Source organism: Tautonia marina, from assembly GCF_009177065.1.
Classification (GTDB): Bacteria; Planctomycetota; Planctomycetia; order Isosphaerales; family Isosphaeraceae; genus Tautonia; species Tautonia marina.
Map to the genome: position 1 here is coordinate 632,880 of NZ_WEZF01000001.1, position 57,671 is coordinate 690,550.

The 57,671-nt window shown below is 64.1% G+C and carries 42 protein-coding genes and 1 tRNA gene (2 of these 43 cut by a window edge); 16 read left to right on the forward strand and 27 right to left on the reverse strand.

Annotation, left to right across the window (positions count from 1 at the left end; translation table 11 throughout):
- The 5 genes from GA615_RS27985 to GA615_RS02375 all read left to right on the forward strand — a co-directional run.
- Positions 1 to 309: the 3' portion of a DUF190 domain-containing protein gene (locus tag GA615_RS27985; protein WP_235905010.1), read on the forward strand. It extends 51 nt beyond the left edge of the window; the window shows 309 of its 360 coding nt (coding positions 52-360); its start codon lies beyond the left edge, outside the window; its stop codon occupies positions 307 to 309.
- Positions 309 to 656, forward strand: a complete 348-nt coding sequence (locus GA615_RS27990; protein WP_235905011.1) for a DUF190 domain-containing protein — start codon at positions 309 to 311, stop codon at positions 654 to 656. Before GA615_RS27985 ends, GA615_RS27990 begins: the two co-directional genes overlap by 1 nt.
- Before the next feature lie 121 nt (positions 657 to 777).
- A complete protein-coding gene (locus GA615_RS02365) occupies positions 778 to 2,307 on the forward strand; it encodes a fucose isomerase (RefSeq protein ID WP_152049634.1) in 1,530 nt (509 codons plus the stop codon).
- A 611-nt stretch (positions 2,308 to 2,918) separates the two neighbouring features.
- Positions 2,919 to 4,754, forward strand: coding sequence for a DUF1570 domain-containing protein (locus tag GA615_RS02370; protein ID WP_161602118.1), 1,836 nt, complete (start codon positions 2,919 to 2,921; stop codon positions 4,752 to 4,754).
- A gap of 70 nt (positions 4,755 to 4,824) precedes the next feature.
- A tRNA-Ala gene (locus GA615_RS02375) sits at positions 4,825 to 4,897 on the forward strand.
- 107 nt (positions 4,898 to 5,004) lie between these two features.
- On the opposite strand, the gene GA615_RS02380 is transcribed toward GA615_RS02375, so the two are convergent.
- The 14 genes from GA615_RS02380 to GA615_RS02445 all read right to left on the reverse strand — a co-directional run bounded on the left by GA615_RS02380 (position 5,005) and on the right by GA615_RS02445 (position 22,505).
- Positions 5,005 to 5,919, reverse strand: a complete 915-nt coding sequence (locus GA615_RS02380) for a sulfite exporter TauE/SafE family protein (RefSeq protein WP_201750081.1) — start codon at positions 5,917 to 5,919, stop codon at positions 5,005 to 5,007.
- A gap of 95 nt (positions 5,920 to 6,014) precedes the next feature.
- Positions 6,015 to 7,202 (reverse strand): NAD(P)/FAD-dependent oxidoreductase, encoded by a 1,188-nt coding sequence (locus GA615_RS02385; protein ID WP_152049636.1) that lies wholly within the window; start codon positions 7,200 to 7,202, stop codon positions 6,015 to 6,017.
- 46 nt (positions 7,203 to 7,248) lie between these two features.
- On the reverse strand, positions 7,249 to 7,917 hold the full coding sequence (locus tag GA615_RS02390; protein ID WP_161602119.1) for a DUF1641 domain-containing protein: 669 nt from the start codon (positions 7,915 to 7,917) through the stop codon (positions 7,249 to 7,251).
- A 129-nt stretch (positions 7,918 to 8,046) separates the two neighbouring features.
- Complete coding sequence (locus GA615_RS02395) at positions 8,047 to 9,450, reverse strand: MBL fold metallo-hydrolase (protein WP_152049638.1); 1,404 nt, start codon at positions 9,448 to 9,450, stop codon at positions 8,047 to 8,049.
- Between the two features lie 252 nt (positions 9,451 to 9,702).
- The gene (locus tag GA615_RS02400) at positions 9,703 to 11,097 is read right to left on the reverse strand and encodes a sigma-54 interaction domain-containing protein (protein WP_152049639.1); all 1,395 of its coding nucleotides are present in this window, start codon (positions 11,095 to 11,097) and stop codon (positions 9,703 to 9,705) included.
- Between the two features lie 36 nt (positions 11,098 to 11,133).
- Positions 11,134 to 11,550: a methylmalonyl-CoA epimerase gene (gene mce, locus GA615_RS02405; protein ID WP_152049640.1), complete on the reverse strand. Its 417-nt coding sequence runs from the start codon at positions 11,548 to 11,550 to the stop codon at positions 11,134 to 11,136.
- Positions 11,551 to 11,590: 40 nt separating this feature from the next.
- Positions 11,591 to 11,983, reverse strand: a complete 393-nt coding sequence (locus tag GA615_RS02410) for a biotin/lipoyl-containing protein (protein ID WP_152049641.1) — start codon at positions 11,981 to 11,983, stop codon at positions 11,591 to 11,593.
- Positions 11,980 to 12,297, reverse strand: a complete 318-nt coding sequence (locus GA615_RS02415) for a hypothetical protein (RefSeq protein WP_201750082.1) — start codon at positions 12,295 to 12,297, stop codon at positions 11,980 to 11,982. Before GA615_RS02415 ends, GA615_RS02410 begins: the two co-directional genes overlap by 4 nt.
- A 21-nt stretch (positions 12,298 to 12,318) precedes the next feature.
- A complete protein-coding gene (locus GA615_RS02420; protein ID WP_152049642.1) occupies positions 12,319 to 13,881 on the reverse strand; it encodes an acyl-CoA carboxylase subunit beta in 1,563 nt (520 codons plus the stop codon).
- 21 nt (positions 13,882 to 13,902) lie between these two features.
- The gene (locus GA615_RS02425) at positions 13,903 to 15,417 is read right to left on the reverse strand and encodes a methylmalonyl-CoA carboxytransferase subunit 5S (protein ID WP_152049643.1); all 1,515 of its coding nucleotides are present in this window, start codon (positions 15,415 to 15,417) and stop codon (positions 13,903 to 13,905) included.
- A gap of 84 nt (positions 15,418 to 15,501) precedes the next feature.
- Positions 15,502 to 16,545, reverse strand: a complete 1,044-nt coding sequence (meaB, locus tag GA615_RS02430; RefSeq protein WP_152049644.1) for a methylmalonyl Co-A mutase-associated GTPase MeaB — start codon at positions 16,543 to 16,545, stop codon at positions 15,502 to 15,504.
- A 51-nt stretch (positions 16,546 to 16,596) separates the two neighbouring features.
- Positions 16,597 to 18,801, reverse strand: a complete 2,205-nt coding sequence (gene scpA, locus GA615_RS02435; protein ID WP_152049645.1) for a methylmalonyl-CoA mutase — start codon at positions 18,799 to 18,801, stop codon at positions 16,597 to 16,599.
- The gene (locus GA615_RS02440) at positions 18,798 to 20,948 is read right to left on the reverse strand and encodes a methylmalonyl-CoA mutase family protein (RefSeq protein WP_152049646.1); all 2,151 of its coding nucleotides are present in this window, start codon (positions 20,946 to 20,948) and stop codon (positions 18,798 to 18,800) included. The genes scpA and GA615_RS02440 overlap by 4 nt, the downstream gene beginning before the upstream one ends.
- A 42-nt stretch (positions 20,949 to 20,990) precedes the next feature.
- Positions 20,991 to 22,505, reverse strand: a complete 1,515-nt coding sequence (locus tag GA615_RS02445; protein ID WP_152049647.1) for a succinate CoA transferase — start codon at positions 22,503 to 22,505, stop codon at positions 20,991 to 20,993.
- A gap of 811 nt (positions 22,506 to 23,316) precedes the next feature.
- Here GA615_RS02445 and GA615_RS02450 point away from each other — a divergent pair.
- Both GA615_RS02450 and GA615_RS02455 read left to right on the forward strand, forming a co-directional pair.
- A complete protein-coding gene (locus GA615_RS02450) occupies positions 23,317 to 23,721 on the forward strand; it encodes an acyl-CoA thioesterase (protein WP_201750083.1) in 405 nt (134 codons plus the stop codon).
- 78 nt (positions 23,722 to 23,799) lie between these two features.
- Positions 23,800 to 24,795: a serine hydrolase gene (locus tag GA615_RS02455; RefSeq protein ID WP_161602120.1), complete on the forward strand. Its 996-nt coding sequence runs from the start codon at positions 23,800 to 23,802 to the stop codon at positions 24,793 to 24,795.
- Positions 24,796 to 24,816: 21 nt separating this feature from the next.
- Here the strand turns inward: GA615_RS02455 and GA615_RS02460 are convergent, their stop codons facing one another.
- Complete coding sequence (locus GA615_RS02460) at positions 24,817 to 25,752, reverse strand: polysaccharide deacetylase family protein (RefSeq protein ID WP_152049650.1); 936 nt, start codon at positions 25,750 to 25,752, stop codon at positions 24,817 to 24,819.
- Between the two features lie 435 nt (positions 25,753 to 26,187).
- Here GA615_RS02460 and GA615_RS02465 point away from each other — a divergent pair, with 435 nt between their 5' ends.
- Positions 26,188 to 27,243, forward strand: a complete 1,056-nt coding sequence (locus GA615_RS02465) for a DUF2891 domain-containing protein (protein WP_152049712.1) — start codon at positions 26,188 to 26,190, stop codon at positions 27,241 to 27,243.
- A 48-nt stretch (positions 27,244 to 27,291) separates the two neighbouring features.
- Here the strand turns inward: GA615_RS02465 and GA615_RS02470 are convergent, their stop codons facing one another.
- Entirely contained in the window at positions 27,292 to 28,689 is a 1,398-nt protein-coding gene (locus GA615_RS02470) for a sulfatase (RefSeq protein ID WP_152049713.1), read from the reverse strand.
- Between the two features lie 567 nt (positions 28,690 to 29,256).
- Here GA615_RS02470 and GA615_RS02475 point away from each other — a divergent pair.
- Entirely contained in the window at positions 29,257 to 30,282 is a 1,026-nt protein-coding gene (locus GA615_RS02475) for a WD40 repeat domain-containing protein (RefSeq protein WP_161602121.1), read from the forward strand.
- 39 nt (positions 30,283 to 30,321) lie between these two features.
- Here GA615_RS02475 and pckA read toward each other — a convergent pair whose 3' ends face one another.
- The 3 genes from pckA to GA615_RS02490 form a co-directional block, all read right to left on the reverse strand.
- Positions 30,322 to 31,947 (reverse strand): phosphoenolpyruvate carboxykinase (ATP), encoded by a 1,626-nt coding sequence (gene pckA, locus GA615_RS02480; protein WP_152049652.1) that lies wholly within the window; start codon positions 31,945 to 31,947, stop codon positions 30,322 to 30,324.
- Between the two features lie 179 nt (positions 31,948 to 32,126).
- The gene (locus GA615_RS02485) at positions 32,127 to 32,912 is read right to left on the reverse strand and encodes a phosphopantothenoylcysteine decarboxylase domain-containing protein (RefSeq protein WP_235905013.1); all 786 of its coding nucleotides are present in this window, start codon (positions 32,910 to 32,912) and stop codon (positions 32,127 to 32,129) included.
- Positions 32,905 to 33,582, reverse strand: a complete 678-nt coding sequence (locus GA615_RS02490) for a Uma2 family endonuclease (protein ID WP_152049653.1) — start codon at positions 33,580 to 33,582, stop codon at positions 32,905 to 32,907. Before GA615_RS02490 ends, GA615_RS02485 begins: the two co-directional genes overlap by 8 nt.
- A 126-nt stretch (positions 33,583 to 33,708) precedes the next feature.
- Between GA615_RS02490 and GA615_RS02495 the strand changes: the two genes are divergently transcribed.
- Together GA615_RS02495 and GA615_RS02500 are read left to right on the forward strand one after the other, a co-directional pair.
- A complete protein-coding gene (locus GA615_RS02495) occupies positions 33,709 to 35,013 on the forward strand; it encodes a glucuronate isomerase (protein WP_152049654.1) in 1,305 nt (434 codons plus the stop codon).
- A gap of 246 nt (positions 35,014 to 35,259) precedes the next feature.
- On the forward strand, positions 35,260 to 36,606 hold the full coding sequence (locus GA615_RS02500; protein WP_152049655.1) for a hypothetical protein: 1,347 nt from the start codon (positions 35,260 to 35,262) through the stop codon (positions 36,604 to 36,606).
- 202 nt (positions 36,607 to 36,808) lie between these two features.
- Here GA615_RS02500 and GA615_RS02505 read toward each other — a convergent pair whose 3' ends face one another.
- Positions 36,809 to 37,588: an HpcH/HpaI aldolase family protein gene (locus GA615_RS02505; RefSeq protein WP_152049656.1), complete on the reverse strand. Its 780-nt coding sequence runs from the start codon at positions 37,586 to 37,588 to the stop codon at positions 36,809 to 36,811.
- A gap of 263 nt (positions 37,589 to 37,851) precedes the next feature.
- Here GA615_RS02505 and GA615_RS02510 point away from each other — a divergent pair, with 263 nt between their 5' ends.
- Both GA615_RS02510 and GA615_RS02515 read left to right on the forward strand, forming a co-directional pair.
- Positions 37,852 to 38,559, forward strand: a complete 708-nt coding sequence (locus GA615_RS02510) for a hypothetical protein (RefSeq protein WP_152049657.1) — start codon at positions 37,852 to 37,854, stop codon at positions 38,557 to 38,559.
- A gap of 58 nt (positions 38,560 to 38,617) precedes the next feature.
- Entirely contained in the window at positions 38,618 to 39,592 is a 975-nt protein-coding gene (locus tag GA615_RS02515) for a C-terminal binding protein (RefSeq protein ID WP_152049658.1), read from the forward strand.
- Positions 39,593 to 39,624: 32 nt separating this feature from the next.
- On the opposite strand, the gene GA615_RS02520 is transcribed toward GA615_RS02515, so the two are convergent.
- On the reverse strand, positions 39,625 to 40,326 hold the full coding sequence (locus GA615_RS02520) for a Uma2 family endonuclease (protein WP_152049659.1): 702 nt from the start codon (positions 40,324 to 40,326) through the stop codon (positions 39,625 to 39,627).
- Between the two features lie 389 nt (positions 40,327 to 40,715).
- On the opposite strand from GA615_RS02520, the gene GA615_RS02525 reads away from it, so the two are divergent.
- The 3 genes from GA615_RS02525 to GA615_RS02535 all read left to right on the forward strand — a co-directional run bounded on the left by GA615_RS02525 (position 40,716) and on the right by GA615_RS02535 (position 47,708).
- Positions 40,716 to 43,220 (forward strand): MMPL family transporter, encoded by a 2,505-nt coding sequence (locus GA615_RS02525; RefSeq protein WP_152049660.1) that lies wholly within the window; start codon positions 40,716 to 40,718, stop codon positions 43,218 to 43,220.
- Between the two features lie 230 nt (positions 43,221 to 43,450).
- Positions 43,451 to 45,601, forward strand: a complete 2,151-nt coding sequence (gene glgX, locus GA615_RS02530; protein WP_152049661.1) for a glycogen debranching protein GlgX — start codon at positions 43,451 to 43,453, stop codon at positions 45,599 to 45,601.
- Positions 45,602 to 46,400: 799 nt separating this feature from the next.
- Positions 46,401 to 47,708, forward strand: a complete 1,308-nt coding sequence (locus GA615_RS02535; protein WP_152049662.1) for a heparin lyase I family protein — start codon at positions 46,401 to 46,403, stop codon at positions 47,706 to 47,708.
- 121 nt (positions 47,709 to 47,829) lie between these two features.
- On the opposite strand, the gene GA615_RS02540 is transcribed toward GA615_RS02535, so the two are convergent.
- The 6 genes from GA615_RS02540 to GA615_RS27325 all read right to left on the reverse strand — a co-directional run.
- The gene (locus tag GA615_RS02540) at positions 47,830 to 50,373 is read right to left on the reverse strand and encodes an ATP-dependent Clp protease ATP-binding subunit (protein ID WP_152049663.1); all 2,544 of its coding nucleotides are present in this window, start codon (positions 50,371 to 50,373) and stop codon (positions 47,830 to 47,832) included.
- A 264-nt stretch (positions 50,374 to 50,637) separates the two neighbouring features.
- Positions 50,638 to 51,159 (reverse strand): tetratricopeptide repeat protein, encoded by a 522-nt coding sequence (locus tag GA615_RS02545; protein ID WP_152049664.1) that lies wholly within the window; start codon positions 51,157 to 51,159, stop codon positions 50,638 to 50,640.
- A 477-nt stretch (positions 51,160 to 51,636) separates the two neighbouring features.
- Positions 51,637 to 53,412: a M14 family metallopeptidase gene (locus tag GA615_RS02550; RefSeq protein ID WP_152049665.1), complete on the reverse strand. Its 1,776-nt coding sequence runs from the start codon at positions 53,410 to 53,412 to the stop codon at positions 51,637 to 51,639.
- 69 nt (positions 53,413 to 53,481) lie between these two features.
- The gene (locus tag GA615_RS02555) at positions 53,482 to 54,291 is read right to left on the reverse strand and encodes a DUF1963 domain-containing protein (RefSeq protein WP_152049666.1); all 810 of its coding nucleotides are present in this window, start codon (positions 54,289 to 54,291) and stop codon (positions 53,482 to 53,484) included.
- Positions 54,292 to 54,295: 4 nt separating this feature from the next.
- Positions 54,296 to 56,323: a M14 family metallopeptidase gene (locus GA615_RS02560; RefSeq protein ID WP_161602122.1), complete on the reverse strand. Its 2,028-nt coding sequence runs from the start codon at positions 56,321 to 56,323 to the stop codon at positions 54,296 to 54,298.
- An 11-nt stretch (positions 56,324 to 56,334) separates the two neighbouring features.
- On the reverse strand, positions 56,335 to 57,671 hold the 3' portion of the coding sequence (locus tag GA615_RS27325; RefSeq protein WP_161602123.1) for a hypothetical protein. 1,243 nt of this gene lie beyond the right edge of the window; only the last 1,337 of its 2,580 coding nucleotides appear in the window; its start codon lies beyond the right edge, outside the window; it ends in the stop codon at positions 56,335 to 56,337.

Below are 57,671 nucleotides of genomic sequence, written 5' to 3' on the forward strand. Positions count from 1 at the left end.
CGCGCCCTTGGCCGACCGCTTTATGAGGCGGTGGTTGAGAAGGCTCGGGGGATGGGATTGGCCGGTGCCACCGTTTTCACGGCCGAACTGGGCTTCGGTTCGGATCGTCAGGTGCACGACTCCCTGAGCGAATATACTTTCCTGGGCGCTCCGGTGGTGATCGAGGTGGTCGATTCGTTGGATCGCCTCGAATCGCTCCTGGTGGAACTCGCGGGCATGATCGGCCCAGGGGTGAAACTGCTCAGCACGCTGAGCCCGGTTCGGGTTGTCCGAGACGTCTCTCCTTCCGAGCAGCCTGGAGCCCTCTGATGCCCCTCGAAGGCGATGCGCAACGCGTGAGCGTCTACATCGGAAGCTCAGACACCTGGCACGGCACCAACCTTGCCGTTGCGATTGTCGAGCGGTGCAGGGCCCTCGGAATTGCCGGAGCGACGGTCTCGCGCGGGGTCATGGGCTACGGCCGGAATTCCCGGATTCATCGTGCCCAGATGCTCGGCCTCTCCCAGGATCTTCCCGAGCGGGTCGAAATCATTGACCGGGCCGATCGGATCGCCACCTTGCTGCCGATTCTCGATGAGATGGTGTCCGGTGGCCTGGTGGTCGTCGAAGACCTGCGCGTGGTCCGAGATCGGCATCATCCGAGCCAGCCGGACTGAAGGCGGGCGGGGATGGCGGTGATCGCCTTCCTGTGGCAAGATCGGGCGGAGAGGATGGTGCCTCAACCACCGCTACATCGGTTTGCCGCACGATCGGCATGCATCGGGGAGTGACGGTCCAATGTCGCGCAAGGTCGCCGTGTTCTGGCCAGGGGATTATCGGGCCAAGCCGAACGAATGGGCAACACCGCAATTCGAGGAGGCCCGCGCCCGGCTCGAAGCCGCCCTGCGCAAGCTCGGCCGCGAGCCGTATCTGGTCGAGGGGCCGATCACACGTCCCCACGAGGCGATCGAACGGCTCGGGCCGATCGATGACCCGATGATCGGCCTGTTCGTCCACTGGGCCTACGCCCCTCATACCGTCGATGGCGTGGTAGGCAAGGGGAATCCGCTCCTGCTGGCCTCGAATTTCTCGGGCACCTGGCCGGGCCTGGTGGCGTTGCTCAACACGGCGGCCTCGCTGGAGAGTGTCGGCCGGCCCGCCTCGCGGATCTGGTCCGACGCCGCCGACTGGACTGCCGACGCGAGCTTCATGGATCACCTCGCCCAGTGGTGCGAGGCGGGGCGAATCGACCACGATACCTCCGAGATCCACGACCAGTGCTCCGTCTCTGAGCAGGCTGGTTCGACCGCCCGGACGGTCCTGGACGAGATTCGGCGCCGACGGATTCTCGCCCTCATGCTCGGCGATACGTCGATGGGGATGATCAACGGCTATTTCGGCCCCCGCGTCCTCGCGCCGCTGGGGTTCAGCGAGCACAAGGTGGACCAGGCCTGGCTCATCGACCGCGTGAGCCAGATCGACGACCACCGCGTGGACGACGCCTTCAAGTTCGTCCGCGATCGGGGCGTGACCTTCCACTGGGGGGAACCCGACGCGCTCGACTTCACCGAAGATTCGACCCGCGAGCAGCTGCGCGGCTACCTGGCCGTGCTCGACCTCGCGGCCGAGTTCCAGGCCGACTGCATCGGGTGGCAGTATCAGCTCGGTCTGCTCAACTTGCTTCCTCCGAGTGACTTTGCCGAAGGCTTGCTCAACTCTCATGCCCGTCCCGAGGGGAACGGTCATCCCTTGATCACCGCGACCGAGGCCGATCAGGGGAGTCTCGTCCCGATGGAGCTGATGAAGCGCTTGCTGGAGGCCAAAGGGTTGCCCGGCGCGGTCATGTTCCACGACGTGCGCTGGGGGGCCAAGCACGAGGGGCGGTTCCTCTGGGTCCTGCTCAATTCCGGCAGTTGCTCGGCGTATGCGTTCAATCACGACGTGAATTCCCTGGCCGGAGTGCACAGCTACCGCCAGCCGAGCGGCTACTTCCCGGTTCCAGGCGGCACGTTCGCGGGGGTAAGCTTGCCGGGCAAGATCACCTGGTCGCGTGCCTGGATCGACCGCTTCGGTCAGCCGGTGCTTGATGTGGGGCGGGGAGAGTCGGTGTCCTTGCCCGACGATGTCCGCGAGTCGTGGTGGCAAGGGACAACCCGCCAGTGGCCGTTCATGGCTGCCGACCTGGGATGCTCAATGGAAACGATCATGGCCCACTACATGAGCAACCACGTCGCCGTCGCCTATGGAGACATTTTCGGTGAGCTGATTGCGCTGGGCCATGCGCTCGGTTTCCGGGTTCGTGTGCTGTCCAGCGGCATCCCAGCCTGACGATTCTCCGGGACCTGGAAGCTCGATCGCCTTTCGCAGACTGTGTGAGTGCCAACGGACGGGTTCATCACAGGGGAGCGGAAGGCGATCGAACACTCGGGCGAATGAGACTTTTCGGAGACCCGGAGCCCGACCGATTTTAGCGTCACGATCGATCCCTATGGCTTCCGGAGTCGAAGAAGAACAACAGGGAATTGCCACCTCGGGTTTTCATCTCCGTGCCACGGGCGGTAAGCTGGAGAATCCCGGCGAGCAGATCGGCCCGTACTTCGTCAGGTTATGAGGAGGGTCCCGCGTCGATGAGCGACGCCACCGCCACCCGTTGCGACTTGTGCGCGAGCCGGCTTGTTGCAAGCCGGCCGGGAGCGTTGAATCCGTCCGTCTGTCCTCAGTGCGGTTCCGTATTCCCGTCTGCAACCTCCAGAACCCGCACCGAGCGACTCCGGCGAGAGAATGGGTTCGTTTCGTTACCGGCGAGTTCCGAGGGGGTCCGACCCGCCGACCGGGCGTCGGATGGCCGTCGCACTCCTGTCGATCCGGTCCGAAAGCGCAAGCGCCGATCCCACCCTTCCGAATCGTTCGACCCCGCCTCGCTCCGGCGATCCGCCCGGTTGCGAGGCATTCGAGAAGCGGGCCTGCTCGTTTCGCTGGTTGCGGTCATGGCCGTGACGGCCTATTACTGCTGGCTTGGTACCGTCGACTCCAGCCGGGTTGACCTGGCAATGTTGCGGGAGAGCCCCTCTCCAGCGGACGAGCGATCGGCAGCGCCGGTCGAGACCAGGAACGCGCAGGCTGGCCGGCTCCGATCGGGTTCAAATCGTTCGTTCTGGGGCGACTCCGGCGTCTGGGGCAATGCTCCTGTCTCGTCTGCGATCGGGGAGTCGTCCCCGTTGCCTCGGAAGCGGAGGGAGGGAGTCTCGTCCCCCGAGCCCAAGGCATCACCGAGCCCTCCCTCGGTCCAGGCTCCCGAGGATGGCCCCCGACTCCCGATCCGATCGCCGCTGCCGGACGCTTCCCTGGAGCTGACCCAGATCGAGGACTTGCCGACGCTGAGGCTGCCGATCGATCTTTCCGGGATCTCGCCGGCCTCGACCGCGGCCCCATCAACCCCCGCACCGCTGCCCAAGGGGCCTTCCGCTCCGGCAGAGCCAGTCCGGATGCTTGTCGGCGACGCCTCCGGACGAGTTCTTGTCAGTCGCCTCTATGCTCGAGGTCCCAGTGGCCCCGTCGTGCAGCTTCCTGACGGTTCGCTGGGATGGCCCGAAGGCGAAGTCCTTACCGATCGACCCTTTCGGCCCTGGTCGGCGCGACAGATTGCCAACTCATTTCGAAACGGCCGCGAGCAGACGTTTCGCGTCATTGAACGCTCGCCCTACGTCGTCCTGACCGAGGGGAGCAACGCCTTCGGCGAACAGGCGGCGGACCTCCTGCAAGCACTCTACCACGATTTGGCCGCCTGTTTCGAAGACGGCGGCATTCCCGTCACCGAGCCTGAGTTTCCGCTCGTGGCCGTGATCTACCGAGACGAGGCCGCCTTCCGTCGCTATCGTCCCGTCGATCCCGATGTCCGCGCGTACTACGAGGTGGCGTCGAACCGGATCATCCTTTACGAATCGTCTCCGCAGGACCTCCGTGCCCCAGAACTGGCTGCCCTGAGCCGTCCCCAGACGATCGCTCACGAAGGGATTCACCAGATCCTCCAGAACATTGGCGTTCAGCCTCGACTGGCGGATTGGCCTCCCTGGCTTGTTGAGGGCCTGGCCGAGTATTATTCACCGACGGCACCGCCCGACTCCTCCGAGGGACCCCGATCCGCCTGGGGAGACTACGGCCGCGCCAACTTCGGCCGGGTCAACCCGTTGCACATGGCCACCTTGATCGACCTGCAGGACCCTTCCGCCCTGCTGGCCCATCTCAGGGGGCCCGGGCCGAGCAAGGTTTCCCCTGCCTGGGCCAGCCTTGGCCCCGAGGAGCCCTGGGTCACGCACTTGATGCTTCGCTCGGAGCTCTCTCCGACCGACTACGCGCTGGCCTGGTGTCTGACCCATTACCTCGCCCGCAACCATCCCGACGCGTTCCGATCGTATCTCCTCGCGCTCGCCCAGCGCCCCCCTCTGGAACCTCGTACTCCGAAACAGCATCTCAAAGAGTTCATTGAGGTTTTTGGGGTGCATCCCTCGACCCTCGCCCACCGGATCGATCGCCACCTCTCCTCGCTTCGCTACGACCAGGTCCCCTACTACGCGGTACGATTCGAGCAGATGATGCCCTCGGGCCTGACCCGTCGCGGAACGCTGGTCAGTCCTTCGCCAACCATGATTACCCAGTGGCTCCAGGCCCAGACACTTCCCGACGGGGCTCCACTACTCTGGTGGGCCGCCCCCTTCGCCTCTCGTAACCTCGCCCGCCTCTCCTGCGAATCCTGGCTTCTGCATCAGTTCCCTTGACGCACTCAATCCCCCTTGTCAACCACTCTCCCTTACGTCACAATACTCTACCAGTTTCACCCGATCGTTTGGGGACGTAGCTCAACTGGGAGAGCGCCTGCCTTGCACGCAGGAGGTTGCCGGTTCGACCCCGGTCGTCTCCACTGTCAGTAAGAGGGAATGGGTGGAACGCGGTTGTTTTAAATGTGACGTATAGTGGCTTTCGTCTCGGAAGATGAACGCTGAGTGACGAGCGACGTTTGAGCTCGGTTCACATGAAGCGTTCCAGCACGATATAAGCGGCGACGGCGAGGATCGCTCCGGCAAAGACCTTCTGAAGCCGGGGGCCGGAGAGCTGTCGGCCGAGACGGGTTCCGAGCACCATGCCGAGCAGGCCTCCCACAATAAATTGAGTGGTGATGCCCAGCGGTAACGGTCTGCCTGCCACCAGCAGAGAGCCCACTCCCGATGCACCAATCAGGGCGATCACCAGCAGCGAGGTGGCCACGGCGCGGTGGACTCCCATGCCGCTGAACAGGACCAGCGCTGGGACGATCACGAACCCGCCACCGACCCCGAACAGGCCGGACAGAACCCCTGTGACCAAGCCCACTCCGGCAAGCAGCATCGCGCATCGGGTACTCATTGTCAGACGACCCGAGGGATCGCGGCGGCAGGTCGGGCCGGGCTCGTCGCTCGGGATCGGTTCGAAGCGGGCACGGACGGCGAGCGAATCGGCAGGCCGAGAATTGGCCTTGAACCACATGCGAGACGCGACCAGAACCATCAACCCTGAAAACAAGAGTAGCAAGAGAGGGCCCGGCAACTGGCCATTCATCCAGGAGCCGATCGGGGCCCCCGCCATCCCCGCGACCGCGAAGATCAGACCCGTGTGGACTTCGACCTCACCGGATCGGAGCCGCTGGAAAAAGCCGAACAGGGCGGTTGCTCCCACCGCCGCGAGCGAAATGCCGACTGCCTCATTCGGACGGATGCCAAGCCCGTAGACCAGAAGCGGCACGGCGAAGATGGAACCGCCTCCGCCCGTCAGCCCGAGCGAAAAGCCTACGATCGCGCCAAACGCCAAGCTCAGGACAAGCTGAACGGGATCGCTCACATTCGAGAGCATCTCCGGCGCAATCGTTGCCAGGGCCACGGCCGCGACGATCGAACGCACGACGATCACAGGACGATCTCCTCGCGAACAGGGACACCACCGTCACAACCGACTTGAGCTCGGGCTGCCCGATCCGATCGGGCGACCCGAGGATTCTGCGCTGTTCAGACCCGACCTTTGAGCATGCCATGCCAGTAAAGCGAGGGAAGACCTGCCTTCTTCAACAAGAACATGCTGAATCGCTCTTGCGACTGGTCGAAAGGAAAAGTCTCGGCAGGCTTTTTGTCATAATCGAACTCGGCCATGATCAAGCTGTTGTATCCTGTCACGACCGGACAGGATGTGTAGCCGTCGTACGAGGCGGTGGGAACCTCTCCCTTCATGCAGTTCATCAGGTTCTCGACGAGCACGGGAGCCTGCTTGCGAATGGCGGCCCCGGTCTTGGAAGTCGGCAAGCTTGACGCATCGCCAATCGCGAAAACGTTCGGAAAACGAACATGGCGAAGTGAAAACTTGTCGACATCAGCCCAGCCTTCAGCATCGGCCAGGGGACTCTGAGCGATGAAGTCGGGAGGGCCCATCGGCGGGGTGACGTGGATCATGTTGTAGTTCAACACGACCTCGTCTCCCGTGTCGAGCTTGCGGAAGACGGCCTCCTTGCGGTCAGCGCGGATCTCGATCAGGTTGTGCTTGAACAGGGGTTCGATCCCTTTGCGGGCAACGACCTTTTCGAGTGAGGTGGCGTAGGGTTCGACCGCGAAGATCCGAGGAGTACCGGTGGCGAAGATCAGCCGAGATTGGTTCCGAACCCCCGAGCGTTGGAACGCTTCCTCTGCCAGGTACATGATCTTTTGAGGGCCGCCTCCACACTTCACCGGGCCGGAGGGTTGGGTGAAGATGGCGGTTCCGCCGCGGAATTCTTGAATGCTTCGCCAGGTGCTCGGCACGGTCTTGATGTCGTAGTTGCTGCACACACCGTCATGACCAACAGCGTCGCGCAGTCCTTTCACCTTATCCCAGTTGATCTGGATGCCGGCGGCGACGATGAGCCAGTCGTAGGTAATGATGTCGCCATTCTTCGTAGTCACCCGGTGCGTGTCGGGGGCGAACGTCGAGACGGCATCCTTGATCCAGGTCGTTCCTGGAGGAATGAGATCGGCTTCCTCTCGTTCCGAGTCTTCGGGCTTGTAAATGCCACCACCGACCAGGGTCCAGAGGGGCTGGTAGTAATGTTTTGTCGAAGGCTCAACAATCGCCACGTCCAGCGAGGGGTCTTGCTGGCGCAACCGCGCGGCCACAGTGATCCCAGCGGTCCCACCACCGACAATGAGGATCTGATGATGTCGTTCCACGATCCGATCTCCCGTCATGGATACTGTTTGCGGGGCAGGGCAGGGGTTAGTCGTCGGAGGGGGTGGCGAGATTCTGGCCGAAGCACCGACCGACCTGGACCAGGAAGCTCAACGACCGTCTAACGTTGGGATCGCCAAGCGCTCGAATGAGACCGACCGGCCCGATCTGCTCCGGAGTCTTGGTCGAGCATGTGTTCTCATGACAGGTCGCCAGCGCTCGTCCTGTCTTGCCGACGACTGCCAGAGCGTGCGGTTCCAGCACATCGGAGCGGAGCAGGATGCCAAGCCGTTCCAGTTCGGCTTCGCTCACACGCTGCCCGAGCCAGAGCAGGGCATGAATGCCCTGCCGAAGGCTCGTCTCAACATCAATTCCCTGGGTCACGAGGGTCGCGGCGTACTCGTCAAGGGTATCGACGACGACCGCAAGCAGCCCAGGAAGCTGATCGAGTGTTGCCAGGGTCTGTTCGAGTTGACCTGCTCGATCGAGCAGGCGTTCAAGGGCCCGAGAGGTCTCGTGATCGGTCAGCCGCTCGGCCAAACGGAGTAGATGGCCGAGCCGTTCATCCGGTCCGGTACCGGTTGCGGTGAGCTTCCGGCACGATTCGTCGAGCGCATCGACGGCGGTGGCCATCAACGGGGGAGCCTCATCGGCGAGTCGTTCCAGGCGGGAGACGACGCGATCGATGTGCTCGACCCGCTCCAGAAGACGAGCCATCACATCGACTCCCGCCTCACTGGTGGCTTCGTGCAGCCCTCGTCCCTCGGACGGTTCATTTGAGTTCATGATTCTGGTTCGTTCGTGGAATGGGTCGAGGATGAAGGGTGCCGCAAGGTTCAGGCGGCCTCAGCTGCCCACCGACTCGGTGGGAGCGTTCGAGGCAGCCCATGCCTTGTAGCCGCCGACGAGGTCGGTGACCCGGTCTCGGCCATGCCTGCGGAGAAGGCTGGCGGCGATCGACGATCGGTATCCTCCCTGACAATGAACGACGACGTCACGATCGGCCGGAACCTCGTCAATTCGTTCAACCAGGTGGCCAAGGGGAATGTGTAACGATCGTTCGATTCGGCCGGCGTCGCGCTCTTTCTCCGAGCGAACATCGAGGATGACTGGAGCCTGGTCGCTTGCGAGGTGCTCGGCCAGTGCCGGAGCGGTGATGCGGGGAGTCGAGCGAAGCAGGTCGTCCCGGCCGTCGAGGGCCCCCATGCCTCCCTTGAGGTAGCCGGCGGCGTTATCGAAGCCGATCCGCCCCAGCCGCATGATGGCCTCCTCCTCGTCACCGGTCTCAGCGATGACCACGATCGGGCGATCATGGCTCAGAACCGTGCCGCACCAGGTCGCATACTGCCCCTTCAAGCCCACATTGATGGCCCCGGCCAGGTGGGCCCCTTCGAAGTCGGCGGCTTCTCGGACATCGAGGACCTGGGCTCCCTCGTCTCGAATGCGGAGGAATTCGTCAAGATCGAGGGGCCGAAGGGCTCGCTTCATCGTCTCGTCGAGGCTCGATCGCTCCTTGCGGTTCAGGATCGCGTCGTGAACGAAGTAGTCGGGGGCGTCGGGCTGGTCAACCTCGACCAGCTTGATGAACTGCTCCTTACTCATGGGCTGTAAGGCATAATTGTATTTCTTCTGTTCGCCGATGGTTGAAACCCGCTCGGTGCTGAGCTGCTTGCCACAGAGCGAACCCGCGCCATGGGCCGGATAGATGAGGGTTTCGTCAGGAAGTTTGACAAGCTTATTCGTGATTGAGTTGTAGAGCATTTCGGCCAGTTCGTCGGCGGTGACGCCGATGGAGGCGAGCAGGTCGGGGCGGCCCACATCGCCGATGAACAGTGTGTCGCCGGTCAGGACCGCGTGGGGTTGCGTGTCGCTCTTGGTCAGGTCGTAGGCGAGAATCGAGATCCCCTCGGGAGTGTGGCCGGGAGTCTCCAGAATTTCCAGGCGAACGTCGCCAAATTCAACTACATCGCCATCCTTGACGGGTGTGAAGTCGTATTCGGCCTCGGCGCGAGATCCAAGATAGATATGAGCCCCCGTACGGTCGCGCAACTCGATATGCCCGGCGAGGAAGTCGGCGTGGAAGTGCGTCAGAAACACATACCGGATCGACCAACCGTTCGCCTCGGCGTCGCGGACGTACTGATCAATGTCGCGCTGCGGGTCGACCACCGCGGCGATTCCCGTACGCTCGTCGACGATCATGTACGAAGCATGAGCCAGGCAGCCCAGGTAGTATTGCTCGATTTTCATGGTCGGACTCTCTCCATCGACGCTCCCCAGCAGGAGCGTCCCGAAATTCCGGGCAACGTGATCCGTGGTCTCGAACGACGAAACACGTCAAGAGCACGAATCGGGCCAAGGCTCGGATGGCTGTTGGGGAAATTGGTGTAAGTTTAGGTGGAGTCTGGAGATGAAAAATTCGATCAGCGGCGGTAATGCCCGAAAACGGTGAAATGGGTCCGCGTGTTAAGCGTGGGGGTGTTAAGGTGTTAAGTTGGCGCGCTAACCTGAAACAGAGGCTGCATCGATCGCGTACTTGCGGATCTTTTTCCAAAGGGTGACGCGGCTGGTGCCGAGGAGCCGGGCGGCTTCGGTCCGATTCCCTCGAGTCTGATCAAGGGCTTCAAGGATGCGGCGTCGTTCTGCTTGATCGGCAGGGCTCAGGGGAATGGAATCGGGAGGGGGCGTCCGTTCCGAGGGTTGTTCGGTGCGGACCTCGATGGGCAGGTCGAGCAGGGTGATGGTGTCGCCGCTGACGGTGACGAACGCGTGTTCCAGAGCGTTCCGAAGTTCTCGAACGTTCCCCGGCCAGGGGTAATTCATCAGGGCCTGAAGGGCGTCGCGGGCGATGCCTCGAACGGGTCGATGATACTCTCTCGAGAGTTGGTCGATGAAGTGGCGGACAAGGAGAGGCAGATCCTCTCGCCGCTCGCGGAGGGGTGGTAATCGGATTTCGAACACATGAATGCGATAATAAAAGTCTTCGCGAAAGGCTTGCGAAGCGACCAATTCTTTCAGGTTCTTGTTCGTTGCCGTGATCAGACGGACGTTGACGCGGGTTGGAGCGTCAGCCCCAACGCGACGGATCTCCCGTTCCTGCAAAACCCGAAGCAATTTCAACTGGAGTAGGGGGGAAACGTCGCCAATCTCATCGAGGAACAAGGTGCCGCCTTCGGCAGCCTGGAACAGGCCGATCTTGTCTCGGTCGGCGCTGGTGAAGGCCCCCTTGACATGCCCGAACAGCTCGGATTCGAGCAGCGTTTCTGGAATTGCCGAACAATTGATGGCGAGAAACGGACGGTCCTTGCGGTTGCTCAGCGAGTGAATCGCACCGGCTGCCAGTTCCTTCCCGGTGCCGGATTCACCGGAAACGAAGACGGTTACGTCGCTGTGCGCGGCCAGCCGGATCCGGCGGAAGACTTCCTGCATCGGAGTGCTGGCACCGACGAGCTTGCCGAAGGCGTCTCGATTCCGCGTTTGCTCTTCCAATAACGCGATGCGTTCGTTGGCCTGAAGAAACGGCGTGAGGTCAGAGAAGTTGCAAACGGCCCCGGCAACCTGGCCGTTCGCCTCGTGAATCAGGCGAACGCTGCCGTGGATGGACACCTCGCGGCCGTCCTTGGCCATGAGCTTGCATTCCTGATGGCAAGTGCCGGTTGTTGCGTCGCACGAGCCCTGGAGCAGCTCGGTGAGTGCTGCGAATCCCTTGCAGTGCGCTCCTTCAAAGAGCCGGCACGATTGCCCGACGACCTCCTCACTGGCGTATCCGGTGATCCGTTCGGCCCCCCGACTCCAGGCCACAATGCGGCCCGAGGCGTCGACGGTGAACACGCCGTCGGCCATCTCATCGACGATGGTGCTCAGGAGGCTCGGGTCGCGTCGGAAGTCGAGGTCCATGACCTTCCTCGGAGAGGGGGGACCGATCCGGGGAGGTTAAGGGTTGCTCGGTGGTTCGCACAGTTCGGTCAGCACGCCGTGAGTGCTCTTGGGGTGGGCGAAGGCAATCCGCATGTGATGAGCCCCGGCGCGGGGGGATTCGTCGATCATGCGGAGCCCGGCCGCTTTCCACTCCGCGATCCGATCCTCGATCCGATCGACGGTGAACGCGACGTGGTGCATGCCTTCACCGCGCTTGTCGAGGAAACCGGCGATGGTGCTGGTCGGATCAGTCGGTTCGAGTAACTCGAAGCGGACATCTCCGATGCGAAAGAAGCCAACGCGCACCTTCTGGTCCGCCACGACCTCGATTCCTTCGAACTCGGCGCCGAGCGTTTCCTCGTAGTACGGACGGTGATCATCGATCGATTTCACCGCGATCCCGATGTGGTTGAGTGCCTTGACGGGAGCCATCGTGAAGGTTCCTGTTCCAGAGAGTTGATCGGGGCCGGAGTTATTCGAACTCGATCAGGACCTGACCTTGCTGGACGCCATCTCCTTCTGCTGCGTTGATCTTGGAGATCTTTCCGGCGATCGGGGCGGTGATGACGGTTTCCATTTTCATCGCTTCAAGCACGATGAGAACGTCGTTGACCTGGATCGACTGGCCAGGCTGGACCGCGACCTTGGAAACGACCCCGGCCAGAGGGCTGCGGCAAACCTTGCTTTCGTCGGCCACGGGAGCGTGGCCCGCGGCGGCCGAGGGGGGAGCGACGGCGCTCGAAGGGGCAGCCGAAACTCGAGCCTGGCCCATTGGGGGCACATAGCTGTGCCGGGGAGTCTCCGGCTCGGCCACCTCGACCTCGACCTCGTACACGTTGCCATCAACCGTAATTTTGAGTTTCAACGCTCGCTCCTACCATGCTTGATCGCCAGGGTGTGCGAGGCCTGGACGGTGACGCGGCCCTGTTGAGCCCAGGCAGGCGAGCCGAGCAGCCGGATCTGTCGCACGTGGGCCCGCTTGCCGAGGAAGGCCGCGACTGCGGCGGCAATGACAAAGACGAGTTCATCGTTGATCGGTGCGGCCACCGAGGGGGCCGTTGCGCCGGCGTTCCCCTTGGCTTCCATGGCTGAGACACGATCGGTAAGGTGCGCGACCTCGCGGCGGAGGGCCTCAACGGCCTCGACGAGCCTGGCCAGGTCGTTCGGCTCGGAGTTCATGAGCGTGGTCCTCCGTTCGGGTCAAAGAGGGATGAGGCCGTGCTTCTTGGGGGGGCGAACCTCTCGCTTGGCATGGAGATACTCCAGCGCCTGGGCGAGATGCCGGCGGGTGTCGGCGGGTTCAATAATGTCATCGACGAGGCCGCGACCGGCGGAAACATACGGGCTTGAAAAGGTCGATCGGTATTGTTCGATCAACTCGGCACGGCGAGCGGACTTGTCCTGGGCCTCCTGCATCTCCTTGCGGAAGACGATCTCGACGGCCCCTTCGGCTCCCATGACCGCCACCTCGGCCGTTGGCCAGGCGAAGACGCGGTCGGCACCGAGATCCTTCGAACACATGGCCAGGTGCGCCCCGCCGTACGACTTGCGCAGGATGACCTGGATCTTCGGTACCGTGGCCGCCGAGTACGCAAAGAGCATCTTCGCGCCGTGGCGGATGATCCCGTCGTGCTCTTGCTTGACCCCTGGCAGGAAGCCGGGAACGTCCACGAACGTGATCAAGGGAATATTGAAGGCGTTGCAGAACCGAATGAAGCGGCTGGCCTTGGTTGATGCGTTCACGTCCAGTACGCCGGAAAGCACCGACGGTTGATTGGCGATCACACCGACCGATCGGCCCAGGATGCGGGCGAAGCCGACCACGACATTCCGTGCGTATCCTTCCTGAACTTCGAGAAAATCGCCCTGATCGACAATGCCGCAAATGACATTGCGGATGTCGTAGCCTTGCTTCGGCTCGACCGGAACGATCCGAGCCAACTCGGGGTTCGGATCAACGTTGTTCTCCGTGGGAATCCGAGGGGGATCCTCCAGGTTATTCGCGGGCAGGAAGCTGAGAAGGCGTCGGCAGAGATAGAGCGCTTCCTCATCATTCTCGGCGATGAAGTGGGTGACGCCGGAGAGGCTCATATGAGCGTCGGGTCCGCCGAGGGCCTCGGACGTAATGACTTCGCCGGTCACTTGTTTGATCACCTGAGGGCCGGTGATAAACATTTGTGATTGGCGTGTCTGGATGATGAAGTCGGTCAGGGCGGGCGAATAGGCCGCTCCTCCCGCGCACGGTCCACAGATCAACGAGATCTGAGGAACCGCGCCCGACAGTTGCACGTTTGTGTAAAAGACACGTCCGTATCCGGAGAGGGAGTCGATCCCTTCCTGCACCCGAGCGCCGCCGGAGTCGTTGATGAAGATGAAGGGGCTGCCGGTATGCAGCGCCTGCTCCATCACATCGGCGACCTTGTTCGAGTGGACCTCACCGGCCGAGCCTCCCAGCACGGTAAAGTCCTGGCTGGCGAGGTGGACGAGTCGGCCGTCAATGGAACCGGCTCCGGTGACGACGCCATCAGCCGGAACCTCCTTGCCCGCCATGCCGAAGTGGACCTGGCGATGCTGTGCGAAGAGGCCGAACTCCTCGAAGCTGTCGGGGTCAAGCAAGGTACTGACGCGTTCCCGGGCGGTGAGCTTGCCTTGCTCTTTCTGCTTGGCCAGGCGATCGGGACCGCCCCCTTGACGGAGATGGTCCTTGCGGTTGCGGAGCTCCGCGACCAGGTCATCCATCGATTTCTTCGGATTGCCGCTCATCGCTTCCTGTCCTTTCTCGGATCACGAGGGCTCGACGGTCACCGCGTGGCTCGTGTTGCCGATGCGGACCTGATAGGTGATGGGGCTGGTGACGGGACCTTTCGCGTCGATGGCCTTCGCCGCCGGGCTGGCAGCTGCCGCCGCGGCCGCCGCGGTCACCGGGTCCTTGCCAAGATTTATCGGCCCCTCGCCGCGGTGGGCAAAGAACTTCGGGGCGACCTGCGGGAACATGGCGTAGGTCAAGACGTCTTCATCCGAGCCGTCGCACCCTTCAAGGGCCAGTGCCTTGCTGCGGAGCTCCTCCCATTCCGGCTTGAGCAAGTCGGCGGGGCGCGTGGTGATCGGCTCCTTCTTGGCGTGAGCGGCGGCCAGGGCGATGACCTCGGGGTCACGATCACCGAGGGTTTCACCGTAGTAGCCGAGCATCAGGTCGGCAAACTCTCCGGTGAGAACCTTGTACGGACCCATCAATACATTGAACACCGCCTGAGTGCCAACGATCTGGCTCGACGGCGTGACCAGTGGCGGGTAGCCGGCGGCCTTGCGAACGTTGGGAACCTCGTTGAGCACGTCCTTCACACGGTCGCCGGCCCCTTGCTGCTTGAGCTGGCTTTCCATGTTCGAGATCATGCCGCCGGGGATCTGGCTGTCGAAAATCTCGGTTTCGACACCGACGAACTTCGACTCGAACTCAGCATAACGCGGACGAACCTTGGCGAAGTGGTCCTTGATCTTCAGCAAGCGGTCCTTATCGAGCCGGGTTGTATAGTCGGTGCCCTGGAGCATCTCGACCAGGGCCTCGGTCGGATTGTGGCCGGGGCCGAGGCTCAGGGAGGAGATGCAGGTGTCCACGATGTCGGCCCCGGCCTCGATCGCCTTCATCAGGCTCACGAGCGTCACGCCCGTCGTGGCGTGAACGTGAACATGAACCAGCGTATCCTGCCCGCAGGCCTCTTTGATCCCTCGGACGATCTCATACGCTGGTTGCGGGCGCAAAAGCGCGGCCATATCTTTAATGCAAATCGAGTTGCAGCCGAGATCCTGCAACTGCTTGGCCATCTCGATGAACTTGTCGACCGTGTGCAAAGGGGAGGTAGTGTAACAGATTGTCCCCTCGGCGTGCTTGCCGGTGCGACGAACCGCTTCGAGAGCACGGCGGAGGTTCCGGATGTCGTTCAAGGCATCGAAGACACGGAAGACATCCATGCCGTTCTCGGCCGATTTGTCGACGAAGCGGTCAACCACCGTGTCTTCGTAGTGACGGTAGCCGAGCAGGTTTTGCCCACGGAGGAGCATCTGCAATCGGCTGTTGGGCATCAGTTTGCGAAACGTTCGCAGGCGTTCCCAGGGGTCCTCGTTGAGGAATCGGATGCAGGAGTCGTAGGTCGCCCCTCCCCAGCACTCGACGCTCCAGTAGCCGGCCTGGTCGATGTCCTCGCAGATGGGCGTCATGTCCTCCAGGGCCATGCGGGTCGCCAGGAGGCTCTGGTGACCGTCTCGGAGGGCAAGCTCCGTGACCTCAACCGTTCGTGGCATCGTTCGGGGCTCCAATCAGGGAGAAGGGAAATCGATCAATCGGGAGAGCGAGGAGAGGTTGGGGAGCAGCGTCGGGGTTCAACATCAGTCTGAAGGCGGGGGGGGAGCGCCCAGAAGGCCGAGGGCATCGATCAGCCGATCCGCGGCGGCCGAGGCGGTGAGCCGGCCCTCGCGAACCTTCGATTCGAGATCCGCAGTCAGGTTCGCCATGCCCGGTCCTTCTCTCAGGATACGCTGCAATTGGTCGTTCACCAGATCCCACATCCAGCGAATCGCCTGGCTCTGCCGGCGCTGCTGGAACACCCCGACTCGTTCGAGTGTCTGGCGATGTTCCAGCACCTGATTCCAGATCGCGTCAAGCCCCACATTCTCGAGCGCACTGCACGCCAGCACCGGCGGTTGCCAGGGGCTTTCGGGAGGGTGCATCACGCGCAAGGCTTTCCGATACTGGTTGACGGCGCGGAGGACTTGCGGACGGTTCGTGCCGTCGGCCTTGTTGACGGCGAGCAGGTCGATCATCTCGATCAGCCCTCGCTTGATCCCCTGCAACTCGTCTCCGGCTCCGGCAATCAAGACGGCGAGGAAGGTATCGACCATGTCGGCAACGGTCGTCTCGGATTGACCCACACCGACGGTTTCGACCAGCACAACATCAAAGCCGGCGGCTTCGCAGGCCAGCATCGTCTCCCGGGTGCTTCGGGCCACGCCGCCAAGGGTCGCCCCGCTCGGAGAGGGGCGGATGTAGGCGTTCGGCTCAAGACTGAGGTGTTCCATGCGGGTCTTGTCGCCAAGGATGCTCCCGCCGGTGATCCGGCTGGACGGGTCAATCGTCAGCACGGCGACTCGGTGGCCGGCGTGGATCAGATTCAGGCCCAGGGCCTCGATCAGGGTGCTCTTGCCCGCGCCGGGAACTCCCGTAATTCCCAGGCGGATGGAGTGGCCGGTGTGAGGCAACAACTCGTTCAGGACGCGACGGGCCAGATGACGGTCGTCGGCCCGGCGCGACTCGATCAGGGTGATGAACCGACTGAGCACGCCTCGCGATCGCGCCAGAACCCCCTCAACGTACTGCTCGGCGGAGAGCCGTCGTCGTGCGGGGGGAATCGGGGGCTCGGGCGGGAGCGTCATGGCGGGCTCAACAGGGTCAGGTCACGGGCCATCGGTCGTCGTCCGGACGCATCAGGCGGCGCCGGCGGGTTCCTCGTGGTCCTGGGGATCAAGCAGGTTGAGTAGCTTGAGGGCGGCGTCGGTGATCACGGTCCCAGGACCGAAGACGGCGACCGCGCCGGAGCGGTACAGTTCCTCGTAATCCTGAGGAGGGATGACACCGCCAACGACCACGAGGATATCGTCGCGGCCAAGGTCGTCGAGCGCCTTGCGAATGGCGGGAACCAGCGTCAAATGCCCGGCCGCCAGCGAGCTGACGCCAACCAGGTGGACGTCGTTGTCCACGGCCACTCGGGCGGCTTCCTCGGGGGTCTGAAACAGGGAGCCGACATCCACGTCGAAGCCGAAATCGGCGAAGGCGGTGGCCACGACCTGCTGACCGCGGTCGTGCCCGTCCTGGCCGAGCTTGGCAATGAGAATTCGGGGGCGTCGGCCTTCGTGTTCGAGGAATTGCTCGACCCGCTGCTGAACGCGAGCGACCGCCCCCTTGCGCTCACCGAACTGACGGGCATAAATCCCACTGATTTCGTGCATCTCCGCCTTGTGCCGTCCGTAGACCTTTTCGAGGGCGAGGCTGATCTCGCCTCCGGTCGCCCGGGCTCGGGCCGCGGCGATGGCCAGTTCGAGCATGTTGCCCGAGCCGGATCGGGCGGCCTCGGTCAGGGCGTTGAGCGTGGAATCGACGGCGGCTTGATCACGGTTCGCCCGCAGTTCGGCCAGTCGGCGGACCTGAGCCTCTCGGACGGCGTGGTTATCGACCTTGAGAACCTTGATCGGATCTTCGCGCTCAAGAATGTACTTGTTCACGCCCACGATGGTTTGCACGCCCGAATCAATATCGGCCTGGGTCCGCGCGGCGGCTTCCTCGATCCTCATCTTGGGAATACCGGCTTCGAGCGCCTTGGCCATGCCGCCGAGTTGCTCGACCTCGTACAGGTGAGCCCAGGCCCGGTGGGCCAGTTCGTGCGTCAGACGCTCGATGAAATAGCTGCCGCCCCAGGGATCGACCACCATGTCGGTGTCGGTTTCTTCCTGAAGGAAAAGCTGAGTGTTGCGGGCGATCCGGGCCGAGAAGTCGGTCGGAAGCGCCAGCGCTTCGTCAAGCGAGTTGGTGTGGAGGCTCTGCGTGTGACCCTGGGTCGCTCCCATCGCTTCGATACAGGTGCGGATCACGTTGTTGTACACGTCTTGGGCCGTCAGGCTCCACCCGCTCGTCTGGCTATGGGTTCGAAGGGACATGCTCTTGGGGTTCTTCGGGTCGAACCCCTTGACGATCTTTGCCCAGATCAGGCGAGCCGCGCGAAGCTTGGCGATCTCCATGAAGATGTCTTTGCCAATCGCCCAGAAGAAGGAAAGGCGGGGGGCGAACTCGTCGATACTCAGGCCCGCCCGGATGCCGGAGCGAAGGTACTCCAGGCCGTCGGCCATCGTGTAGCCGAGTTCCAGGTCGGCCGTCGCGCCGGCCTCCTGCATGTGGTATCCGCTGATGCTGATGCTATTGAACTTCGGCATGTGAGCCGAGGTATAACGGAAAATGTCGGAAATGAGCCGCATGCTCGGCTCGGGGGGATAAATGTATGTATTCCGGACCATGAACTCCTTGAGGATGTCGTTCTGGATCGTCCCGGCGAGTTTTTCCTGGGGAACCCCCTGTTCCTCGGCGGCGACGATGTACAGTGCCATCACCGGAAGGACGGCGCCGTTCATGGTCATCGAAACGCTGATATCCCCGAGTGGAATCCCGTCGAACAGAATCTTCATGTCGAGGATACTATCGACGGCGACGCCGGCCATGCCCACGTCGGCGGCGACCCGGGGGTTGTCCGAGTCGTAGCCGCGGTGGGTCGGCAGGTCGAAGGCGACAGACAGCCCCTTCTGACCCGCGGCGAGGTTGCGGCGGTAGAAGGCGTTCGACTCCTCGGCCGTCGAGAACCCGGCGTACTGCCGGACGGTCCAGGGGCGGACGACGTACATCGTCGTGTACGGCCCCCGGACGAACGGCGGGAGGCCGGGCATCGTCTGGAGATGGTCCAGCCCGTCGAGGTCACTCGATGAGTAGAGCGGCCGGACGGGAATCCCTTCGGGGGTCGGCCGGGCGAGGGACTCGATCGGCCGACCAGCCTCGGCCTCGGCGGCGGCTTGCCACCGCGTTCGATCGACCGAGGATGCGGAACCGCCCTTCCAGGGAATATCCTTGAAGTTTGGGATCGTGCTCATTGCAGGGCCCCTTCCTCGCGCAGCAGATCCCGGAGCGTCCCCAGGACGTCGCATCGGATAAAGATGAATCGATCGACGCCGGCCGCGCGGTATCGGGCCTCGCCCGCTCCCGGATTGCCGGCCAGGATGACGGTTCGAGCCCCGGCGGCCTTCAAGGCCGATGCCAGGGGTTCGGCCAGGGTGTCGTAGTTCGCGTCGGTTGAGCAGATGACGGCAATCTTCGCCCCACTCTGGGCGAAGGCGGCGGCAGCGGCTTGAGGATCGGCAAAACCGTCGTTGTTGACCTCCTCGAAGCCACCGGCCTGGAAGAAGTTCACGGCGTAGGTTGATCGGGCAATAAACTCGGCCGGTTTCCCCAGGTTCGCCAGGAAAACGCGGGGACGCTGGCCGGTTTGCTCGGCGAGTTGGTCGGCGGCGGCCCGAAGTTCCTCGAACGCGGCGGCGTAGGGATGGACGGCCAGAGGAGTCACCTGGGCCGGTTTCCCACCGGTTGACGCCTCAGCCAGGGTTGCGTGAAGCAGGCCGAGCGTTGCCCCGTCGAGGGCGGCCTGTACGGCGGCCTCGGTCAGCGAGCCGGGGGAGCGGTTTGTGTCGCGAGCGACCTCGGCGACAGTCTTCAGCGAGTCACCGCATTGGTGGTCCCGACGCCAGGCGACGAGCCGCGTGGAGGCCTCGGCGCGGAGCCGGGCGTAATCGGGGCGGGTGCGGACGAGCCGTTCCTCCCGAACGTCGGGATGCTCGGTCACGCCGGTGACCACGAGCTTGCGGGTGGCGATGTCTTTCTCCCGAGCGGTCTCGACCGCCGTGATTTGCTCCGCAACCCAGCCATCGAGACAGGCGGCAATCATTCCACCGCGAGCCTCGACCTGCTGGAACAGTTGCCAGGCCGATTCGGCCAGTTGATCGGTCAGCGATTCGAGGAACCAGGAGCCCCCGGCCGGGTCGATCACGCGGTTCAGGTGAGACTCTTCCTGCAAGATGATCTGCGTGTTGCGGGCCAGGTGCCGGGTGAAATGGTCGCTCAGGCCGATGGCGGCGTCCATCGGAGCCGTGCCAATGGCGTCGGCTCCTCCCACGGCCCCGGCAAAGCAGCAGACCGTGTTTCGCAAGAGGTTGACCCAGGGGTCAACGCTGGTGAGCACGCGGCGGCTGGTTCGGGCCCGAAGCTGCATCGTGCGGCCGGTATCGGGGTCGCCGCCGCACTCGGCGACGACGCGAGCCCACATCGCCCGGAGGGCCCGGAGCTTGGCGATCGCCCGGAAAAACTGGGTGCCGAGGCTCACCCCGAAGGCGATTTGCCGGGCGGCCGTGTTCACGTCGAGCCCGGCCGCGGTCATCGCCCGGAGGTATTCGAGCCCTGTGGCCACGGCGAACGCGAGATCCTGCGTGCTCGACGCCCCGGCATGGTGGTACGGGCCGGTGCCGACCTCCACGGATGTGGCATTCGGATACTTCGAAGCGGTCCAGACGGCCAGATCGGCCAGCTCCGTCAACGCCGAGTCGAGCGGCACACCGAGGCGACCGTCTCGCATCAAGGCGCCGATGGGGTCGGCGTTGAAGGCGCATCGAACCGAAGCCGGGTCGATCGCTCGCCGCTGCAACTGGGCCGCCAGCAGGGCCGCGGCGGGCAGGAACGCCCCTCCACAGTCGATTGAGACAGGGGCGATGTCGAGCCGAACGGCTTCGAGCACCCGATCGAGATCCCCGAGCGAATAGGCCATCACCCCATCGTGCCCGGCGAGGCCGATGGCCGCGCGATCGTCGGCGTCGAGCCCGGCGCAGGCGGCGGCATCCAGACGAAGCTGGATTGAGGTCACACCGTGTTCGAGGTCGTCGAGGATGGCCCGATTTGCCTCAACCGGGTCGGGGTGCAGATGCTCCTGGCGAATATCCCAGCCCGAGACGGCATTGCCGAGCACGCGATCGCCCCGGGTCAGGGGGGCAAACCCCGGGAATCCGGACGGATCACCGGCCGCGGACCAGTGGTCGGCCGTGTACAGGGGCTGAATGTCGATGCCTTCAAAGGTCCGGCCGACGAGCTTTTTCTCGAACGGCGCGCCCTTGAGTTCGGCCTCGGCGTTCTTCCGCCATTGCTCGTACGAGCTTGGAGGAAAATCGACGGTGATGTTCAGATCCTTCTCGATCATGGGCGTTCTCTCCTTCCGGGCCGAGGGGTGGCCCTTGCCGTGTCAGCGAGGCCCGAACTGGGAGAGGTCGAGGTCTGGCAGCATGGCGCCGTGTTCGAGGAAGTTCGTGTGCAGCTCGAAGCATCGTTGCAGGTTGTGGCGAATGTGCCCCTGTGGGCTCGATTCGATGTAGTGGTGCAAATAATCGCGGAAGGCCGGGTGGGCGCAGTGGTCGATGATCTTTTTGGCACGGGGAATGGGGGCCAGGCCCCGCAGGTCGGCCAGGCCTTGCTCGGTGACGATGATCTGCACCGAATGCTCGCTGTGATCGACGTGCGAACACATGGGCACGATGGTCGAGATCTTCCCCCCCTTGGCGACCGACGGGCACATGAAAATCGAGAGAAACGCGTTTCGCTCGAAGTCTCCGCTGCCCCCCAGGCCGTTCATGACCTGGGTGCCGAAAAAGTGGGTTGAGTTGGCGTGGCCGTAGATGTCGACCTCGATCGCCGTGTTGGTCGCAATCACTCCGAGGCGTCGGGCGAGGCCGGGGTTGTTCGAGATCTCCTGAGGACGCAGCACAATGCGATCGGCGAACTCGTCGAAGTGGTCGTAGAGCCAGCTCAGTTTTTCGTCGGAAAGCGTGAGCGAGCAGGTGCTTGCGCCCAGCACGCCGCCGGCGGAAATCAGGTCGAGCATCGCGTCCTGAAGGACTTCGGTGAACACCTTGAACTTGGGAAAGTCGGAGCTTTCCGCCAGGCCGGCCAGCACGGCGTTGCAGACGTTGCCGACGCCGCTTTGCAGCGGCAGGAATCCGCTCGGAATCCGCCCGACGGCCATCTCGTCGAGCAGGAATTGCGAGACGTGCGCCGCGATCCTTCGGCTGGTTTCGTCGGGAGGAGCGAAACCACGGCCGCCGTCGGATTCGTCGTTCTGAACGATCCCGATCACCTTCTTCGGATCGACCAGGGCGTGCGGGGTGCCGATCTTGTCGAGGGGGTCGTGAATCGGGATCGGGCGGCGGTTCGGGGGCGGCGGGAGCATGAAGATGTCGGTCATCTCCCGGAGCCTCGGCGAGTGCCGGGCGTTGAGCTCGATGATGACCTTGTCGGCATATTGCAGGAAGGTCGGGGCGTTGCCGATGCCGGTGGTCAGGTAGACCTTGCCATCGGGCGTGATCTCGGTCGCCTCGACCACGGCCACGTCAATCGGTCCGAGGAACCCTTCGAGCACAACCTGGGAGACGTGCGAAAGGTGCATGTCGACAAAGTCGAGCTTCCCCGTATTGGCCAGCTTCCGCAGGGGGGCCGAGGTGAGGTAGGGGGCACGCCAGCTCACGGCCTCGGCCTTGCCCAACTCGTCGTCGCAGGCCTCGCCGGTCGATGCGCCGCTGAGCAAGCGAATCCGGAATGGCTGGCCCGATTCGTGCAACGCCCGGGCCCTCTGGGCGAGGGCTCGGGGTACCGCCTTGGGAGAGCCGGCCGGCGTGAAACCGGAGACGGCAAGCAGGGCATCGGGAGGAATCAGCTCGGCCGCTTCCTCGGCCGTCAGTTCCGGGAACGGAGTTCCAGTCGTCATCGTGTCACCGACTCTCCGTCGAAAACCTCGGCTCCGCTGCGGGGTTCGACCTCACGAGTTGCATCGTGCCGGATCGAGGCATCGGCCCTCGATCTGCTCGATTCGCCCCGGTCGCGGTTTCTGGAGAGCTTACCTCTCACCGGATCCCTTGAGATCCGGCCGGGAGCCACCAGAACCTGACCCTTCGGAGGACCGATCGGGCGATCGAGTTCCACTCGACGCCGCATTTGCACGGGAGGAGCCTTGGGATCCCGTGGCGAACGATCGGGCGCCATTGGTCAATTGGCGTCGAACCTGGCCGGGGCTGGCATCGTCCCTTGCAACACTCGCAAGGTTCCCCCGAGGGTGCCCGGCAATTCCACTCTGCCCAGGGGACGGTCGAGGCCGAAGCCCGACCGCAAGGCCTTCTAGTCTACGCTCACGCCCCGATCTCTCCAAGCGAGATCGCCCTTGTTCTCCAATCGATTCCTCTCGACGCCGCTTGGGAGGCCTTGGGGACTCTCACACCAGAGCGGAGCGTCTCCTGGGCCGGCTGCCTCCTTGAAGATGCCCGTCGGCGGTCGACACGGATTGCCCGAAGGCTCCCCCCACGGATGACAAGGCCGCGATCCCGCCCTTTGACCCGGCCGGTCGCAGGCGAGAGAATCACTCGTCCACTCGGATCGCAGTTCCTCTGGCTTTGCAGACCCGCTTCAGAACGGGACGATGTCCCGGGATCGAATCCGAGGGGAGCAGCTTTGAGGTCCGCGAAGGCTCCTGGCAGTAACCTTGCCCATGCTCACCTGCGGAACGGGTGATGGAGGACGTTGACGTGTCGGGGAGTCACCGGTTCGAACTGCCCATCCAGGTTGATCCCAGGGACATCGACCGGATGGGACACGTCAATAATGTCGTCTACCTCCGATACGCTCAGGACGCGGCCGTCGCTCACTGGTCGGCTGTGGCCACGCCCGAGTATGCCGAATCGCTGCTCTGGGTCGTTCGGCGCCACGAGATTGACTATTTGCGGCCGGCCCTTCCCGGCGATCAGCTTCTCGCGCTCACCTGGGTCGGAGCAGCCGACGGAGCGACCTTTGAGCGCTTCGTTGAGATTACCCGGCCCGCGGATGACTTGGTTCTGGCCCGGGTTCGCACAGTCTGGGTCGCGCTCGACCCGCAACGGCTCCGGCCTCGCCGCGTTCCCGAAGCCCTGCGACGCCTGTTCGACTCCGATTGAGGACTCTCCAGGAGGGTGATCCGGATGATCCCTCCCGAGTCGGCTCCCCCATTCCTGAAATCTTTCCCCGAGGTCCCGATGCTTCTCGATCGTCTCGTGCGGTCCCAGACGATTTCTGGAGCGGTCCTGGCGGTCCAGTGTGTTTTCCTGGTGTTGATCGCTTGGCCCATCGAGGTCGAAGCCCTTGGTCCTGACTCTCCCAACGCCACTTCGCTCGACGAGCGCGTTCAAGAGGTGCTGCAACCACTTGGTGACGGGCTGGCGGTCAGTGTCTGGGTCGGCCCAGCGGGGGGAGCCCCCTGGTTTGTGAGGAATCCGGAGGTCGCCCTTCCTTCGGCCAGTGCCATCAAAACGGCCTATCTGGTCGCCCTTTTCGCAAGGTTTGCCGACGATCTCGATGCGACCCCTCCCGGCCTCGACGAGGCCCTGAGCGATCATCACCCGGCCATGACGCCGTACACTCCGGAGCAACGCGACGACATTCGAACGGCCCTTCAGGGCGCTTCGGTTCGAACGCTCGGCGGGGTGATGATGGGATCGATCGACGCGCCGAACCATGTGTACAACGCGGCGGCGAGTGCCATCACGGCCATCCTCGGCGGGCCCGACGCCTTGACGGCCGCGATTCACGCGATCGATCCGGCCTTCCGTGGGATCGTCGCCCGGCGCTACATGCTCGCTCCTCGCAACGTGACCGGCGATAACGAAGCGTCGGCCGCTTCGCTCGCCGCGGTCCTGGCTCGCCTCGCCGCTGGCGAGCTTCCCGGCGTGAGCCCTGAGACATTGGCCGCGATGCGAGACGCGGTGATCGTTCAAGAGGATCTCCACGGCTTGCAAGGACGCCATTTCGTGAAGGGGGGGAGCCTCAACTCCGACCCCATCACCCGGGTCAAATCGGGCTGGTGGGAACGCCCCGAACTCGGGCCGGTCGTTTTGACCGTGATGCTTGCCCGGCCGAACCCCGGCAATCAGGGCCGCGCCGAGGCGGCGGAGCAACTGGACGCTGCCGCGTCGGCGCTCTCGGCGATGCTGCTGGAGGCCATCCAAGACGAATCGAATCGGCCCCAGCCGTAATCCCGATCGTCACCGGGCCGATCAGCGGCCTGAGGCTTCGGTCATCTCACGAAAGTCTCGCCAGGTGATGACCTTGATCCCAAGCCGCTCGATCTCGGCAATGGTTGCGGGATCGGTGAAGACTCGCCGATCACCGTCTCGGCGCTCCGCGCTGGTCGTCACGGCCCGCAGTTCGTCGTCGTTGTAGCCACAGTGGATGATGAGCTGCGAGACGCCGGGCGGCAGGGTCCGTAACGTTTCGATGTAGTTCTCGACCCGTTCCTCGTGAGTCTCCCCGCCGTAGAACTGGGCCAGCCCATCCAGGACGGGCAGGCGTCTCTCGTCGAGCGCGGCCAGCCATTGCTTGCCGCGTTCCCGGAGCGCTGGATAGGCTTCGACGACCGGCCCTTCCACCTCCCGGACGAAGAGAATCGGCAGGTCATACTTCAACCCCAGCGAGACATAGACCTCGATCAGATCGGGACGGCTCACGAGGGCTCCCATGTGGGTGTCGAGGTGCGAGAGCGGGATGCCCAGCGCCTTCGCCCGCTCGATCTGGGCGGTCAGCTCGATCTCCACCTCCTCGGCCACGGCCAGGCGGGCCACGGCCTCGACGTTGTCGTGTAGGTAGCCATCCTCATCCACCAGGCTCGGCACGCGATCTCGGCCTGCGACGGGGCCCCAGCGGTAGTGGTCCCATTCGGAGTTAAGGGTCAGGTGGACGCCGTAATCCTTCTCCGGGTTTGCCCTTGCGTACTCGGCGAATTCCGTGACCCATGGACAGGGGATCATAATGCTGCACGACGAGACGATCCCTTGCTCCATCGCGTCGATGGTCGCCCGGTTGACCGAGTGGCACATCCCCGCGTCGTCGGCGTGGATGATCAGGTAGCGTGTTTCCTCGTCCGCCCTCGTCGGAGCTGCCGACACCAGAAGGACGCCGAATCCGATCCACGTGGCGAGGCTGGCAAAACGCATGGCGGACAATCTCGATGGGAACCGGAAGTGACTCGATCGCACGGTGGAGAGAACCGCACCTCCCCGATCCAGCATGCGACGACAAGGGACAACCTGCAAGCTCAGACAGCGTCTCCGCCTTCCATCGCGGTTCTTGATCGAGCCCTCCTGTTCACGCGGATTCAACGTGTTTCGCGAGCGGACCCTCTGGGACGAGTCTTGTCAACCTTCAGAAGACGAAGGACCGATCCCGAAGCGGCACCTTGCGCCGCCGCGTGAGTGCCCCCGGCGGTGGCCCGTTCGGTCGGCGGCGGCTGGATGGTACGCTGACCTGGGCGTTGCGTCGGTCGGATGGATCGAGGACGCGTTTCGAATGAGCATCATCCCCTGGTGCGAGGATGGCAGATGACCCGGCGTCGATGTCTCGGTTTCCTGGCTTGCCTTCTGGGAGTCACCATGCCTCAGGCCGGTTTTTCCGACGAGCCTCCCGTCTCCCTCGACCGTGATCGAGCCTCCGCCTTTGCCCGGATCGCACTGGAGGCGATCGTCCGAGAATATCCGAACAAGCCGGAACACGTGCTCAGCGGGCCAGACGATCTCGACGCTCCCCGCGGACTCCACCCGGCGTTTTACGGGGCATACGACTGGCACTCGGCCGTGCATGGCCACTGGATGCTCGTGCGATTGCTCCGGCAATTCCCGGATCTGCCCGAGGCCGCGACGATCCGTCAAACCCTCGGCGCTCATCTGACCGCCGAGAACCTGCAGGCCGAGGCCGATTACTTCGACCATCCCGATCGCCGGTCGTTCGAACGGCCCTACGGCTGGGCCTGGTTGCTCAAGCTGGTCGAGGAACTTGACGCCTGGGACGACCCCGACGCCTTGATCTGGCGCGATCATCTCCGCCCGCTCGAAACCGTCATCGTTAACCGCTACCTCGATTACTTCCCGAAACAGACTTACCCGATCCGCACCGGGGTCCACCCCAACACTGCCTTCGGCCTCGCCTTCGCGCACGACTATGCCAGGGCGCTGAACAACAACCGGCTCCGACTCCTGATTGAGGAGCGGGCACGGACCTACTTCGACACCGATACCGACGCCCCGGCCCATTGGGAGCCGAGCGGGGCCGACTTCTTCTCCCCCGCCTTGATGGAGGCCGACCTCATGCGGCGCGTGCTTTCCACCGCTGAGTTTCGGCATTGGTTTTCCCGATTCCTTCCGGAAGTGGCCCAGGGCGAGCCGGAACCCTTGCTTCAGCCCGCCGAGGTCACCGATCGTTCCGATCCGCAACTCGTTCACCTCGACGGCCTGAATCTGAGTCGAGCCTGGTGCATGCGGAGCATCGCCCGAGCATTGGCCGAGGATGACCCCGCGCGGGACGCTCTCCGTTCCTCGGCCGAACAGCACGCTCGGGCCGCCCTCGATCACGTCACCAGCGGCGACTACGTCGGGGAACACTGGCTCGCCTCGTTCGCCGTCTTTCTGCTGACCGAGACCGAACGGGAGTAAACATCCTGCGGGGGCGGTGATCCCACAGTAGTCAGAACCCTGAGGGGATCACTCGCCCTCGCCGTTCGGTTCGACCGCGGCGTTGGGGGCCTCCTCCTTCGGAACAATTGCGGCAAGCCCGGCCTTGATCGCGAGAGATTCGGGAGCCTCGGCCAGATTGTGCCACTCCATCGGGTCGACGTCGTGGTCGTACAATTCCTCCGAGCCGTCCCAGTAACGGATGTATCGCCAGCGCTCCGATCGAACCGCGTGATTGCCTCGACCGTGCGTGGTCAGGGCCGGGTGGTCCCACGATCGAGAAGGGGCGCGGAGCAGGGGGGCCAGGCTTCGGCCTTCCAGCTCCGGACGTTCAGGAAGGCCGCACAGCTCGATCAGGGTCGGGTAAAGGTCGATGAGCGAGACGGTCCGATCGCATCGAACCCCCGCCGCGCTGACTCCCGGCGCGGTGATGAGCAACGGCACTCGCGTGGCTTCTTCCCACAGGGCAAACTTTCGCCAGTGCTGCTTCTCGCCGAGATGCCAGCCGTGGTCCCCCCAGGTCACGATGATCGTGTTCTCGGCGATCGGGCTGCGGTCCAGGGCATCGAGCAACCGGCCGACCTGATGATCGGCGAAGGCGATGCTGGCCAGATAGCCTTGCACGGCCAGATCCCACTGCTCATGTTCGAGCACCTTCCGATGATCTCCCTCGGGCCTGGCCATGGCGATCCCGGCGGGAGGAAGGTCATCGAGGTCGTCGTCGGGGACCTCCGGCCGCTGAATGGTTTCGATCGGGAAGGCGTCAAAATACGATTTCGGGACGTACCAGGGCAGGTGCGGTCGGTACAGGCCGACGGCCAGGAACAGGGGGGCGTTGCGATCCTGCGCAAGCTGCTCGATGGCCCAGTCCACCACCTGATGATCCCCCATTGCCTCATCCGGCACGTCAACCGGACCCCAGTCAAAATGGGCGGTTCGGGCAATCCCGTTGACCGGGGTCGCTTCGGGTTTCGGGTCGCTCGGCCGATCGAAGTACTGGTGCCAGGAAGCCGGATCGTTGAACGGGCCGTGGAAAATCTTGCCGCCGCCCAGCACCTCGTAACCGGCGGCCATGAAGTGCTGCGGCAAGGTCACGGCATCGGGCATCGCCGCTCGCCAGGGTTGGGGATTGAGGTAGACCCCACTGGTCGACGGTCGAATGCCCGTCAACAAGGCCGTCCGGGACGGATTGCAGGCCGGAGCCGCGCAATAGGCTCGATCGAAGACCACCCCCCGGCTCGCCAGGCGATCAAGATTCGGCGTGCTCGCCTGCGGATGCCCTCCGAGAAATCCGGTCCAGTCGTTCAGGTCGTCGATCGCCAGAAATAGCACGTTCGGGCGTGCTTCGGTCGCTCGATGAGCGTTCGAACGCTCCTGAGAAACCGCAGAATCCAGCGGCAGGAATCCGATTCCGATCGCAACGAGCATCCATGCTGGAATCCGAGCCGAGGACATGGGGCATCTCCTTCCGGGCGAGTGTCGCTTGGAGCAGTCCTGGTCACGACTTCGGACCAACCGACGGCAGGCAACGAGACCGTTTTCGCGTGGTGGAACCACCGTTCGCATGGCCGTCCCGAGCCTTCAGAGACACCTCGCCCGGGATGGCCCCTTGAGCCTACGCCTCCAGCGTTTCGGATTCCAGTGTCGTGCCAGTCAGCCCGAATGCGATGACTTGGTTACCCCACAGGCTCTCTCGAGCGTTCTCGAATCTTTTTTTGAGATCGGGGAAGAAGTCCCCGAATGATTTCGGCTTCTTGGCGAATCTGTTGGTGGACCGGATCGGATCCCCTTCAAACCGACCCGACCTGACCCGACCGGAGACTCACCGTTCGGTCATCAGGACCCGACTCGAAGGATGGAGGTCGGCCAGGTGGGGAGATTCGGTTCGTTTCGATTTTCTTTGGGTTTGGGGCTAGGGTCCGTCAATCGCCGGCCAAGCACATGAGGTCATGGTTCATGGCATTGCACGCACGTCGTCAGTCGGAGGACTTTGAGATGAGTGACCCCATGGACGCTTCCCGGTCCCGGTCCCGGTCATGGTCGCGAGGGATCGGCGTGTGCCCAGCCCTGGCGGTCTTGCTTGCCCTGTTGGCGGCGGTGGCCGTGCCGATTTTGAAGCAGCCTGAGGCGCCTCGTTCGCAGATCACGCTGCCGGAGGATGGCCTGGTTTCGTCGGTCGTGTTCGACTCCTCTGGTGATCGCATCTACTCCGATCACAAGGCACTGGGTCCGACGGTGCTTCAACTCGGGCAAGAAGGCGAATTGTTCCAGGGCCCCTCGGTCGGCCTTGGCCGATGTGCGACCATGGCGCTCGATCCGGGGGGGCGATCGCTGATCATCGCCAGAGAGTCAGGGGCGATCGAGGTGCGTGATCAGGAGACGCTCGACCTGCGTCAAACCCTTCCCGGCACCGACCGGAGCCTGAGCCTGGCCGTTTCCGCCGATGGCAAGCGCTTGATCTCGGTCGATCAGCACGATCTCTGTCGCTGCTGGTCGCTGACCGAGGGACAGATTCAGTGGGAGTACACCGAGCAGGCCGGGATCTCTCGATGCACCCTCTCTCCGGATGGAAAACACGTCGTCCTGGGCTTACGGCACGGAGAGATTGCCGTGCTCGACGCCGCAACGGGGACCGAGGTGGCCCGATGGAATGGTCACGGCCGCGGCTCCATGCTGCTTGCCCTGGCATTCACTCCAGACGGACAGACGCTGGTCAGTGTCGGGTTGGAAGGTCGGTTGCGAACCTGGGATGCCCTGGCCGACTGGAAATCGAAACTCGACATCGCGATGCCTGGAGGCACCTCTCGAAGCCTGGCCATTGCTCCCGATGGCCGCAGTCTGGCCACGGGGCACAACGATGGACAGGTCCGTGTCTGGGACCTCTCCACCGGGGCGTTGCTCGGTGAGGCCGCGATGGCGAATGTGCAACTGAGTTCGGTTTGCTTTGAGCCGATGGGGCAACGGTTGGCCGTGTCCTTCGGATCGACTGTTGCGGTCATCCCGACGCCCGGTTCGGTTTGACCATCCCTCGGGGGAGTCTCGCTCGGCCATTCGGAGCGATCACCCCGAGAGCAAGGGGCCGGCCTCGGCGATGGCGGGGGAAATTCCTTCGAATCGTTCGAAGTTCTTCCGGAATCGCTCGGCGAGCCGTCGGGCGGCCTCCTCGTAGCGGATCGGGTCGGCCCAGGCCGCCTGGGGTTCGAGGATCGTCTCGGGAACTCCCAGGCAGCTCAGGGGGTGACGGAGGCCGAAGACCGGATCGGTCTTCAGCGGGGCCTCGTCGAGACGTCCCGAGAGCACGGCGTCGACCATCGCCCGGGTATACGGCAGCGGAATCCGCCGACCGTCCCCGACCCCTCCTCCGGTCCAGCCGGTGTTGAGCAGCCAAGCCTGAGTGCCATGCTGCCGCATCTTCTGCCCGAGAAGTTCCGCGTAGCGCTGCGGCGGCAAGACCATGAACGGCTCTCCGAAACAGGCGCTGAAGGTCGCCGACGGCTCCGAGCCGAGACCACGCTCGGTCCCCGCGATCTTCGCCGTGTACCCGGAAAGGAAGTGGTACATCGCCTGCTCTGGCGAGAGCCGGGAGAGCGGTGGCAAGATGCCGAAGGCGTCACAGGTCAGAAAGATGATGTGCTTCGGATGGCCGGATCGCCCGCTCGGGACGTAATTGGGGATGAACTCGATCGGGTAGGCCGCCCGGGTGTTCTCGGTCAGGCTTGCGTCGTCGAACTGGCAGGTCCGGGTTTCGGGGTCGAGGACCACGTTCTCCAGGACCGTCCCGAAGCGAATCGCGCCGTAAATCTCCGGTTCGTTGGTCCGATCGAGCCGAATGCACTTGGCGTAGCATCCTCCCTCGATGTTAAAAACCCCCGCGTCGGACCAACCGTGCTCGTCATCGCCGATCAGGTGTCGGCGGCGATCGGCCGAGAGGGTCGTCTTGCCCGTCCCCGAGAGACCGAAGAAGACCGCCACGTCCCCCGCGTCGCCGACGTTCGCCGAGCAGTGCATCGACATCACGCCTTGCTTTGGCAGCAGGTAGTTCAGGATCGAGAAAACCGACTTCTTGATCTCTCCCGCGTACAGCGTCCCGCCGATCAGGACCATCCGCCGGGCGAAGTTCACCAGAATGAACACCTCGCTCCGCGTGCCGTCGCGCTTGGGATCAGCCTTGAAATCGGGTACGGCAAGAATGGTGAACTCGGGCCGAAACGCCCGCTGCTGCTCGGCCGACGGCATGAGGAACAACTGATGGGCGAAGAGGGCATGATACGCGCGTTCGCAGACCACCCGAACCGCGAGCCGATGATCCGGGTCGGCCCCGGCGAACGTGTCGGTCACATACACGGTTCGCCCTTGAAGATGCTCCTGCACCCGGCCGAGGAGGCGATCAAACACCTCCGACGCGATCGGCCGATTGACCGATCCCCAGGCAATGTCCCCTTCCGATTCCGGTTCCTGCACGATGAACTTGTCTTGCGGCGATCGTCCCGTGTAAGCCCCCGTCCGGAACACCGCGGCCCCTGAGTCTGCCAGTTGGCCCTCTCCTCGGCCCAGCGCATGTTCGACCAAGACCGCTTGCGGAAGGTTCCAGAACGTTTCTCCAACCCCGCTCAATCCTTGGTCTTCGAGCGTGACGGCGTGGGGCAGGGGGGCCGGTTCGTTCGGTGTTTCTGCGGTCGCAGCCATCGGGACCTCGGCAAGGTGGGGCTCGGGAGGCAAGGTCGATCGCCCTGTCTCCGGCCGATCATTGAAGGTTCCATCGTCACACGATCAACGCGCGTGCGACCCAAAAGACTTCTTCCGAACGAAGACGGCACACGTCATGCCGGGCGCTCAAATTCGGTCAACCGGACAGAGACCCTGCATTACGTTGCCGAGCGGCGCTCGCCCAAGTGTCCTGCCCATCGAGCCACGCGATCGACCAGCAATCGGGCCCGATCGCCGTCTTCCGGTCCCAACGTCTCGACTGGAGCATCGGGCCGTACCAGGACAATTGTATGGCGCCCGGCTCGATACGATCGCAGATCGTTCGCCACCGTCAGATCGGTCCGGTTGATCCGACACGCCCGCTCGGCGGTCCGGATCAACTCCGACGGCTCGGCTCCCGAGAGCAACTTGAAGCCCACCAGATAGGCGTCGGGGGCCCAGTCCCGCACCGCTTGAATCACTTTTGGCGTCTTTCGGCAGTGAAGGGTCAGCAGATCGGCTTCAGAACCAATTTTGCCCGACCTGACCATCGGCTCGTAATCCGAGACGGCCATCGCCAGCATGACCACATCCGCCGGGCCAGCCCGAACAATTCTTTCCAGCGTTTCGGCGTAGTCGGACACGGTTCCCCTGGCCAGCGGAACCAGATGGAGCCGATCCTGCTGCGACTTCCAGCGATCGGCCAGCGCGTCCAGCGACTGCCGAAGCTTCTCGGCCGGCCTTGCCAGGTCGATCGCGTTCAGATGGCGACGGATCGGAAGTTCGGCCGTTGGGGCATGGACGTGCCAGACCGTTGCCCCCTGGTCCAGCCACGCCTCGGTGATGGCCGCCGAGAACCGGCCGGTCGAGGCGTTGGCAATGTGCCGAACGTCGTCGATCGGCGCGATCGTTCCGCCGCCGGTCACGACGACGTTCAGGGGCCTCGATCCGTCCGCCTCACTCACCGTCTCGCCGCTCCTCGCCCCGGACCCGAGGCGCCAGTTCATCCCGAACCCAGGCTCTGAGCCGGCTCTGCCAGTCGTTCATCAGCATCAAGGGCGGTTGATCGATCCAGGAGAAGATTTCTGAGGCTTTGAGCGACGGGAACGCTCCGCTGGTCTCGGATTCCTCGTATCGGCCATCGGCCCCGCGGAGAAAGATGCGAAGGCGCTTTCGCGTGCAGACCCAGACTTCCGGCACTCCCAGGCGGCGATAGATCGTCATCGCCTGCTTCGCGCCGTGAGTGACCACCACCTCGATGATCAGGTCCGGCGGCGGGTTGACCTCCAGGTCGAGTTCCGTGGTCCCCCGAAGGTCCTCGGCATGATCGAGGTAAAAGGATTTATCCGGTTCGACTGCTGCTCCCATTCCGCTCCGGGCCAGCGTCACGGAACCGAGTGGAATGCAAGGACGATCAAGCCCAAGGGTCACTTCCTGAACGAACGTTCCGAATCGTTCCGCGAACAGCTCATGAGGCATCGAAGGTGACACCAGCGTCAAACTCCCGTCGAGATACCAGATCCGGGGCGATCGCCGCTCGCCGCGCACCTTGAGCATCCGCTTGAACCCCGACCAGGACACGTCAAGCAGGTCGATGCGCGTATCCCTCGCCTTGTGCTTCGTCGCGGATGCCATCAACGCCCTCCGTATTGCCGATCGTCGGATCGCCTCTTTGCCACCCTGAGGGGATGCCGTAAGCTGGGCTCATTCCTCAACGACGCCAGTGACCGTTCTGTGCCGAGATGACCGAGGTTCCCGAAGATGAGTACCACGCTGCCCCACGATCCCCAGGCCCGAGCCCTGTTCGAACAGATCGCGTCCTGGCCGATTTACGACCCGCACTCGCACATCGACGCCCACAGCCCGGCGTCGCGGAACCTCGATGAAGTCCTCGGCTACCACTACTATACCGAACTGGCCCACTCGGCCGGGATGCCTGCCGCCGAGGTCGATCCCGGCCTCGACCCCTTCACCCGGGCTCGCAACCTCTCCCGGCACCTCCACCGGATTGATAACACGGTTCAGTATTCCTGGCTGCTCGAAATTGCCCGCACCTTTCACGGCTTCGAAGGGGACCGGATCGACGCCGACACCATCGACGACCTGTACCAGCGCGCCGACCACTCGCAGGACGGCGAGGCCTGGGACCGCTCCGTCTGGCAAACCTCCCAGCTCGAAGCCGTCTTCCTGACCAACGACTTCGACGACCCGCTCGAAGGCTGGGACACCTCGACTTACGTCCCTTGCCTCCGCACCGACGACCTCGTCCTCAAGCTCCACGAGCCGAGAACCCTGCAACGGCTCATGGCCTCGACCAATGTCGACGTCGAGGACGTGAAGTCGCTCCGCATGGCCCTCGCCTCGCTGTTCGAATACTTCGTCGAGCACGGGGCAAGAGCCTGCGCCATCAGCTTGCCTCCGGACTTTATTCCCAGAAAAGCCACCCCCATCGCCTCGCAGAATTCCGTCCGACGCGCCTTGAAGCACATGGACCTCCGGCCCGACGAACACGAGGAGGTCCGATCGCTCGTCTTCTGGACCCTCGCGGAACTCTGCGCCGAGTGGAAACTGCCGTTCGACCTGATGATCGGCCCGATCCGCAACGTCTATCCCGCCGGAGTCACCGGAGGCCGCGACCTGTTCGATCGCCGCGTCAGCCTGCACGACTACGCCGAGCTGTTCAACCACTTCTCCAATGTCACCTTCCCCGTCTCGACCCTCACTCCCGATGCCGGGGCCGAACTGGTCGCCTTCTCCTGGATCTTGCCGAACGTCGTGCCCAACGGGCACTGGTGGTACTCGAACGTCCCGGCGTTCATCGCCGCCGACCTGAAGGCCCGACTCCAGGCCGTCCCCAAGACGAAGCAGGTCGGTTATTACTCCGACGCCTACAAGCTCGAATTCATCTTGCCGAAGTTCAACATGTACCGTCGCTTGCTGGCCGAGTACCTTGCCGAGGATTGCATCCGGGGCCGCGGCTGGACCGAGGACCGAGTCCTCGAACTCGCCCGCCTGGTCCTGCTCGACAACCCCCGGCGCATTTTTGCACGGCCCAACGAGCTTTGACTCGAACCCGGACCTTGGGAATCGCTTCCCCCGATCGTCCGTCAGATTCGGTAACCCCCGGCAGATCGGTTGATCCGGGGGGACCCAACCTGCAACGCCTCCTCCTCGATTTGACCGGCCACCAATCGCGAGGAACTCTTACGACGACGGTTTCGCGGTCGTTGGAGCGCCCGTGTCGAGGAGTCGTCTGTGCGCCCAGCGAGGGGCAACGCAGTCCGGTCGTGTACCGGAAAAAGGTGAAGCACCATGTCCAGACAGCTCAGCGACGTGCGATGGACGGCGACCCTGGGCCTCGGCGTCCTGTTGGGATCTTCCTTTGGTGGCCTGGCCTCAGCCTCTGAGTTCCCCCCTCCCGCCGACGTGGCCGCCCCGATCGTCGCCTCCGAAACCCCGGCCGACGAGACACTGGCTCGCCAGGACGTTGGCCGTCCGTCCGGTGGGATGATGCGTCCCGGCTTCGGAGCTGGAATTCAGACCCCCGGAACTGAATTGACTCGCGAACAGATCGAAAAGATCGACGCCGAGCTGCTCGAAAACATCCTGCTCATCACCGATCCGACCGAGCGATCCCTCGCCCTGGTTCAGGCCGCTCGCTACAAGATTGTCACCCGAGAGCTGGAAACCGCCCGCACCGCCCTCGATCGGGCCGCTGAATCAATCGAGCAGATGACCGACCCTGTTCGACGCGATCTGCGCCTGATCTCGACCAGCAAGACCTTTGTCGAGCTCGCCCAGGAATCGATCAACGCGGCGGTTTCGGGAGTTCCCGGAATTCTCTCTCTGGAACAGGAACTCTCTCCCGAGCAGCGGATCGACGCACTGAGAAAGGGCCTCGATGCCTTCACCCGGGCCAACGAACTGGCGGCCCGGATCGGTTCCATCGGCTACCGACCGCAGACAATGTACTTCGCCGCCGAGCAGCAGGCCCTCGGCGGGCAGGCCATCGGCGTCGTCGCCTTCCGCAATCCCGGCCGCCTGGCCGATCAGCCCGACGTTCTGGCGGATCTTCGCCGCATCTCGACCGACTACATCGATCGGGCCGCCTCCTTCGCCCACTCGATCGACGCTCCCGTCTGGCGCGACGTAACCCTCTCGGCCATCACGTCCGCCGCCGCCAACTCGAACCAGTTCGCTCTGGCCCGCCAGATCGCCCGATCGGTTCCCGAGCTCGAAATTCGCTTCCAGGCCCTTCTGACCGTCGCCGAGGCCGAGGTCCGCCGTGGATCGGCCGACCAGGCCACCACCGACTACGCAGAGGCTGCCCGCACCGTCGCCTCGATTCCCATCGCCGACCTTCGCTCGACCCTCAATAACGTGCTGGTCGAGAGCCTGATCGCCGCCGGCCGCTTCCCCGACGCCCGCCGCTGCATCGTCTTCTACCCGACCGAACTCGACCGCCTCGAAGCCCTCGGCGCCGTCGCCGAGTCGATGGGCTCCCGCGGCCTCTCCAACGAGGCCCGTGACTGGATCTTCCGCGAGGTCCGTCCCGAGTACCGCGACCAGCTCTTCCGCCGCGTCAACGATGGCGTCCTCAGCACCCTCGAACGCTACGGCAACGATTCTTACCTCGGTCAAGATGCAAGGGCCTTCTGAGTCGTGGCCCTTCGTCTTCCCCTTCAACGAATTCCGGGCGGGTCGGCCTCGCTTCCGCGACGGCCGGCCCGCCCGGTTCGGTTTTGCTCCTTGCATGCTCCGATCCGAGATCGTTCGCGATGATCACCTCGATGCCCACGATCGTCGTCAGGGCCGTGAGCACCTCGGGGCTGATCAGGTTTTTCCCCGATCTGGCGATTGCTCAATCCTCCTGGAAGAACGGTTCGTAGCGCCGCTTCATCGTCCGGATCCCTTCGTGCAAGGCATGCACGTCGAAGCCGAAGACGAACATTTTGCAGCCGAGCTTCGCCATCCGCTCGGCGTACTCGGGGCCTCGGGGGACGACGCCCCAGGGCTTGCCGGCCGATCGGCAGGCGTCGGCGATGCGTTCGATCGTCTCGAAGCACTTCGGGTGCTCGAACTGGCCGGGGACGCCGAGCACCTGGCTGATGTCGGCCGGGCCGACGAACAGGAGATCCACATCGGGCACGGCGGCGATCTCGGCGATCGACTCGATCGCGCCGGCTGTCTCGATCTGGATGCCGACGAACGTCTCGGCGTTGGCCTTCTCGACGTACTCGGCCAAGGGCGTCAGGCCGAAGCGGCCGTCGCGGTTGCCGCCGTTCATGCCGCGTTCGCCCCTCGGCCAGAACTTGGCCCAGCGCACGGCCTGCTCGGCATCCTCGGGAGAGCGGACCATGCTGACCATCACCCCGCCGGCGCCGATCTCCAGCGGCCGCATGATCGAGGCGTAATCGGTCGCCGGCATCCGGACGAAGTGATCGAGCCCATAGCCTCGGGCCGCGACGACGGCCGTCTCGATCTCCCGGAGGCTCAGGCCCGAATGCTCCTGGTCGAGCCAGAGGCCGTCGTAGCCGCCGTGCTCGCCGATGATCTCCACGAGCTTTGGGTGAAACAACTGACCGACGCCGAACAATCGGACGGTCTTCCCCTGCGCCAGTCGATCCTTGATGCGTGGCATGATCGCAGCGAGCCTCGGAAACGCTCAACGGGTGGAGGTCAGCGGACCTGTTTTTTTGGGATTGCTTGATTCTAATGCCGGGCGATCTCCAATGCGCGGGGCAAGCGGTTCCAGCGAGACAGGACGTCCTTGCCCCGCCTGCGATCCGGCGCGGCGGGTTGATCCGGGCGGTCTGATCGGGGATAACCGATCTCCGGCGAATGGCTCGCGGTTCCCAGGCAACCAAAGGTCCGAACGAGGGCGAGGTCAGGGTGAGGGACGGATTGCGCCAACAGACTGGTGAGCGGATCCGCCTGGCAACCGGCCCGTTCCTCTGGTGGAGCTTCGCCATTCTGGCTCTGACGGGAGAACTGGCCCTCTGGGCCGCGATCCACCGCCAGGCCCGAGGATTCCCGGCGGGGCTCCGCCTGGCCTGGCTCATCGGCTACACGCCAAGGACCGTCTTCCTGGCTTTCGTGCTGGCCTCGCTGCTCACGGTCGTCGTCGATGTCCTGGTCAAGATGCTCGTCGACCTCCCGATGCGTCGCTGGCTGGTTCCTCGGAACGATCGTGAGGACGACGCGTACCAAGGGTTCGGGTTCCACCTTGGCCCCACCGAACAGGTGCTCGACGAGGTGCCGGCCCGCATGCTCGCTCGACCGCGATCCCTGCCCGGGACGCTCGTTTTGACCGATCGTCGCGTCTGGTTCTTCCCGTCCGCCTGGGATGCCGAGCCGTGGTCGAGCCCTCGCGATCAGGTCCGGTCGGCGACCGTCGCTCCCCCCTCGGGCTTTCTGAGCAAACTGCTGCGGGGGCTTCCTCCTCAGATCCACCTTGATCCCGGTCCCCAGGCCGAACCCAGCTCCGAGTTCGAGCGATTCGCCGACCCCGACTCCCGCTCCGATCCTCGCGTCAAGTTCGTCCTTGCCGAGCCCGGCCGGGTCCGATCCTGGTTCGTTGCCACCCTTCCCCGAGCCTCCCGAAAGGGTTGAGCCGAGCGCGTGTTGATGACTGTTCCCTCTCCCCCCAAACTCGTGCCGAGTCCCTCTCATGGCCGATCGCTTCCGGGTCCTCGTGACCGATTTCCTCACCGAAACCGAGGTCGAGCAACCCGTCCTTCATGAACTTGCCCAGATCGAACTGGCCGGCGCTCATGACGAAACCGAGCTGTTCGACCTCCTGCCCACTGCCGATGCCCTGATCGTCTACCACGACGTTCCCATGCTCACCGAGGCCACCATCAACCGCCTCGATCGCTGTCAGGGGATCGTCCGGGCCGGCGTCGGCTACAACAACATCGACATCGAGGCGGCCGGGCGACGGGGCATCCCCGTCTGCAATGTCCCCGACTATGGCGCCGAGGAAGTCGCCGATCACGCCATGATGATGCTCCTGGCCGTCGTTCGTCGCCTGGTGCCGTGTCACTCGTCGATCGTCAAGGGAGACTGGGAGGTACCGATCGTCTACGGTGTGCCTCGCCTCCGAGGCCGAACGATCGGCCTCGTCGGCTGCGGACGAATCGGCACCGCCATGGCGATCCGGGCCAAAGCGTTCGGCCTCGACGTGGTCTTCTACGATCCTCACGTCCCCCCCGGCTTCGAGAAAGCCCTGGGAGTCCGCCGCACCGACTCGATCGAGGAACTCTTCGAGCAAAGCCAGTTCGTCAGCGTGCACTGCTATCTCGACGCCTCGTCGCACCATCTGGTGAACGCCAAACGGCTCGCGTTGATGCCCGAAAACGGGGTCCTGATCAATACGGCTCGCGGGCCGATCGTCGATCAGGAAGCCCTGCTGTCGGCCCTCGATTCCGAGCGCCTTGCCGGGGCCGGGCTCGATGTGGTCGAGCGCGAGCCGCTCGATGACGACCGCCTGCGCCACCACCCCCGCGTGCTCCTGACCCAGCATGTGGCCTTCTACAGCGTCGAGGGTTTCATCGAGATGCGCCGCAAGTCGGCCGAGGAGGTCCGCCGGCTCCTCCTCGGTCAGCCGCTCCGATGCCTCGTCAATCAGCCGTCGCCTCGCTGACCCCTTCGCAAAAGGGGCCAGGTGGTTTCGGCTCAGTCTGTCGCGTCCGGATCGATCCCCATTGCCCGAAGCTTCTCGGCCAGCCGCTCTGCCCGGAGCCGTTGCTGCTCCTCGCTCCGGGCCAGGGCGTCGCGTTGCTCGGCCAAGGCGTCGCGTTGCTCGGCCAGTTCCAGATAGGTCAGGAAGCGTCGGCCATCGGGGCCGATCAGGGCGAAGGCGTCGTCGGTCAGCTCGAAGCGAACGCCGAGCCTCGGGCTGACCATCCCGGCGGGATGTGGGATCGAGACGAGCCGATCCCCCTCGCGACGGAAGGCGGCAAAGGTGTTTCGATCCGGGTCGTAGAGGTAATACTCCTCCACGCCGAACCGTTCGTAGAATTCGAGTTTGCGCCGCATCTCACCGGCCCGGTTGCCGGGAGAGAGCACTTCGAAGACGACCTGAGGGGCGATCCCCCCTTCTTCCCACTGCTTGTACGACCCTCGGTAGCCCTTCGGGCGGCCGAAGGCGACCAGAGCGTCCGGCGCGGTTCGGGTCTTATTGTCCCCTTCGATCGGATACCAGAGCAGGTCGCCGGCCACGAACACGTCGGGCCGATCTCGGAAGAGCGCGTCCAGCCCTTCCTTGATCGTGACGATCCACTGAAACTGAAGCGTGTTTTCCGCCATCCGCTTGCCGTCGCTGTCGGGATACTCGACCTGCGACGCGGCGGCCTTCGAGCCGAGGCGGGTCGACATCGGGACTCCCTCCCGTTCGAAGCAACCGAGACGATGAACACCTGTCATCCGTCTCGGTGATCTTAATGCCCTGGTTCGGCGATGTCGAGACCGTCCCCTTGCGATCGGTCGGCGTTGAGGGATTCTTGGCCGCCGATCGCGTCTCGCATCAATCTCTGACCGTGATCGTGCCGATAACTTCTGAAAACCATCGCCTCGATCAGGTCAGGAACCCATCGGGGAAACCAACGCAATCTGGGCAGGATTCGAGCGGTTTTGACAGTTCGAACGAATTCGACTATCGTGTCTGCCAACGACTTACGCAGGCCAATGCCCGAACGAGACTCTGAGCATCTCCCCGGATCGCGAGGGACGCGATCCCAAGGTCGGCCAGCGGCTGGAATCCGTCCATGATCTTCGACCTGATCGCACGACTGGTGATCCGCCGAGGCCTACTTCTCGTACTGGCCTGGATCGCCCTGGCGTTCGTGCTCAATCGCTACGCCCCGTCCTGGGACGAGGTCAGCCTCGACGACGACGTCCGGTTCTTCCCGGCCGGTTCGCTGAGCGTCGAGGGTCAGGCCCTGTTGGAACGCGGTTTCCCCGAGGCGACCGAGTCGACCGCCGTCGTGGCCGTCGAACGGGCCGAGGGACCGCTGACCGACGAGGATCGGGCGTTCATCGGCACCCTGGCCGATCGGCTCAAGGGGCTGATCGGCCCCGAGTTCGCCATCGCCACCGTGACCGACTTCCGTGACCGCTACATGGATTCGATCCTCATCGGCGGTAACAGAGAGAACGGCGATGGCCAGGCCGCCCTGACGCTCGTCGGCATCGAGGCAACCTACGCCAGCAAGCAGGCCCGGCTTACGGTCAACGCCATCGAGGAGGTCATCGACGGCCTCGCAGGCGAGGTCCCCGCCGGAATCCGGCTTGCCCTGACCGGCTCGGCGGTTGTCGGGCACGACATGAATGAGTCGTCGAACGCCAGTATCGACACGACAACCTACGCCACCATCGCCCTCGTCATCGCCATCTTGCTGGCCGTCTATCGGTCACCGTTGCTGGCCCTGATCCCCTTGCTGACGATCGCCCTGTCGGTCTTTATCTCGCTCAAGGGGTTGCCGACGCTCCGCTGGGTGCCTGGACTCGATTTCCAGGTCATTAACGTGACGAAGGTGTTCGTCATCGTTGTCCTGTTCGGAGCCGGAACCGACTACTGCCTGTTCCTCATCGCCCGATACCGCGAGGAACGCGCCCATGGCCACGACATTCCCGAGGCCCTCGGCGTGGCGATTCGCCAGGTCGGCGCCGCCCTGGTCGCCAGCGCCGGCACGGTCATTGTTGGCCTGGGGATGCTCTGGTTCTCCAGCTTTGCCAAGATTCAGTACAGCGGCCCGGCCATTGCCCTGAGCCTGGCAGTCGCCCTGGCCGCGGCGTTGACGCTCGCGCCGGTCCTGCTCAAGTGGTTCGGCCGCACGATCGACTGGCCCTTCGGACCCCCTCCCATCATCCGGGCCGAAGTCGAGGCCGAAGCCGATCATCTGCCCAATGGCATCTCCGATCAGGCCGAGGCCGCCCTGCGAGGCCCCTGGGGACGGGTCGCCAACCTCGTCGCTCATCGTCCGGGCACCATCCTTGCTGTCAGTCTGCTGGCCCTCGCCCCTCTGGCCATTTACGGCACGAAGGTCACGTCCAATTACGGGCAACTCTCCGACCTCCCCAGTACCGCCTCCAGCAAGATCGGCGCTCGCCTGATCCGAGACTATTTCCCGATCGGCGAACTCGGCCCCACCACCTTGCTCGTCCATGCCCCGAACCTCGATTTCCGCGACGACGAAGGCCGTCAGGCCCTCGCCGAACTCTCCGATCGCCTCGTCGCCTTGCCCGAGGTCGCCCGCATCCGGTCCCTGTCCCGACCCCTTGGCGAGCCCCTCGAAGAGACCATTCGCCTCTCCGACGAAGAACAGGCGCTGCCTTCCTTCCTCCGCCAGCCGATCGAACAGGCCCGCAACGCCCTCATCGAACGCGGCTACCAGGCCGCCGAGCCCGTTTACGTCAGCACGCGCCCTGCCGATCCGGCCGATCTGGGTTCGATTTCTCGGATCGACGTTCTCCTGTCCATCGACCCCTTCTCCGAAGATGGGATGAACGCCCTCAACGCCATCCAGCGCGAGGTCAACGCCCTGACCCTTGCCGAGTCCGGGCCGCTTGCCGGAGCCGAGGTCGGATACGCCGGCTCCACCCCCATGCTGTACGACCTTCGATCGTCGATCGGCAACGATCAGAAGCGGATGTACGTCCTGGTCACGCTCGGGGTCTACGCCATCCTCGTCCTGCTCCTGCGACGCCCCGGGATCTGTCTGTACCTCATTGCCACGGTCGTCCTCGGCTACCTCGCCACCCTCGGCCTGACCGATCTCGTCTTCCAGGCCTTGCACGAAGGGCCCGAGCCCTGGCAAGGACTCGATTGGAAGGTTAGCTTCTTCCTGTTTGTGATCCTGGTGGCGGTCGGAGAGGATTACAACATCTTCCTCATGGCTCGCGTGCTGGAGGAAGAAGACGGCCACGGACCGATTGACGGCACCCGGCGCGCCGTCGCCGCCACGGGCGGCATCATCAGCTCGTGCGGCCTGATCATGGCCGGCACCTTCGGCTCGATGCTCACCGGCAAGCTGCTCGCGCTTCGAGAGCTAGGCTTCGCCCTGGCCGTTGGCGTCTTGCTCGACACCTTCATTGTCCGTCCCATTCTCGTCCCGGCCTTCATCATCCTGTGGGAGCGTCTCCGATCGCGATTCACGTCTGGCAGGCGTCGCTCCAGGCCGATCCACCAGGAACCCGCCCCGGCCGGTGGCGCTCCGACGGTCCTCCGCGTCGATTACGGGGTCGCCTCGCAGCACACCCCCCGGCGTTGAGCGATCGCGATCGCCCCACTCAGGCGATTCAGTGGCGTTCGGCGTACGATTTGCATGAGCCGTCCCTCGGTGGCCTGATGTTCTGTCGTTGATGCGCCCGGCCGCTGCACCCTCTGCCTGCCGACGATGCGGGCGAGTACACTCGGTCTGCCTTCTTTGCAATTGCTCGGAACCGTCTGAACGACGATCGGGCCCCGGTTTTTCCCCATCACCGTTTTGAGAATCCACCGATGAGAGTCTGGCCGGGACAACCCTACCCCCTGGGCGCCACCTGGGATGGTACCGGAGTGAACTTTGCCCTGTTCTCCGAAAACGCCACCAAGGTCGAACTCTGTCTGTTCGACTCGGTCGATGCCGAGCGGGAATCCCTTCGGATTCCCCTGGCCGAATGCACCGACCTGGTCTGGCATGCCTACCTGCCCGACCTGATGCCCGGTCAGCTCTACGGCTATCGAGTCCACGGGCCTTACGACCCGGCCAACGGCCACCGATTCAACCCGAACAAGCTCGTCCTCGACCCGTACGCCAAACTCATCGGTCGCCGGTTGAGATGGGACGACGCCCTGTTCGGCTATCCGATCGGCCAGGACGATCTCGCGTTCGATGAGCGCGATAGTGCCCCGTTCGCTCCGCTCGCCCAGGTCATCGACGACTCCTTCACCTGGGGAGACGACCGTCCCCCCAAGACTCCCTGGCACAAGACTCTGTTCTATGAAGCCCACGTCAAGGGACTGACGATGCGTCATCCCGACGTTCCCGAGAACATGCGGGGCACCTACCTCGGCGTTGCCACCGAACCCATCCTCCGCCACCTGACGGAGCTGGGCGTGACCGCCATCGAGCTGTTACCTGTCCACCACCACGCCGACGACCGTTACCTTGAAGAAAAGGGGCTGGTCAATTACTGGGGCTATAACACCCTCTCCTTCTTCGCGCCCCACATCACCTATGCGGGCGATCATCCGGCCCTCGACGCCGTGCAGCAGTTCAAAAGCATGGTCCGCGGCCTGCACTCGGCCGGCATCGAGGTCATCCTCGACGTCGTCTACAACCACACCGCCGAGGGGAACCAGAACGGCCCGACCCTTTCCTGGCGAGGCGTCGATAACGCCGCCTACTACATGCTCTCTCCCGAAGACCCGCGCTACTACATGGACTTCACCGGCTGCGGCAACGTGCCCAACATGTCGCACCCCCGCGTCTTGCAGATGATCATGGACAGCCTGCGCTACTGGGTCACCGAGATGCACGTGGACGGCTTCCGGTTCGACCTGGCCAGCACCCTGGCCCGAGAACTCTACGAGGTCAACCGCCTCGGCTCGTTCTTCGACATCATCCACCAGGACCCGGTCCTCTCGCAGGTCAAGCTCATCGCCGAACCCTGGGACGTTGGCCCCGGCGGCTACATGGTCGGCAACTTCCCCCCCGGCTGGGCCGAGTGGAACGGCATCTACCGCGACGAGATCCGCGACTTCTGGCGAGGGCAGGAATGCACCGCCAACGAGCTGGCTACCCGCCTCTCCGGCTCCAGCGACCTCTACCAGAACGACGGCCGCAAGCCCTACGCCAGCGTTAATTTTATCACCTGCCACGACGGCTTCTCCCTCCGCGACCTCGTCTCCTACAACGACAAGCACAACGAGGCCAATCACGAAGGCAACCGCGACGGCTCCGACGATAACCGCTCCTGGAATTGCGGCGTCGAAGGGGAAACCGACGACCCCGAGATCAAGGCCCTGCGCGCCCAGCAAATGCGCAACTTCATGGCCACCCTGTTCTTCTCTCAGGGCGTGCCCATGATGCTCGCCGGCGACGAGATCATGAACACCCAGGGGGGCAACAACAACACCTACTGTCAGGACAGCGAGATTAGCTGGCTTGACTGGAACCTCAACGACGAGCGACGCGAGTTCCTCGATTTCGTGCGCAAGATCAGTCGGATCTGGCGGGCCTTCCCCGTCTTCCAGCGCCGGAACTTCTTCAAGGGGCGGGCGATCCGGGGCGAGAACGTCAAGGATATCTCCTGGCTCGACCCCTCGGGCCACGAGATGGGAGACGAGGCCTGGGACGCCGGCTTCGTCCGCTGCATCGGCATGCGGCTCGCCGGCGACGCCATCGGCGAGGTCGACGAACGCGGCGAGCCGATCGTCAGCGAAACCGTCCTCGCCCTGTTCAATGCCCACTGGGAGCCCGTCCCCTTCGTCCTCCCCGAGCACCAGCCCGAACGGATCTGGGAAGTCCTCCTCGACACGGCCGACGCCGACCCCGCCTGCGAAACCTTCGAGCAGGGCCACCCCTACGACCTCAAGGGCCGCTCCGTCGTCCTCCTTCGTCTCCGAGACCGCGACGAAACCCCAGCCGACTCGGTCTCGGGCGACTGAATACCCTTCGCCCTTGCCCCTCCTCTCGACCGCCAGGCCGCCGGGCCGCCGGGCCTCCGGGGCCTGGCGGTCTCCCCCGATCGATCTCACAACTGCGGAACGGTCTTCGCCCCTCCTGGCCATGCTGCCGCTTCGCTCGGCCGAACATCCTGGTGAGACGGTTGGTGTCGTGACCGGACGTTCGGGGCCGAAGAACGCCTCGGCGACGAGTCTCTCTCTCGTCGATCACCGACACACTCGGCCCAGTTCTCTGGCGCGCCGAGGTGTTCGAGCCTTTCCGCTCATCACGAACCGAGATGGCGCACAACTCCATCCCCGTTCGATCGACGTTTCGTCTCCCTCAGATTGAGCGCGGATTCGATGACGCCGATCCCCCCTCGTCGCCGATCAGTCGGCGATTCATGCCCTCGTCGATCGCATCGACGAGCCGCTTCATGCCCCGAAGTGAGACGGACCAGGAGTTGTTGCCGGAGAGGTCTTTGTTGGAGCGTCTTGCGCCTCCGGAATCAAGCCAGGAAGCCAATTCGGCGGCGGACGGCTCGTGGCGGGGGAAAGTGTGAGGGCGCATGGATGGCCGTGGAAAGGCGCCAATAATGATCCGTCATGAAATTGAGCGTGATGGCACGGAGATGCTCATTCGGCCATCAAGGATCCCGTTAATGCATCATTCAATCGAATTGCTTAGATTTGCTCTTATAGTCTCTGGACATGGGGGTTCAAGCGACGTTATTTTCACTCCCGGCAAACTCGGCAGGCCACCCGAGGCGCAGCCGAAACACGTCTTCCTGAACTCTCAGACATGACGCGCAAAGGAGAAATCATCTTGACACGCATGAAGCGATGTCTCGCGACGACTCTGTGTTTGATCTGCATGGCAAGCCAGGTCCGATCCGAAGACTCGATCCCGGTTGGGCCATCGTTCGACTATCACCCCGCCCAGTATGTCGTGATTGATCGCGAGACCGGCCTTGCCTGGCCGGCCGGTGAGGCGTTGCTTCCGCCGCCCCGGGGGACGTTCAACGAGGTGACGACCACGGGCATCCGCGACTTCGAGACGACCAAATACGCCGCAGGCCATACAGGCTGGCGGCTTCCGACCATCGCGGAACTCCGCGACGCCCGAGATCATGGTCTGTACGCGGCCCTGGTGGAGGTCGCCAGGCTGGAAGGGTATCCCTATCCCAGACCTGTCGTGCGCTACGGCTACTTCGGAGCCTGGGCCAGTGATCCCATCGTCAAGAATCGTCGGCCGTGGGTGAATCTCCTCGCCCCTCTACCCTATGAGATCCGATGGTGGCCGTTGAACTGGGCGTCCGGCCCGTACCTGCCCGTGCGCGAAACGGCACAGCCCACCCCCATCCTCTGGGCAGACGACATTCAAGAGGGGGAGCGCCCCTGGGGATTTAGCGGGCTGTCAACACAGTACGACGGCAAGACTGTCGAGCCCGATGACGCGAACGGCGCGAACATCTCCCGGGTTCCAGACCCCGCCGGCGGCCCAGGCTTCGCCATGCGGCACTTCGCCATCTTCGGGCCAAGGGTCGGCCGGTCGCAGGCAGGTCTTTGGAGCTTCAGGAATGCGGAATTCGCCAAGCAGGCCAAAAGCGAAGAGGGGGTGTATCTCGCCCAGGAATGGTACTTTCCCGAGGCCCTCAGCGCGGGCGGGCAAGCGAGGCCCTGGCTCAGCGTCTGGGACTGGCATTCGATCGGCCCGAACGGCAAAAACCGTTGGCATACGTCGCCCGGCATGTTCCTGGCGAAAGACGGCTCGATGCGCTTCCGTCTGGATTGGAATTACGGGATGACCGGTAACCCCACCACTCCGTGGTCGACGATTCCCTTACCCGTTGGCCGTTGGTTCGATGTCGAGATGTACTACAAATGGACCACCGGACCAACCACCATCAAGATCTGGATTGATGGCGAGCTTGCCCTTGAGCAGACCGTTTCCCGAACGCGCCACCCCGATCACAACGTTGTGGAAACCTACATGAAGTTCTACGGCGCGGCCCCCTCCACGACGCCCTGGTCTCCGACCCCCAGCATCAAGTACACCCGCAATGTCCGCATCGCGGCCGATCGCATCTGGCCCGGTGGAGGGGATTGAGCCAGGCGTTCCGAACGTCTGCCTTGGCTTCGTGTCTCACGTCGAAACAAAAACGGGGTGGAGAGCGACTCCACCCCGTTTCGATCGTGCAGGTCAATCCAGCCAGGGCGTTGAGCGGGAATTACTCCGCTCCACCTTCTTCGCCGCTCGGCTGACCTTCGGCCGAGGCCGAACCGGCACCGGCCAGTTCTTCCTCGCTCTTGGCGGTGGCCTCGAAGACGAGCTTGGGGCCGTCCTCGGTGTCGCCGACGGTGACGGTCAGGGTGTCCTTGCCCTTGAACTCGCCCCGGAGGATCGACTCGGACATCGGGTCCTCGATCATGTTCTCGATCGCTCGGCGAAGCGGCCGGGCACCGTAATCGGGGTTGAAGCCCTTGTCGATGATGTAATCCTTCGACTCCTCGGTGAGGATGAGCTGCAAGCCCCGGTCGGCCAGGCGCTGGCGGACCTTCGTCAGCTCGATGTCGATGATGTGCTTCAGGTCCTCTCGCGTCAGGTTGTGGAAGACGATGATGTCGTCCAGACGGTTGAGGAACTCAGGGCGGAAGTACTTCTCGATGGCGACCTTCAGCCGCTCCTTCATTTCCTCGTAGTTGCTCGGGTCGTCCATGTTCCGACCGAAGCCGAGGACGTTCGACTGCGAGGTGGCCTCGACGCCCGCGTTGGTCGTCATGATGATGATCGTGTTCTTGAAGTCGACGACCCGGCCGACGTTGTCGGTCAGGCGGCCTTCTTCCATGATCTGCAGGAGCATGTTGAACACGTCGGGGTGAGCCTTCTCGATCTCGTCGAGCAGGACCACCGAGTACGGCCGTCGGCGGATCTTCTCCGTCAGCTGGCCGCCCTCTTCATAACCGACATAGCCCGGAGGAGCACCGATCAATCGGCTGACGTTGTGCTTCTCCATGTACTCGGACATGTCGATCTGAATGAGTGCCTCGGCCTCGCCGAACATGAACTCGGCCAGGCTCTTGGCCAGCAAGGTTTTCCCGACGCCCGTCGGCCCGGCGAAGATGAAGCTGCCGATCGGCCGCTTCGGGTCCTTCAACCCGGCCCGGCTGCGGCGAACGGCCTGGCTGATCCGCTTGACGGCCTCGCGCTGGCTGATGACCTTCTTCTGCAGCTCCTCTTCCATCCGGACGAGGCGTTCGGTTTCCTCGGCCTCCAGGCGGGTGAGCGGCACGCCGGTCATCTTCGAGACGACCTCGGCGACGACTTCCTCGTCCACCGTGCCGTCCACTTCCTTGGCCTTTTCCCGCCATTCGCGGGTGATCGTTTCCTTCTTCTTCTTCAACTTGTCGGCCTGGTCGCGCAAGGCGGCGGCCCGCTCGAAGTCCTGGTTGGCGACGGCCTCTTCCTTGTCCTGGTTGAGCCGTTCGATCTGCTCGTCCAGCTCTTTCAGGTCGGGCGGACGGGTCATCGCCTTCAGGCGGACGCGCGCACCGGCCTCGTCGATCACGTCGATCGCCTTGTCCGGCAGGCAACGGCCGGAGATGTAACGATCCGACATCTCGACGGCGGCCTCGAGCGCCTCGTCGGTGATCTGCACCCGGTGGTGCGCCTCGTAGCGGTCGCGCAGACCTCGGAGAATCTCCAGGGCCTCGCTCTTGCTCGGCGGGTTGACCACGACCATCTGGAAGCGACGGTCAAGGGCCCCGTCCTTCTCGATGTACTTGCGGTACTCGTCGAGCGTCGTGGCGCCGATGCACTGCACCTCGCCCCGGGCCAGGGCCGGCTTCAGGACGTTCGAGGCGTCGATCGCCCCTTCGGCCCCGCCGGCGCCGACGAGCGTGTGCAGCTCGTCGATGAACAAAATCGTGTTCTTGGCCCGGCGGACCTCGTTCATGACGGCCTTGATCCGCTCCTCGAACTGGCCGCGGTACTTCGTCCCGGCGACCATCATCGCCAGGTCGAGCACCACGATTCGACGGTCGCGGAGCAGTTCCGGCACGTTGGCGTCAACGATGAGCTGGGCCAGCCCTTCGACGATCGCCGTCTTGCCGACGCCGGCCTCGCCGAGCAGCACCGGGTTGTTTTTCTGGCGGCGCGAGAGGATCTGAACCACTCGCTCGATTTCATTCTGGCGGCCGATGACCGGGTCGAGCTTCCCTTGACGGGCCAACTCGGTAAGGTCTCGCCCGAAGCTATCCAGAGCGGGAGTCTTCGACTTGCCGCCCTTGGCCGCGGCGCCGCCGCCACCGCGTTCTGCTTCGCCGCCTGCGTCCATCCCGTGACCGAGCAAGTTGAGTACCTCCTCGCGGACTTCCTCGAGCTTCAAGCCCAGGTTCATCAAGACCTGAGCGGCCACGCCCTCCTGCTCACGCAGCAGGCCAAGCAGCAAGTGCTCCGTCCCGACGTAGTTGTGGTTGAGGTTCCGGGCCTCTTCAATCGCGTATTCGATGACCTTTTTGGCCCGGGGGGTCTGGGGAAGCTTCCCCATCGTGACCATGTCCGGCCCTGATTGGACGATTTTCTCCACCTCGACCCGGATCTTCCTCAGGTCGACGTCGAGGTTTTTCAGCACGTTGGCCGCGACCCCGCTGCCCTCCTTGACCAGGCCCAGCAGCACATGCTCGGTGCCGACGTACTCGTGGTTGAAGCGCTGGGCCTCCTGATTGGCCAGCTGCATCACCTTCCGAGCACGGTCGGTGAAACGTTCGTACATCAGCGATCGACTCCGACGGCTGTCCGGCCCGGCCGGGGCCGCGCCGGTCCGGGGCATCCTCACGGGTGTTACGACGCGGTGCGACCGCTTGTTCTGCCAATCGGTTCGGACCGGCCCGCGGGACGCTTCCCGCGATCCGACAGTCGGCCCGAGGCCCCGCTCCGGTGCCGATGACTGTTCTTACAGCCAATTGTCGGCGGTCGTCCCCCGCTTTTCAACCTCTGCGGGGTGGATTCGGGCCGCTCTGGGGCCGTCTTCCGGGGATTACTCGTCCATCTGGTCCAGGGCTCGCCGGATTTCCCATCCCCATTTGGTGCCCCCTTCCAGCTCCAGACACTGACGAAACGCTCGCCGAGCCTCGTCCGGCTGATCAATCCGCACGAACAAGGTGCCCAGGTGCATGTAAACGTCGGCGTCGGTTTCGTCCATCGTCAAAATCTGCTCGAACCGCCGCCTCGCGTCGTTCCAGCGCCCGCGAAGGTAGTGCTCGGTCGCCTCCCGATACAAGCGTTCGATCTCAGCCCGGTACCGTTCCGGGTGGCATCGCCAGACCCACCAGAGGGTATACGCCAGGCCCGCCAGCCAGATGCCGACCGCCAGGGCCGTCGCAAACGTTGTCAACGCTTGCGGAACCGCCTCGGTCCAGATCAGGTGCGTGACGATCGCCAGGTTCAACGTCCCGGCGAAGACGCTCGCCAGGATCAACCCCATGACCTCTTGCCCCGACCAGACCTGCGGCAAGCCCGGCCACAAGCTCAACGCGGCAATCCAGAACCGCCTGGGCATGGTTCGGCTCCTTCCGACTCGATCCCCGACCCGAGCCCCCGAGTTCGGTCGAAGGCCCCCGTCACTTCCTTTTGGGACAATTGGAAGTCTAGCGAAACTCCTTTGTCCGGGCAAGGCACGCTTCGTGATCGCCCCAGGACGATTGCAACGTCACTCCGGTAGTAGACCTTCCATCCTAAAATGATGCGTCGTCCCTTTGCCTTGGGTGGCCCCGGTTGCTCGTCAACCGGGGTCGCGGAGCGACGAGCGGTCTCGGTGCGGTCTCCCGCAGCCTCTCGCGGCTGCGCCGCCCCGGTTGGCGAGCAACCGGGGCCACCCAGGAACACCCCACCATTTGTGAGTGGAAGCGGTACTACGAAACCCTCAACCCTCGCCCCCGCGTGCGGGAGAGCCGGTGGCCGAAGGCCGGCTGAGGGGGGCTCGGCCAGACGGTCGCCATGGCGTTTACCCATCCGATCGTCCCCGCCCCGCAACCCCTCACTCCAGCGTCACCGTCGTCTCCAGCGTGCCCCCCTTCTCGGCCTCGAAGCGAATCGTCGCCTCGCCCGACCCCTGCACGAACCACCGAATGCGCTCGATCGACCGCCCGCTCACTCCATTCGGGAGCATCACCCGCTCCGGCCCGTGCTCAACCGGGTCGAGCTGCCCGAAGTCCCGATCGAGCAACCGGCCGCCTCCCAGGACGGTCAGGTCATCCCCCGCAATCGTCGCCCGATCCGGCAGGCCGATGTTCCGGCGCCTCGCCTGGGCCGATCGGGTCGGCAAGACTCGCGTGTTCTCGACCTCGGCAGTGATCTGAAAGACCCCCTCGCCGATCGCCTCGACCTCCACGTCTCTCCACCTCAGCAACGGCATCTGATCGGCGTGGTAAAGGACGAACGCCGTGTTCCGGTGGCACAGTTCCTCCATCATGAACGGCGGCGGCACCCGCTGCGATTCCTTCACGAATCCGCCAATCTCGATTGGTCCATACGTCGGATGATCGAACGGGGCCCACTCCACAAAGTTCGCCCCCATCATCAGGCGATCATTCGCAAACAACTGCGCTTCTTGCCCGGATGCTCCCACCGCCTGCTCCAGCGTCGATCCCCCTGCCGGGCTCGGGCCGAGCAACTGGGCATTGTTCCATAGCTCATTCGTGTACGAGAAGATGCCGAGATGCTCGTACGTCCAGTTCACGAACCCGCCGCGCACCGCGTAAAGGTCCTTGTAAATGATCCAGTTCCGATAAAACGGCAGAAGCCGCGCCCCGACTTCTCCGATCGTCCGGGCCAGGTTCTCATCCTCGCGCGGATATTCCCCATCCCGGCTCGGATGCGCCGGGCCTCGCAAGATCATCCCCCCGGCGTTGTGGTACGACTGCACCCCGGCGATATTCGGCCGATCCAGGATGAACTCCGCGATCGCCCGCGTTTCCGGCCAGCAGAGCGGATACGGACCCGCCCCCCCTTGAATGTGGTTCGGCTGCCAGTCGGCCGGCCAGTTGCGGTTCATATCATAACCGCCCGGCGCGTCCTCGTTCACTCGGCCGTCGCCGTCGTTGTCGATCCCCTCGTTGCCGAGCAGCTCGTAACGGTCCCCCCGGACCTCCTGATCGGGCCGGATCGGCACCATCGCCCTCGGGTCGATCGGCGAGACGGCATACGGCCCGTCGGGGCTCTTGCGGCGCATCTGGGTAATCTGTCCATCGCCGTTCAGGTCGTCATATCCGTCTTCGTCGCTCAATCCGTCTCGGTCGTCGTCGATCGGGGCCTTGCCGCTCCGCGAGCTGTTCGTCGTGTTCGGCCCGTTGAACCACCAGGCTCGGCCGTCGGGGTTCACGGTCGGGACGACATAGAAGGCCCGTTGATCAACCATTTCCGTCACGCGATCGAGCCTGCCGTAGTTTTCCGCCAGATACCAGACCATGTACAGACACGCCTCGGCCGCCTGCACCTCGTTGCCGTGGATGTTCCCCTCGCAGTAAAACGCGGGCTTGCTCGTATCAGAGCCTGTTTCCGGGTTGTTGATCGTGATGTACCACAGATCCCTCCCCTCGAAGCTCTTGCCCGCCGACGCCATCGAGAGCAACTCCGGATGCCCCTCGACCAGGGCCCTCATTGCCTCGACCAGCTCGGGGTAATCGTACAGCCGGTTAAATGCCAGCTTCACCTTCGGCTCGAAGTACGGGCTCGCCGCCTCGTCGGCCAGGCAAGGTCGGGAGGCCAGGACGGTCCCGGCCAGCACGAAGGCAATCAGGATCAGGTGTCTCATGGAGGTCGTGCCGCGAGTGGTGAGGGAGTCAGAATAAGTTGATAAAGGCGAATGAGTCGATCTTTCGGGCTAGCTGCACGCCCACCCGAAGGCCAGCATGTCCGGATGATCCGGGCACCGGGTCAGGTGGCCGCACCCCACGTCGCCAAACATGAACGCGAGGTTGTCTTCCGAATCGATCTGGAAGACCGGTTCCATGCGGCGTCCGCACGTCAGGCAGTTGGGGTACTCGGCTGACTGGATCCAGAAGGGCCAGCCGCCCAGCTTGTCTCCCGGCACGCAACGATTCAGGCCCGGGTCGTTCCAGTACGCCACCGGGAGCCCCGATTCGAAAAGCCCGACGTCCGGGCATTCAATCGTGATCCGGTCATACGTCCTCGACGACGGGTCATCGAAGCGAATCGAGAGGCCGAGCGATGCAAACTCCTCGGCGTGGGGATAGTCGTCGATCGGCTCCCAACCCGTGATGACCCGGGACGGCAAGGTCGCCTCGAACCGAGACGCCAGGTCGTCCCGAGCCGGCCCCTCCGGCCGGATGACCCGGATCAGATGGGCCTCGGAGAAATGGGACCATCCCTCGCACGCTTGTTCACATTCCTGTGTGCCGTTGACGCAATAAAAGAATTGCAACAGCCCCGAGCCCGCCGGCCCGGCCATCCGTTCCGGCAGTTGATCGAGGTCCAATTGCAGGAACAATGCAATCGGCTCGCCGCAGTGTCGGCAGCGCGGCCAATCCGCTCCCTCCGGAACCCAGGGCGTGCCCGAGAACTTCGAGCAGGGCATCAGGCTGTCGCCCGCCTCGGTGATCGGCCGCCAGGCGCGGCGCCGGTGCCGATCGAACCAGGGGCCGAGCCGCTGGAGCAACGCATCGAGTTCCATCGGATCACCTCCGGGGTTCGCGAGGCAGCCCGACCTCCGCCACCACCTTGCCCGCTCTGGGCGACGACGCCTCAATCGCAATCGCCTCCACTCCCTCGGGGGCCAGGATCAACCAGCGGTATTCCTTCGAATCGCCCGAACCAGCCAGGCGGTCAATCCGATCGACAATCGGCCCGCCCAGCAGCTTCGCCTCTCCCAGCACCGGACGGACGACGATCGGAGCAGCCTGGCGGGTCGTTACCCCTTGTGCCAGTGCCGTCGGGAAGTACCCCGGGTTCTCGACGCGGGCCGACACCCCGAACACGTCACCGCCTCGTGGCTCAACCTTGACATCGACGATCTCAAGCGTCGTCATCCGTCCGGCCAGGTCGGTGAGGAAGCGGTACTGCGCCTCGGTGATCCCCTCCACCTCCTCGATCGGCGGGTTCACCCGGACTCCGGGCAGCCAGCCGCCAATCTCGACCGTGCCGAGTGTCGGGTGCTCGACCTCATCAAAATCCTTGAAGGCGCGGCCACCCATCACGGTGTCGTTCCAGAACAACCACCGCTTCTCGCCGTCGGTCGGGGGCTTCTCCTCCCCCTCCGCGGGTTCCGTCAAGGTCGGACCGGGCCAGAGGGACGAGGCGATCGCCACGGCCCCGAACTGGTCATAGGCCCACTCGCTCATCGCCCCGTCGGTCGTCGCGCCGAGGCTCGAACTGTTGCTCGGCGCCAGTCCTTCGCCCGTCTTCTTTGCTGCCTCTTTCGGTGACTCCGGCTCATCCTCGTCTGCATCAAGACTGGCGACGAACTGGGCGAGCATCCCCGCACGCTCTAGGGGAGACGCATTCTCAAAGTCAGTCATCAACCGATTTTGCTCATTCTCCGGCAGTGCCTCGAAGGCTTCGATCACGCGGTTGCGAACCGCTTCCGGCAAACCGGCCAGCGGGTCGGCGCCGTCGGGAATGGGAGCCGGATCAGAAGTCTCGGTAGGTTCTTCGGTGTCGGGCTCCTCCTTCGGCTCCTCGTTTTCCTCGTCTTCCTTCGGTGGGGCGATCGACTCCCGATACGCCTTCGACAGGGCGACGAAGTACGGCAGATCGGCGTCGGCCAGCTTCGATTCCGGCTTCTTCGGCTCGGTTCGCAGCGAGTCGTGCAGGGTGAAGGTCCAGACGACGCTGATCTCGGGGTGGTCGTAGCAGAACTGGATCAGCCCGCGCACTTCGGGCTCGCTGGCGGGACTGTAGCCGGTCTGGTCGTTCAGCTCGGTCCAGGCATGGGGCCAGTTGCGGTTCAGGTTCACGCCACCGGCGGGGTCTTCGTTCCGCTCGCCGTCGCCGTCGCGGTCGGTCCCTTCGTCCGATTCGGAGTAGATCGCTCGCTCCCCCTCGGCCGCCTTGGCGGGTCGAAGGATGCGCGGGTCGTCCTCGTCGGGCACAAGGGTCGCCTCGGCGTCCTTGACCCTCATCTGAAGGATGAGACGGTCGCCGTCCACGTCGTCCGGGCCGTCCTCGTCGGAGGTGCCGTCGCGGTCCTCGTCGGTCGCGGTGAGGTTTGTCCGGATCGCCTGCCGAGGAGTTTCGAACAGCCGCTCGGCTCCGTCCGGATTCAGTCGAGGGACGACGTAAACCGTGTACCGATCGAGCAGGGTGGCGATCGCCTCGTCCTCCTCATCTGGATCGGCCAGCCGCTCAATCAGGCCGAGCGCGACCTGACTTCCGACCAGATGATCGGCCTCCAGGTTCCCCACGATCAGCACGGCCGGCGGCCGATGGGCCTCGTCGTCCTGCTCGTCGGGACGAACGCCCAGCGTCACGAGCCAGACGTCTCGCCCTTCGCCCGTCTTGGCGATCGAACGCAACGAGAGGGCATCGGGATGAGCTTCGGCCAGGTCTTGAAGCCGCTTGGTGAGGGTGTCGGCGTCGAGATACCCCTCGGGCACGAGCGACGGCGCTGGGGCATCGTCGGCTCGGGTCGATCCAGGAAGCGACAGCACGACGAGCACGAGCAGGGGTAGGAGCGTCGCGGGCGCTCCGATCCGTTGGGTGATCACGGTGCGTTCTCTCAGGGGCAACGGCGGTCGATCGTCGGCGGAACGAACGGGTTCGGAGATCGACTGTAACCGGCCGGCAAGGACGGAACCAGCCCCCGCAGTTCCGGGGCGAGGCAAGCCGGACCGGGCGGCCTCAAGAGGAGATTCGCGAGGTCTCCCCGAGGCCGCCCGATGCCGAAGGGCGACCGATCGACGTTCGCAAACCTCGGGTCGCGGCCGAGGTCGCGTCGGGTCGGGAGGGTCGCCGGCGACCGTCCTGGGCGTTCGGTTCCGCTCGGCGTCGGGTCGCGGCCGAGCCGATCGACTCCGCGCGTCCGGCGGTCGATTGGGGTGGACGAGATCCCCGAACAGATCGGGGAAGGGGCATGCGATCCCCTCGGTGGGGCTCTTGGCAGATGAGGGTCTCGTGGGCGGAACAGTCGATCATGGTGCGAGGATGTGTTCGATTCACAACTCTGAGGGGGCGTCTTCCAGGTGTCTGCGAGGTTGGCGGCCGGGGCTTGCTTGGACACCGTGGTGATGATCGTCAGGCGGGTGCCCGGTCGCACCAGCGGTCGGTCGATCGCCTCGTCCTGGTTCGACGAGGCGAGGTCGTGGTCGGGTGGGTCTGCGCTGTCCGGGGACTGCGGTTCCGAGTCGGCCCGATCGGGAGGGCCGACCTCCTCGGAGGGTTCGAGGCCGTCGGTCGGGGAGAGTGATCCTGCCGCGTCGTCATCCTCGTCGGACGAACTGGTGCGGTCGTTGTCGGTCGAGGCGGCCTCGGGTTCCCGAGGGGTCGGAAGCTCGGGGCCGGACGGCTCGGGAGCCAGGGGAGGCGCGGGTCGGTACGGGGCCATCGGAGGCGGGGCGGTCGGAGCGGGGGTCACTCCTACGCCACCGGACATGTTGATCAGATCGTTTAGATAGCTTTGCAGGTCTTGCCCATAGCCCACAATCCCCCCCTGGTCCGGTGCGATCGAGGCTGAGGGGGGTGACTCTGAGAACGGGGGTTCCTCAGGCGGCGGTGGCTCGGGGGAGTGGTAGGCATCCCCCACGATCGACTCAGCCAGTTCCGCGGCGCTGGCTCCCCAGCGATCCTCGTCGTCCTCGTCGGTCCAATCGTCGTCTTGGTACTCGTCTTCATCGAGATGGTGATGGTGGTTGTCGCTGGGGCGGTCGTCGTGCTGATGGTTGTGGTCGGACCAGGAGTCTTCGTCCTGATGATCGTCGAGGCCGAGGTTCTCGTTCGGGGTGGGGGATGAATCCTGGTCCTGGTCATCGTCCTCGCCGCCAACGTCATCCGGGTTCCAGTGGTGACCAATCGGGTTGTTGGGGTCGTCGTCCGGGGGGAGATCGTCGGGGTCATCGT

Excerpts from the sequence above, each read along its gene's own strand:
- GA615_RS27990 (WP_235905011.1), top strand. The coding sequence starts at position 309 with ATGCCCCTCGAAGGCGATGCGCAACGCGTGAGCGTCTACATCGGAAGC.
- GA615_RS02365 (WP_152049634.1), top strand. The coding sequence starts at position 778 with ATGTCGCGCAAGGTCGCCGTGTTCTGGCCAGGGGATTATCGGGCCAAG.
- GA615_RS02390 (WP_161602119.1), bottom strand. The coding sequence starts at position 7,917 with ATGGCTCGTCTTCTGGAGCGGGTCGAGCACATCGATCGCGTCGTCTCC.
- GA615_RS02395 (WP_152049638.1), bottom strand. The coding sequence starts at position 9,450 with ATGAAAATCGAGCAATACTACCTGGGCTGCCTGGCTCATGCTTCGTAC.
- GA615_RS02400 (WP_152049639.1), bottom strand. The coding sequence starts at position 11,097 with ATGGACCTCGACTTCCGACGCGACCCGAGCCTCCTGAGCACCATCGTC.
- mce (WP_152049640.1), bottom strand. The coding sequence starts at position 11,550 with ATGGCTCCCGTCAAGGCACTCAACCACATCGGGATCGCGGTGAAATCG.
- GA615_RS02415 (WP_201750082.1), bottom strand. The coding sequence starts at position 12,297 with ATGAACTCCGAGCCGAACGACCTGGCCAGGCTCGTCGAGGCCGTTGAG.
- GA615_RS02420 (WP_152049642.1), bottom strand. The coding sequence starts at position 13,881 with ATGAGCGGCAATCCGAAGAAATCGATGGATGACCTGGTCGCGGAGCTC.
- GA615_RS02425 (WP_152049643.1), bottom strand. The coding sequence starts at position 15,417 with ATGCCACGAACGGTTGAGGTCACGGAGCTTGCCCTCCGAGACGGTCAC.
- meaB (WP_152049644.1), bottom strand. The coding sequence starts at position 16,545 with ATGACGCTCCCGCCCGAGCCCCCGATTCCCCCCGCACGACGACGGCTC.
- scpA (WP_152049645.1), bottom strand. The coding sequence starts at position 18,801 with ATGAGCACGATCCCAAACTTCAAGGATATTCCCTGGAAGGGCGGTTCC.
- GA615_RS02440 (WP_152049646.1), bottom strand. The coding sequence starts at position 20,948 with ATGATCGAGAAGGATCTGAACATCACCGTCGATTTTCCTCCAAGCTCG.
- GA615_RS02445 (WP_152049647.1), bottom strand. The coding sequence starts at position 22,505 with ATGACGACTGGAACTCCGTTCCCGGAACTGACGGCCGAGGAAGCGGCC.
- GA615_RS02455 (WP_161602120.1), top strand. The coding sequence starts at position 23,800 with ATGCTTCTCGATCGTCTCGTGCGGTCCCAGACGATTTCTGGAGCGGTC.
- GA615_RS02460 (WP_152049650.1), bottom strand. The coding sequence starts at position 25,752 with ATGCGTTTTGCCAGCCTCGCCACGTGGATCGGATTCGGCGTCCTTCTG.
- GA615_RS02465 (WP_152049712.1), top strand. The coding sequence starts at position 26,188 with ATGCCTCAGGCCGGTTTTTCCGACGAGCCTCCCGTCTCCCTCGACCGT.
- GA615_RS02470 (WP_152049713.1), bottom strand. The coding sequence starts at position 28,689 with ATGCTCGTTGCGATCGGAATCGGATTCCTGCCGCTGGATTCTGCGGTT.
- GA615_RS02475 (WP_161602121.1), top strand. The coding sequence starts at position 29,257 with ATGAGTGACCCCATGGACGCTTCCCGGTCCCGGTCCCGGTCATGGTCG.
- pckA (WP_152049652.1), bottom strand. The coding sequence starts at position 31,947 with ATGGCTGCGACCGCAGAAACACCGAACGAACCGGCCCCCCTGCCCCAC.
- GA615_RS02490 (WP_152049653.1), bottom strand. The coding sequence starts at position 33,582 with ATGGCATCCGCGACGAAGCACAAGGCGAGGGATACGCGCATCGACCTG.
- GA615_RS02495 (WP_152049654.1), top strand. The coding sequence starts at position 33,709 with ATGAGTACCACGCTGCCCCACGATCCCCAGGCCCGAGCCCTGTTCGAA.
- GA615_RS02500 (WP_152049655.1), top strand. The coding sequence starts at position 35,260 with ATGTCCAGACAGCTCAGCGACGTGCGATGGACGGCGACCCTGGGCCTC.
- GA615_RS02505 (WP_152049656.1), bottom strand. The coding sequence starts at position 37,588 with ATGCCACGCATCAAGGATCGACTGGCGCAGGGGAAGACCGTCCGATTG.
- GA615_RS02515 (WP_152049658.1), top strand. The coding sequence starts at position 38,618 with ATGGCCGATCGCTTCCGGGTCCTCGTGACCGATTTCCTCACCGAAACC.
- GA615_RS02520 (WP_152049659.1), bottom strand. The coding sequence starts at position 40,326 with ATGTCGACCCGCCTCGGCTCGAAGGCCGCCGCGTCGCAGGTCGAGTAT.
- GA615_RS02525 (WP_152049660.1), top strand. The coding sequence starts at position 40,716 with ATGATCTTCGACCTGATCGCACGACTGGTGATCCGCCGAGGCCTACTT.
- glgX (WP_152049661.1), top strand. The coding sequence starts at position 43,451 with ATGAGAGTCTGGCCGGGACAACCCTACCCCCTGGGCGCCACCTGGGAT.
- GA615_RS02535 (WP_152049662.1), top strand. The coding sequence starts at position 46,401 with ATGACGCGCAAAGGAGAAATCATCTTGACACGCATGAAGCGATGTCTC.
- GA615_RS02540 (WP_152049663.1), bottom strand. The coding sequence starts at position 50,373 with ATGTACGAACGTTTCACCGACCGTGCTCGGAAGGTGATGCAGCTGGCC.
- GA615_RS02545 (WP_152049664.1), bottom strand. The coding sequence starts at position 51,159 with ATGCCCAGGCGGTTCTGGATTGCCGCGTTGAGCTTGTGGCCGGGCTTG.
- GA615_RS02550 (WP_152049665.1), bottom strand. The coding sequence starts at position 53,412 with ATGAGACACCTGATCCTGATTGCCTTCGTGCTGGCCGGGACCGTCCTG.
- GA615_RS02555 (WP_152049666.1), bottom strand. The coding sequence starts at position 54,291 with ATGGAACTCGATGCGTTGCTCCAGCGGCTCGGCCCCTGGTTCGATCGG.